This window comes from Curtobacterium sp. MCBA15_001 (assembly GCF_001864835.1).
Lineage (GTDB): Bacteria > Actinomycetota > Actinomycetes > Actinomycetales > Microbacteriaceae > Curtobacterium.
In genome coordinates, this window is the sequence record NZ_MJGI01000026.1 from 57,672 (window position 1) to 112,922 (window position 55,251).

A 55,251-nucleotide genomic window follows, 5' to 3' on the forward strand; every position below is an offset into this window, starting at 1 on the left:
CGAGGACGTAGAGCGCGGGCGATGCCGTGCGGTCCCGGACCTTGGGCGTGCGGGCGAACGGGATCTTCTTCGCCGTCAACGCCTGCTGGACGCTCTTCAGCACCCCGGCGACGTTGACCGGCATCAGGATGAGGTTGAACCCGTAGATGCGGAGGATGTCGGTGCGCTTGTAGCCGCAGTCCTTGAGGTCACTGCTGAACAGCCAGAAGTAGGGCAGCGCGGCGAGCAGCACCATCGGGCTGAGCAGGCGCGAGTCGTACGGGTAGGCCAGGAGGAAGATCAGTCCGAGGGAGCCCCACGCGATCGACGCCATGTAGTTCACGCGCAGGGACAGCTCGACGATGCCGACGCGTTCCCCACGGGCGCGGCGCTCGCGCACCTGCCGCAGGTACTTCGGCAGGATCAGCAGACCGCCGTTGGCCCAGCGCCGACGCTGGACGATGAGCGAGCCGAAGTCCGGCGGGGTCGCGCTGTAGGACAGCCGCTCCGGGTAGTTCACGAGGGTCCACCCGTGCATGCCGAGGTCGACGCTGGACTCGGTGTCCTCGATCACCGTGCGGTCCTGCACGTAGCGCTTCACCTCGAACCCGCCGACGGTCTCGATCTCCTCGATGTCGCGGAGCGCCCGGGTGCGGATGACGGCGTTCGCACCGACCCAGAAGGTCGCGTTGTGCCGCGACATGCCCTGGTGGAGGATGTGCTGGATGTCGGTCGTCGCGCCGGCGAGCCGCTCGATGCGGGTCGCGGCGCCGCGGAAGGACGAGTACGGCGTCTGGGTGACGGCGACGCGGGCGTTCTCCGGCTGCTCGAGGAAGTAGACCAGGCGCAGGCAGTAGTCGCGCAGCAGGACCGAGTCGGCGTCGAGCGTGAGCACGTAGTCCGACGCCGGCACGACCAGGTCCGCGGTGTCCGGGTCGCTGACCGTGCGGAGGATCGTGCCCGAGGCGGTCTCGTCGAACGCGTACGCACCGCCGAGCAGCCCGAGGTAGGCGTTGAGGTTCATCGCCTTGTTCGCCTCGTCAGAGAGGTTGGCGAAGCGCTTCCGCTCGAACGTCGTGATCTCGGCCGTGAAGGTCCAGGCCAGGCGGCGCTGCAGCTCGACGACGCGGGACGACGGGATCTCCGACAGCACCGGACCGGCCGCGGCGCCACCGGCAGCGGCATCGCCGGCAGCGGCCGCCGCGTCGGCCGCCGCCGTCGCGTCGTCGATCGCCGCTTCGAGGGCCTCCCAGGTCAGGCGGAACTCGTCAGCGAGTCCGACCAGCACCTGGTCCCGGAAGAAGTGGTCCACGTGGTCGACGACGTCGTGCTCGCGGGCGTGGCGGCGGAGCCAGGCGTCGGCCCAGCGGTGGTGCTCCACCAGGGTGCGGAGCGACTCGACGGTCGCGGTGGGCGTGTGGGAGGCCTCGACCTCGGCGGACAGCAGCGCCTCCTGGAAGCGCTCGGCCGCCGGGGCGAGCTGGGTCTGGATGCCCGCGGCGACGGCCCGGGTCTGCTCCAGCTTGGCGAGCACGGCCGGGTCGGTGGGGAACGGGGCGTCGTCGACGAGCAGCACGATGCGCAGGGACGGGTACTCCTGCAGCGCGGCGGACCACAGGGTGGTCGCGACGACCTCGGGCTCCTCGGCGTAGCTCGGGACCAGCACGGTGAGCGGGACGTCGTGGCCCTCGGCGAAGTGCCGGTCGAGCTCGGCGCGCGGGACCCGGACGTGGGTGGCGAAGCGTTCGAGCGCACCCTGCCGCGCGATGAGGTGCATGAGCGCCGAGAACGTCAGGAACGTCACGACGACCAGGTACGACAGCGCCTCGGTGGTGAAGCGGAAGCTCTCGGTGCCGGAGTCCAGGAACTGGCGGATCACGGTGTAGACGACGTACGCGAGCCAGAACGCGATGGTCAGGATGACGGCGATGCGACCGGCGACGAGCTTCCGGTCGGAGGGGCGGGCGTGCAGTGTGTCGAGCGGGTGGGTACGCCGCTCGGAACCCCACTGCCGACGGCGCACGGGCGCGACGTCGAACTCTTCGGGCATGGGTGTCCTTCGTTCGTCCGGACCAGCGTGCGATCGGGTTCGCGTGCTGTCGGGTGTCCGGTTCGGTCCGACGTTAGGGGGACACTCCGGGGGATGCGGACACCCGGACGGGGGGTCTGGGCCCTGCTGTGCGGCAACCCGCAACACGCATGCGGGGACGGTGCGGACGCCAGGCCCGGTGCGGCTCCGGCGGGCGCGTTCCGGCCCCAGCTCGAGGCGGGCCAGCGCCCGCGCGTCGCGTAGGCGGGCGGGTCAGCGCCCACGGGCCAGCAGCCAGAGCAGGTACGGCGCACCGACGACGCCGGTGACGACGCCGACCGGCAACGCTGTGCCCGGGATCGCGAACTGTGCGACGAGGTCGCTCGACAGGGTGATCGCCGCTCCGATCGCGGCGGCCGGGCCGAGCGCGACGCGGCCTCCGCCCACCAGGCGCCGCGCGATCGGTGCGGCCATCAGCGCGACGAACGCCACCGGCCCCGCGGTGGCGACGGCCGCGGCGGTCAGGCAGACGGCGGTGACCAGCAGCAGGACCTTGGCCCGGTCGGGGCGGAGTCCGAGGGCGGACGCGACGTCGTCACCGAGCGTCAGGACCGTCAGCCGCGGGGACTGCACGAGCGCGGCGACCATGAGCACCACGAAGGCGATGCCGAGCAGCGCGACGACCCCGCTGTCGACGGCGTTCAGGCTGCCGGAGAGCCACAGCAGCGCGGTGCCGGCCTGCTGCACGGAGCCGCTGGTGAGCAGCCACCCGGTGACGCTCAGCGCCATCGCGGCCACGCCGATGCCGACCAGGACCACGCGGTTGCCGGTGATCCCCCGGCGCCATGCGAGGGCACCGATCACGGCGGCGACGACGAGCGCACCGACGACCACCGTGGTGAACAGCGCAGCCCCCGACGCTCCGAACAGGACGATGGCCGTGAGTCCGGACGTGCTCGCCCCCGCTGTGACGCCGATCACGTCGGGGCTGGCGATGGGATTCCGGACGACGCTCTGCACGATGGCCCCGGCGACGCCCAGGCTGGCCCCGACGAGCAGTGCCGCGAGGGTCCGGGGACCGCGGAGCTGGCCGATGACGAAGTCCGACACGGTGTCGCCGTGCCCGACCAGTGCCGCGACGACCTGCCCGGGCGCGAGCGGGATCTCACCGACGCCCAGCCCGACGAGCACCAGGGCGACCAGCACGACGAGCACCGACCCGAGCACGACGAGCTCGCGGCGGGGTCCGACCAGGCGCGTCCTCACAGGCCCTTCACCGCCCTCGACCGCACGAGCGCGATGAACACGGGCGCGCCGATCAGGGCGGTGACGATGCCGACCTGCAGCTCCCCCGGGTACGCGACGACGCGCCCGACGACGTCGGCGACCAGGAGCAGCGCGGGGGCGACGACGGCCGACAGCAGGATGGTCCAGCGGTGGTCCGGGCCGCTCAGGCGACGGACGGCGTGCGGCACGGCGAGCCCGATGAAGGCGATGGGTCCGGCGGCGGCGACGGCCGACCCGGCGAGCAGCACGACGACGACGCCCCCGAGCGCGCGGACCATCACGACCCGCTGCCCGAGCGACGCGGCCAGCTCGTCGCCGAGCGCGAGGGTGTTGAGCGACCGGCCGAGCGCGAACGCGAGGACCAGCCCGACGAGCACCGGCACCGTGATGACACCGGCCGTGCCGAGGTCCTTGCCGGCGAGTGCGCCGACCTGCCAGAACCGTAGCTGGTCGAGCAGGCTCTGGCTCGTCACTAGCACGGCGGTGGTGACCGAGGCGAGCGCCGCCGCGACCACGGCGCCGGACAGTGCCAGCCCCACCGGCGTCAGCCCCCGCCGCGCGACCGAGGCGATGCCGTAGACCAGCAGTGCGGCGAGGGCCGCGCCGACGAAGGCGAACGGCAGGTACGCGGCCGTGCCGCTGATGCCGAAGACGGCGATGCCGGCGACCACTGCCAGCGCCGCGCCCGAGTTGATGCCGAGCACACTCGGGTCGGCCAACGGGTTGCGCGTCACGCCCTGCATGACCGCGCCGGCGACGCCGAGTGCCGCGCCGGCGAGCAGGCCGACCAGGGTCCGGGGCACACGGTTGCCGAGCACGATGAGCCCGACCTCGTCAGTGCGGCCCGGGTGCAGCACGGCGTCGAGCACCGTGCCGAGCGGGATCGGCCGCGACCCGAACGCGATGCTCAGCGCCACCGCGACGGCGAGCACGACGACCGCGAGGACGGTCGTGCCGACGAGTCGGGGCACGGAGCTGGGCGCCGGTGGCGCGGGCGACGAGGAACGCATGAGGGGTGAGGCAACCCTAACGTGGACCCCTGTTCGGTGATCGCCGAGCCAGTCGTGAGCGCACGCAGGGCCGGTTCATAGGCTCGTCATGGGTTCCGGGCCTGTACTCGTACCCATCGACGCCCGACCGGGACGTCGAGAGCGACCGGAGAGCACCGATGAACGAGACCCCGAACCCCGACGCCGAACCGGGCACCACGCCGATCGACGCGCAGGACGCAGCACCCCGCTCCACGTGGGAGGCGCCGCACGCGGACCCGACGACCCTGCGCCCCGCCTACGCCTTCGACGGCTCCGGTCCGTACCTCTACGCCCCGGACGGCTCCGGCCCGTACGCCTACGCCGCCGACGGCCGTGGCCCGTACCTCATCGGCAGCCCGGCACTCGCCGGCGTCGGCGCCTGGGCCCACGCCGCACCGCACGCCGCGAACGCGCCGCACACCGCACACGCGCCGCACACCGCACACGCCCCGCAGGGCTGGAGCGGCGCGTTCGGCACGCACCCCGGCACGAAGAAGCGGAAGCTCGGGCTGATGATCGGCTCGGGCATCGCGGCACTGGCGATCCTCGGGGCAGCGGGGGGCACGGCGCTCGGCCTGTCCTCGCACGGCACGCAGACCACCTCGAGCCAGTCGCAGGGCTCGACGTTGCCGGGAACGGGCAGCAGGAGCGGGAGCGGCACCGACGGCAGCGGCACGAACGGGTTCACCGTGCCGGGCGACGGTACCGGGAGCGGCAGCAGCGGTTCCGGGACGGGCACGAGCACGCAGTCCCCCGCGACCCCCGCGACCGCCGCCCAGAAGAAGGGCGTCGTCACGATCAACACCGTGATCGGCTACGACGCGTCGACGCAGGCGGCCGGGACCGGCATGGTGCTCACCTCCGACGGCACGATCCTGACGAACAACCACGTCATCCAGGGCGCGACGAGCATCACCGTGACCGATGAGACCACCGGGAAGGAGTACACCGCCGACGTGGTCGGGGCCGACGCCACGAACGACGTCGCGGTCCTCAAGCTCCGGGATGCCTCCGGCCTGTCCACCGTCAAGCTCGACGACGACGGCGGCGCGAAGACCGGCGACAGCGTCACCGACGTCGGCAACGCCGAGGGCACCGGGAACCTCGTCGCGGCCGAGGGCTCGGTCACGGCCACCGGCCAGGACATCCAGGTGCAGAGCGAGTCCGGCACCGGTACCGAGTCCCTGACCGGTCTGCTCGAGGTCGTCGCGGACATCGTGTCGGGTGACTCCGGCGGTCCGGTGCTCGACTCCGAGGGCGAGGTCGTCGGCATGGCGACCGCGGCGTCGTCCGGGTCCGCGGACGTCACCGGCTACGCGATCCCGATCGCCACGGCGAAGTCGATCGCGGACAAGATCCTGGCCGGGGACGCCGGCGGGACGATCACGCTCGGCCTCCCCGCGTTCCTCGGGGTCCAGGTCACGACGGCCACCGGTGGCGTGGGCGTCGCCGGCACCATCGCCGGGTCCGGAGCGGCGAACGCCGGCCTGGTCGCGGGCGACACGATCACCTCGGTCGACGGCACCGCGGTGACGAGCTCCGAGCAGCTGACGCAGCTGATCCAGTCGAAGTCGGTCGGCGACCAGGTCACCGTCGGCTACACGAACAGCGCCGGGACGGCCACGACCGTCACGGTGACGCTGACCGCGGGCCCCGCGCTCTAGGACCCGGTGCCGGACTCAGTGCCGGACCCGACGCGAGCGGGTCCGGCACCGTTCGATCCGGAGGGCAGGAACGCCCGCACCACCGACCGGTAGACGTTCGCCGGCGACTCCGCGGAGAACGCGGTGGCGCCGGCGTCCGTGCGTCCGACCCGCGCGAAGCCGATGCCCCCGGCGCGCACGATCGTCACCGGCCGCGGCCGCCCCGGACGGCGCAGGTACGACACGGTCCACGGCGCCGACCAGAAGCGGGCCAGGCGCGGGTCGGCCTCCGCCAGGTCCGCCGGAAGGTCGGGTGCGTCGGCACCACCGGCCAGCCGCCGGTCGAGCAGGTCGGCCCGGAGCGACCCCGTGCGGAACGGGAAGGTCCACGCCGGGCCGACACCGAGCCTCCCGGCCGCCGTCTGCACCACCCGCTCGGCGGACAGCGGTGCGACCACGGAGCCACGGTCGTCCGGTCGGTCGACGACCGTGCCGGTCCAGGCCTGGAGGCGCGACTCGCGCCCGTCGGGCAGGTGCTGCTCCAGCGTGGTCGGCGGGGCGTCGCCGCTCCAGGGTCCGAGGAGCGTCTGCGTCGTCGCGGGGAGCGTGCCGAAGCGGCCGACCAGGCCGGCGTCGACGAGCTCCTTGCCCGCGGCCGAGCGGAGCAGCGTCGGGCTCCAGCGGCGGCCGGCCATGCTCTGCAGGGTCGTCAGGGCCGCGTCGCTCAACCGCGGTCCCGCGATCTCCGGCACGGGCGGCGGGGACGGCAGGGCCTCGAGCTCGCGGGTGGCGCGTGCGGTGACGGGACCGGTCGCCCGAACGGACTCCAGCACCGCGAAGACCACGTCGTCGGTGGCGTCGAGCAGGGCCAGCGGCCGCTCGACGGTGATGTCCACCCGGTGCCGACCCGTCACGAAGAGCAGGTGCGCGCCGGCGACGGCTCCGCGTCCGTCCTCGTCGGCGTCGTCGCCGGCGTCCGGTCGGACGTACTCGACCAGGCGTGCCGGCGCACCGACCCCGGTCCAGACGTCGCAGCCCACGAGCAGCAGCCCGTCGACCGAGCCGGGCAGTCGGTCGAGCAGCGAGGCGTCCTCGTCGGCGATCGTGCGGTCGCTCGGTCGTGACCGGACGGTCAGGACGATGCCGTCGCCGGTGACGCGCAGGTCGGCCTGGGCAGTGTCCTCGCGACGCCAGGCGTCGGGACGGTGGAGTGTGAGGCGTGCGGTGCGGTCCTCGGTGCCGAGCGGGACGGGGACAGCCATGGCGGAAGGCTACGACGCGGGGGTGCACCGGTCGGTCGCGGCTCGCCGGGGTCCGGCGTCTCGGTGCGCGCGGCGCGCTTCGAGGGTCAGCGCGGGCGGGGCGCGGGCGGCGGGGGCACGCGCTTGGCGGCGACGACGTCGGCGAGGGCGACGGCCACCAGGCCCCGGCGGGTGTCGATCGTGACGGTGTCCGGCGTCCGCGCGACGAGGTCCCCGAGGGCGTCCTGCGCTCCCTCGCCGACGAGCGCCCGGACGACGACGCGCTCCCCGATCGCGACCTCGGTCAGCACCGCGAGCGCGAGGACCCGCGCGATCGCCCCCTGCTCCGCCGCTCCCTGCTCAGCCGCTCCCATGGGTCCGAGCGTACGGCGCGCCTAGGGTGGGGGCATGGACAAGGCCCGGGTGGACAGCTGGATCTGGGCGGTCCGGATCACGAAGACCCGGTCCGCCGCGACGACCGCGTGCAAGGCCGGGCACGTCAAGGTGAACGGCGAACGCGCGAAGCCCTCGCAGCCGGTCGGTCCCGGCGACGAGGTCCGCGTGCGGCAGGCGGGCTTCGACCGGATCGTCGTCGTGAAGAGCATCATCCTCAAGCGCGTCGGCGCCACCGAGGCCGCGAAGCACCTCGACGACCGCACGCCGCCACGGCTCCCCCGCGAAGAGGCCGGCTTCGTGCCGATGCGCGACCGCGGTGCCGGACGCCCGAGCAAGCGGGAGCGCCGCGACCTCGAGAAGCTCCGCGGCTACTGACCGTCAGACGAAGCGGACGGTCTGCTGGAGCCGGTCGCGGACCTCGAACACGTCGACCGCACCTTCGGGCGACCAGACCCCGTTCAGCACCTGCCCGAGCGCACTCCGCCGGACGACGAACGCCGTGGGCTTCCGCTGCGGGCCGACGAGCTGGACGTCGACGTCGACCGCGGCGTCCGGCACGACGAGCAACCGCCCGGTGAACCGCACCCGGGTCTGCTTCTGCACGGCACGGGCGGCGCGCACGAGTTCCTTGACCGGGCGCTCCCCCGGCTCGAGCGTCTCGCCGACGACCTCGCCGTGCTCGATGCGGACCGGGCCGCCCCAGTCGATCGACTCGACCGCCCACAGCCCGCTCGGCAGGAGCACGACGTGGTCGAGCTTGCCCTCGGCACCGGCGTCCAGGTCGTGCCACACGGTGACACCGATGCCCATGTCGGCGACGATCGCGGCGGTGGCCTCTTCCGCCAGGGCCTCGCCGAGCAGTCGACGGATCGACCGCGGGGCCGACCGGATGAGTCCGGGGTCGTACGGGTCCTCGATGGGGTCACCGAGGCCGACCCACTCGCGTTCGGCAGCGAGGAAGACCTCGCGCGACCGCCCGCCGGGGTGTCCGTGGGAGCGGGCGCGGGGGCGGGAGTCGCGGCGCCCTGCGGGCGGTGCGTAGGCGTCCCGAGCCGACCCGCTCCTCCAGTCCGAAGCGCTGGACGAACCCGACGGAGCGGACGGGGCGGAACCGGGCCGGGATCCCGTGTCGTAGGCGCGGCGCGCCGCGGGGGTGCCGACGCGCTCCCACGCGATCTGGACGCGGCGGAACCGGACGGCGTCGCCGCCCAGGTCGGGGTGGGTCTCGCGGGCCGCGCGACGGTAGGCGCGGCGGAGTTCCTCGTCGTCGGCGGAGGCGGGGACGCCGAGGACTTCGTACGGGGTGGCGTCGGCCGGGCTGTCGGTCATGGCCCTGGCACAGTACCGGACGTGCCGTATGCGTCAGCCGCACAGCGGCTGGGTACTGACTGGAGGCCGGGGCGGCAGCCGGGCCGGCGTCGGTCGCTCAGGTGGCCGGCGGCGCCACCGTGGTCACCACGGGCAGGCCGAGGAACCGTCCGACGGGCAGCGCCGCTGCCTCGACGGCACGGAGGGCGGCGTCGGACATCGCTCGGAACGGGGTGATCGTCACGCGGACGTCCCGCGTGCGCTCGGTGGTGCGCCAGGTGCCGACGACCTGGCCGCGGTGCACCACCATCGCCAGGAACATCCCGTTCCCGCCGGGGACGACACGGTCGGCGTGCTCGGCGGCGAGGTGCCCGGTGCGGTCGGCGTACCCGAGCAGGTACTCGTCGAAGCCCGGCAGCAGGTGCGCGGCGCTGGACCTCCGCGGCTCGGGGCGGTCGGCGAGCGCGAGCAGTCCGTCGCCGAGCTCCTCGACCGCGTCACCGGCCACCGCCCGGGCGCGCCGGACCTCCCCGAGCGGCAGCTTCGTCCAGTGCGCGGCATCGGCCTCGGTCGCCGGACCACGCCCGCGCAGGTACCCCACCAGCGTGCGGCGGAGGGCCTCGTCGTGGTCGGGCACCGGCTCGGCAGGCGGTGCCCACTCGTCGAGCAGCACGAGTTCCTGCCCGACCCGACCGGTGGGGCCCCACGCGACGAGACCCTGCTGCGACAGGTGGAGCAGCAGGTGGTACCCACGGCCGCCGGTCGGGTCGATGCCGGCAGCTCGCCAGCACGCGAAGACACCGTCGCGGTCCCGTGACGCTCCGCCGTGCAGCGCCTCGACCGTCAGGTCCCGGGCACGCGCGACCAGCGCGTCGTCGATCCCGAGTTCGCGGGCTCGGCGGGCCAGGCCGCGCAGGGTCCGTTCCGCGGTCAGGGACAGGAGCGTGCGCAACGTGTCGGCCTGCAGCACGTGCAGGGTGCCGCGCATCGGCCACGACCGGACGAGGTCACCACGGTCGAACGCGGCACGGACGTCGGCGCGGGTGACGCCGAGCGCCCGGGCGCCGACGGCCCACAGCGACTGCCCGAGGTCCTGCCCCTGCATCGCGTGCATGTGGGCGACGACGTCGACCGGGGTCCCGCCGGGCGCCCCGATGCGCTGCGCGGCGAGGCGCATCGCCCGGAGCTGCGCGGGGGTCGTGGCCACGGTCGGGTGTCCGTCGTCGTGCGCTGGTCCGACGGTGCCCGGGTCAGGCGACCGCGCGCGCGATGACGTCGAGGTGGTCCTCGAGGTACGCGACGTCCGCCCGGTACAGGTCGGCGTGCCCGTGCTGCAGGTCACTGACGAACTTCGGGTTGCCGGCCGCGGCCTCGGACTCCAGCGTCGTCACGAGCGCCACGATCGACGACACCATCGTCGGTGCCAGTCGGGCGCGGGAGTCCTGGTCGAGCCCGTACGCGTCGCAGAACTCGGCCGCACGGGACAGCCGTTCGTCGAGCGTCGGAGCCGTGCTGCCCTCGACCTGCCCGGTCGTGAACGGCGCGAACCGGTAGACCGCGCTGGCCACGTCCCAGACCCGGGGGCCGGGGTGCGCGGTGTCGAAGTCGATGATCCCGACGGCCTGGATGCCGTCGTAGACGCAGTTGTACGGCGCGAAGTCCCCGTGCACGACGGTCTCGACCGGGATCCGCACGGACTGGGACCAGACGTCGCGGGTCTCGTCGAGCGGGAAGGTCGCCGCGGCGTCGTGGTAGTGCCGGAGCAGGCGGGCGCTCGTGACGAGGGCGGCCTCGCTGGCGATGTCCTCGGTCCACGGGTACTCGCCCGCGACGCCGGGGACGAACGACACCGTCTCGAGCGTGTGGCCGAGTTCGATGGGTTCCGGCGCCGCCACGAAGCCCTGTTCGTGCAGGTGTCCGAGCAGGCGGTGGACGGTGGGCGTCCAGGGGCCGGCGGGGCGGTGGACACGGTCGGCGGCCCTGGTGATGCGCTCCATGAGAGCCCTCCTTGTCGCGGTCGTCGTCGTTGACGTGCTGCTGACGTGTGGGTCAGCGTAGCGGCTCACCCGTGCCGATGTCGCGATCCATCCGCGATCCGATGCGGCACGTCGTGCTGCAGCTGGGCGCTACAGCAGTTCGCGGAGCCAGCCCGGTCCGCGGACCTCGACGGCGTCGCCGAGCGCGGTGACCCGGTCGCGCAGCTCGCGGTCCGCCGTCACGACGACGACCGGCCCGTCACCGGCGGCCACCCGCGCGGCCGTGACCTCGACGATCGTGTCGTCACCCGACGCCGGAGCCCGGACCACCGCGAGGGCGGCGTCGGACGGGGCGCCCGGGGCAGCGCCGTCACGGGCCGCCCCCTCGAGCACGACGCTCCACCGCGGCCACCACCGGTCGAAGCCGAGGTCGAGCCGGGCCGCCGGCACCCCCGCTGCGGCGAGCGCCGACACTCCGGCGAGCAGCCGCGTCGCCGCACCGGCTCGGTCCCGCCACCACCCGTCCGGCACGCTCCCGACGACGTTCGCCGCGTCGACGACCACGTGCGGGGTGACCGTGATCGCTGCTCGGAGCGCGGGCCACGACGCGCCGAACCCCGGGTGCAGCGGCAGTGCGTCGACGGACTCGACGGGGACCCACGACAGTGCCAGGCTCTCGCGGTCGGCGATCACCGGATCGAAGGGCCGCGCGGCGCGGGCGACGACGGTGGTGTAGGTCCAGAACCCCAGGTCGAGCAGGGCGGTGTGGCGCAGGTCGATGCCGTCGCGCGGGACACCGGCTTCCTCGGCGGACTCGCGCAGGGCCCCGGTGACGGCGTCCTCGTGCTGGTGTCGGGCGCCGCCCGGGATCCCCCAGGTGCCGCCGTGGTGGCTCCACTCGACGCGGTGCTGCAGCAGCACCCGTCCGGCCCCGTCGTCGACCAGCAGGCCGGCGGCGCCGAAGAGCCCCCATGCCTTGGTGCCGTCGGGTCCGTACGCCCAGGCGTCGCCGGGGTCGCGCGGACCGGGAGGCGGACCAGGGGGCAGGACGTCGGGCACCGCCCCACCCTTCCACACGGACCTCGCACCGGGCCGTGATGCGTCGTCCGGCGTCGTGTACCGTGCTGCCCAGAGACACGGGGTGCCGCATCCAGCGGCTGAGATCACACCCGTCGAACCTGCTCGAGCTCGTACTCGCGAAGGGATCGTCCATGCAGAACGCTGCGCCCGAACGGGCCGCACATGCCGCCGCACTCCTCGGGGCCGTCCGTGCCCGGAGTCCCCTGGTGCAGTGCATCACGAACACGGTGGTGCAGAACGTCACCGCGAACGTGCTGCTGGCGCTCGGGGCGTCGGCCGCGATGGTCGACGTGCCGACCGAGGCCGGTCCGTTCGCGCGGGCCGCCGACGCGCTGCTGGTCAATACCGGCACCCCGCACGCCGAGCAGCGGCTCGCCTCGGTCGAGGCTGCTCGGGCCGCCGCCGACGCGGGTACGCCGTGGGTGCTCGACCCGGTCGCCGTCGGGTCGCTCCCGGTCCGCACCGCACTCGCGCACGACCTGCTGACGCTCCGGCCGTCGGTGCTGCGCGGCAACGCCTCGGAGGTGCTGGCCCTGCTCGGCACGTCGGTGGGCGGTCGTGGGGTCGACAGCACCGCCGACACCGAGGACGCCCGGTCCGCGGCCCTGGCAGGGGCCGGGAGGACCGTGGGCGCGGTGGCCGTGTCCGGTGCCGTCGACCTGGTGGCCGGCCCCACCGCACCAGGCATGACCGACGACGCTGCCGGCCCCGGCACGCTGGTCCGGGTCGCGAACGGCACGGCCCTGCTGACCCGGGTCACCGGCGGCGGGTGCGCCCTCGGCGCGGTGATCGCCGCCTTCGCGGCCGTCTCGGACGGGGACCCGGTCGCCGCCGCGGTGGCGGGGACGACGGTGTACACGGTCGCGGCGGAGCTCGCAGCACAGGACGCTGCGGGGCCGGGCACGTTCCAGCCCCTGTTCCTGGACCGGTTGGCTGCGCTGACGCCGGAGGACGTCGTCCGTCTCGCTCGGATCACCGTCGAGGAGACCGCGGCATGACCCGCACGACGGACGTCGGTGTCTACCTCGTCACCGACGGCGCGATGTGCGACCGGCACGGACACGGGGTGCTCGGTGTCGTCCGGGCAGCGGTGCAGGCCGGGGTGGGTGTCGTCCAGGTGCGGGACAAGGCCGCGAGCGCTCGGGACCTGCTGGCGCTGACCGCAGCCGTCGCCGACGCCGTGGGTGACCGGGCGGTGGTGGTCGTGGACGACCGGCTCGACGTCGCGCTGGCCGCTCGGCTCGCCGGGCACCGGGTGGCGGGCGTGCACCTCGGGCAGTCGGACCTGCCGGTGACCGTGGCTCGCGCACTGCTCGGCCCGGACGCCCACGTCGGGCTGACCGCGAACACGCCCGCGCACCTCGATGCGCTGGCACGGCTCCCCCGGGGCACCGTCGACCTGCTCGGGGTGGGGGTCGTCCACCCGACGACGACCAAGCCCGACCACCCGCCGGCGCTCGGGCACGACGGCTTCGCGCGGATCGCGGGTGCCGCTCCGGTGCCCTGTGTCGCGATCGGCGGCATCGGGCTCGAGGACGTGGCGCCGCTCGCCGCCGCGGGGGCTGCGGGTGTCGCGGTGGTGTCGGGCATCTGCGCGGCGCCGGACCCTGGTGCGGCGGCCGCGGCGTACGTGGCCGCGTGGCGACGCGGTGGGGCCGACCCTGCGCACGACGGTCGGATGGCCGCCGGACGCGGGCCGGGCCTCCGAGCAGGTGCACGGTGAGCGGGCCGGTCCGCGTGCTGAGCATCGCGGGGACGGACCCCACCGGTGGCGCCGGGCTGCAGGCCGACCTGAAGGCCATCGCGGCGCACGACGGCTACGGCATGGCGGTGGTGACCGCTGTCGTCGCGCAGAACACGCACGGGGTGCGCTCGGTGCACGTGCCGGACGTGTCCGTGCTGCGGGACCAGCTCGAGGCGGTGTCGGACGACGTCGTCGTGGACGCCGTCAAGGTCGGGATGCTCGGCACGGCCGCCGTCGTCCGACAGGTCGCCGAGTGGCTCCGCGCGCACCGACCGCCGGTCGTCGTCGTGGACCCGGTGATGGTCGCGACGAGCGGCGACCGGCTGCTCGACCGGGACGCCGAGCGCGCGATGACCGAGCTGTTCGCGCTGGCCGACCTGGTGACGCCGAACCGCCCCGAGCTGGCCGTGCTGGCACGGCTGGCGACGTCGACGACGCCGTCGGACACGCTGGCGTCTTCGCCGACGGATCCGGTCGCTGCGGCTCGGCTCGTCGCCGCGGCGTTCGACGTCCGCGTGTTGGCGAAGGGCGGTCACGGGGACGGGCCGACCTCGGACGACGTGCTCGTGGCACCGGACGGCTCGGTCCGGTGGTTCCCCGCTCAGCGCATCGCGACGAGCAACACGCACGGCACCGGGTGTTCGCTGTCGAGCGCGGTCGCGACCCTGATGGCGCAGCACGGCGACTGGGAGGTGGCCGTCGGCGCGGCGAAGACCTGGCTGACGGCGGCGCTCCGGGGTGCCGATGCGCTCCGGGTGGGCACCGGGAACGGGCCGGTCGACCACGGCGCCGTCGTCCGCGCGGAGCGACCGGCCGTGGCGTCGACCGACCTGTGGTGGCGGGACGTGGAGCAGGTCCTCGACGGGACCCTCCGCGCGCCGTTCCTGACACAGCTCGCCTCCGGGACGCTCGCGGACGCCGTCTTCGCGGGCTACCTGGCGCAGGACGTGCACTACCTCCGGGCGTACGAGCACCACCTGGCCGCACTCAGCACAGCGACCTCGGGAGACGCCGCTGACTTCTGGGCAGCCGCCGCTGCCGGGTGTGCGACCGAGGCGGCAACGCTGCACCACCGGCGGTTGGCGGGCCGTCGTGCGGAGGACGCCGTGCACCCGGTGTGCGCCGGGTACCTGGCGCACCTGGACGCTGCGGCACGGGACTCGACCGAGGTGCTCGCGGCCGCGGTGCTGCCGTGCTTCCGGGTGTACGCCTGGGTCGGCGAGCAGCTCGGCGCGCCTGCCCCCGACCACCCCTTCGCCGACTGGGTCACGGCGTACGGCGACCCCGGGTTCGCGGCGGCGAGTCGTGCAGCGACGGCGCACGTCGAGGCGATGGCCGCAGCCGCGTCGCCGGTCCTCCGCGGACGGATGGCCCGGGCGTTCCGGACGTCGACGATCTGGGAACGCGAGTTCTTCGCGATGCCCTACGCGCTCGGGGCGAGTCGGACCAGCTCGACGTCGAGCGCGGCACCGACGGGCGCCGAGCCGTCGAGCGCTGCGCCGTCGACCGTGCACCGCATCCACGTGAAGTCGGGCTGACGCCGGCGGTCCGTGGGTGAACCGGGGTTGAGCAGCCGCATCCCGCTCGGCGCGGTGGAGTCCCACGGGATGTGCGAGTGCCCGAACACGAGCACGTCGGTGTCGGGGTGGTCCACCTCGGCCCGGCGTTCCCGTCCCGTGGCGGCACCGGTCTCGTGGACCACGGCGAACCGCAGCCCTTCGACGGTGAACCGTGCGACGAGGGGCAGCCGGTCGTCGAACTCGGGCCCGTCGTTGTTGCCGCGGACACCGACGAAGGACCGGCTGCGTGTCTCGAGGGCGTCGAGCGTGGCCAGGTCGACCCAGTCCCCCGCGTGCACGACCAGGTCGGCCGCGTCGACGTCCGCCCAGAGCGCTGCAGGCAGGTCCTTCGCGCGCTTGGGCAGGTGGGTGTCGGAGACGAGCAGGAGCGCGGTGCTCACGCGTCGTCGCCGCCGTCCCCGCCGCTGCGGACCGGCATCGGGAGCCCGGCCTCGTCCGCTGCGCCGAGCCGCTCGAGCAGACCGGCCAGCAACGCGATGTCGTCGTCGGACCACGCGGCGATGCGTTCGTCGAGGGCGGCGCGGTGCAGCTGCACGGAGCGGTCGAGAGCGGCGCGACCGGCATCGGTGGCCTCGAGGGGCTTCGCGTTGCCGGCGCCGCCGTCCGTGGTGCGGATCAGTCCGGCCGCCAGCAGCCCGGCGAGCTGGCGGGAGATCGTGGAGCGGTTGAGGCGCAGGTAGCGGGCGATGTCGATGGCCATGCAACCGGGGTGCTGCACGACGAAGTCCACCAAGGACTGGTCGACCACGCTGAGCACCGCCTCGTTGCCGCGTGCCCGGATGCTCGCACGCCGGGTGATGCGCGACAGCTCGGTGTACGCGCGTCCGATCGCGGCGGTGCGGACGTCGGGTCCCGGCTGGTCCATGGTGCCTCCAACCCTCGTGTTCCCTTGGCGGTCACCATACCTGCGGGTCTCGGGCCTCGGACCGGACGCCCCGCCGACGTCTGCGTGATCCGGCTTGCTCGTGCGTCTTCACGCAGCAGGTCACGATCCGACGGTCAGTCGCAGCCCGGGGACCCCGCAGCCGGTCGGCCGTCCGGTCACGCCCCGCGGATCGCCGCCTGGAGCGTGGGGATGTCGAGCTTCACCATCGTCATCATCGCCTGGTAGGCCCGACCCGAGGCCTCCGCGTCGCCGCCGGCCGCCATCAGCTCGCCCCAGTTCGCCGGGGTCACCTGCCACGCGACACCCCACCGGTCGGTGAGCCAGCCGCACATCGACGGGGTGCCGCCGCCGGCCAGGAACGCGTCCCAGATCCGGTCGAGCTCGTCTTGGTCGTCGACGTCGACCTGGAAGGAGATCGCGTCGGAGTGCGGGTGCCCGGGGCCGGCGTTCATCGCACGGTAGGGCTGCCCGTGCAGCCGGAACTCGACCACCAGGGTGGAGCCGTCGGGCATCCGTTCGACGTGGTCGACCGACGAGTCGGGGATCACCGAGGCGTAGAAGGTGGCCGCTTCCTCGGCCTGCCCGTCGAACCAGATGAAGGGGACGATCTGCCGCATGGTGTGTCCTGTCGTCGGGCTCAGCCCGCGGCGGTGCGGGTGAGCAGTGCTGCCTTGTCGGGGTGTTCGTCGAACCACGTGCCCACGTACCAGCACATCGGCACGATGCGCTTGTCGGTCCGCCGCTCGACGTCGGCCACCGCGTACGCGACCAGTTCGGCCGCGTAACCGTGTCCGCGGTGCTTCGGCACCGTGTACGTGTGCGGGAAGGCGACCGCGTCGTCGTTCTCCCGTTCGTCGAGCACGCTCACCAGGTCGCCGTCGACGTACATCGCGTACCGCTGCTGGTCGGCCTCGTGGCGGAACTCGTGAGCCATGCCGCCATCATGCCCGCACGGCGCGTCCGCGGGAAGTCCCCGCGGGTCGGCTGGAATGGGTCCCGACCGGTGCGAGTTGCATGGGGGCATGACAACGATCGGCATCATCGGCGCAGGCAACATCGGTTCCCGACTCGCTCGACTGGCGGTCCAGCACGGCCACGACGTGGCGATCGCGAACTCCCGCGGCCCGGAGACCCTGCAGGACCTGGTGGCGGAACTCGGCGACCACGCCCGAGCCGTCACCCGTGACGAGGCCGCGGCGGCCGGCGACCTGGTCGTCGTGACCACGCCCCTCGCCGCGATCGAGACGATCCCGGTCGAGCCGCTGGTCGGCAAGGTCGTCATCGACACGAACAACTACTACCCCCAGCGCGATGGGCAGATCGCCGCACTCGACGACGAGACCACCACCACGGCCGAGCTCCTGCAGGACCACCTGCCCGGCGCCCGCGTGGTGAAGGCGTTCAACCACATCATGGCGTCGGACCTGACCACCGCGGGCACCCCCTCGGGCACCCCGGACCGCCGAGCCCTCGTCGTCGCCGGAGACGACGCGGACGCCAAGCAGACGGTGTCCGACCTGCTCGACGAGTTCGGGTTCGACGCGGTCGACATCGGCCCGTTGGCCGAAGGGTGGCGCATCCAGCGCGACACCCCCGGCTACGTCAAGCCGTACGCCGCTGACGAGCTCAGGCAGGCCGTCGCGGAGGCGAAGCGCTACCGCGACATGTGACGGCTCCCGCGACTCGCGAGCGCGACGCGAGAGCGCGACGCGAGAGCGCGACGCGAGAGCGCTAGCGCGACTCGTGGCCGTCGAACACGAGCGTCATCTCGGCCAGGTCGTCCTCTGACGGCACCCAGGCCGTCCCGGCGTCGACGTTCTGGGCGATCTGCTCCGGCTTCGTCGCGCCGGCGATGACGCTCGTCAGGCCCGGTTGCGCGAGCAGCCAGGCGAAGGTCGCCTGCAGCATCGTGACGCCTCGGTCGTCACAGAAGCGCTGGTACTCCTCGAGCACGTCCCACGGGGCGTGCTCGAGGAGCTCCGGCTTCAGCCGCGTGAGCCGTCCGTCCGTCGGGCTGTCGCTCCGCGTGTACTTGCCGCTGAGCAGCCCGTTGTACAGCGGGAAGAACGGCAGGAACCCGAGGGCGTAGGCGCGCACCGCGGGCAGCACCTCGGCCTCCACGCCGCGCGCCAGCGGGCTGTACTCGTTCTGCGCCGAGACGAACGCCGTGGTGCCGGCGATCGACGCGGTCAGCTCGGCCTCGGCGATCTGCCACCCGGCCAGGTTGGAGTGCCCGACGTAGCGGATCTTCCCCTCGCGCACCAGGTCGTCGAGCACCGACAGGGTCTCCTCGATCGGGGTGACCGGGTCGGGCCGGTGCAGTTGGTACAGGTCGATCCAGTCCGTCCCGAGCCGCCGCAGCGAGGCCTCCACCGCCAGCCGCACGTACCGCCGCGAGCCACGCACACCCCAGTCCGGCCCGTTCGCGCCCTGCATGTCCATGCCGAACTTCGTCGCGAGGACGACCTCGTCTCGGCGTCCGGCGAGCGCACGGCCGAGCATCGACTCCGACTGTCCGGGCGTCCCGCCGTAGATGTCGGCCGTGTCGAACAGCGTCACCCCGGCGTCGAGCGCCGCATGCACCACGGCGTCGGTCCCGTCCTGGGACTCGGTCACGGTGCCGGTCCGTCCGAAGTTGTTGCAGCCGAGGCCGACGGTGGACACGACGAGCCCCGAGGGGCCGAGCGGACGGTGTTCGATCACGGTCATGCGAGCGACGCTACCGCGCCCCCGGAACTGGGGCTGGGTCAGGACGACGCGGTGCCGCTAGAACTGACGATGGATCAGCCGACGGAGGGAGCACCGCACGTGGCGTCGCACCGCATGTCCGATTCCGATCGACCCCGCCGGCCCGTCCCGGCCTGGGTGACCGCGCCGGTCACGGACGTCTCGACCGGCCAGGAGGCCCCGCCCGCCGCCGCCACGCCGCCTACGGTCCGCTCCGCCGAGCCCACCGCCCCGCCCGCGACACCGCCGGTGCCGCCGGTGGCCGCCGCTCCTGCACCGGCGCCCGTGTCCCGCCCCGTGCTGGACCCGGACGCCGTCGTGCCGGACTACCCGCCGTCCGAGGACCTCCTGCCCCCGGCACCGACCTCGCCAGCGCTGCACACCGCCCCGTTCGACGCCTCCCGCGCGCCCGTCGTGGTCCCGGCACCGGTCTCCCCGGTCGACGCCGTCCGTGAGCCGGCCATGTCCGGCCCGGCACACCAGGGCCCCCTCGTCCCGCTGACCGGCCAGCCGCGGTTCTCCGTCCCCGGGCTGGAGCACGTCGTCGTCGCCGGGACGACCGACGAGCCGGTCGGACCGGTCGGCTACCGCACCCCCGCGCGCTTCGCCCACCAGCAGTCCGTCGCGACCCCGCACCGCGTGACCGAGCCCGCGCCGACGCCCGCCGCGCACGCGTTCGACGCCCTCGTCGCGGCACCCGCACCGGAAGCGCCGGAGCCGGCACCGACCGTCTCCGCGACGGCGCCGACCGTGGATGCCGAGCCGGACCTCCCGTCCGACGCCGTCACGGACCGACGCCGCCCCCTCGGCGTGACCCCGTCGGCTGCCCTGGCCGCCGTCGCGGGCACCGCGACCACCGGACTCGCAGCCTGGTGGTTCACGACGCCCACGACCGTGCACGCCGCCGGGCTGCTGCTCGGCCTGGTCGCGGTCGTCTGCGGCGTCACGACGCTCCGGGACCCCTCGGCCACGTGGCAGCGGCCGGTGGCGCTGCTCGGGACCGTGCTCGGCGTCGTCGGCACCGTCGTGCTGCTCTGGGCGGTCGCGTCCGCGGTGCTGCCGGCCGGCACGCTGCCCGACCTGACCGGCACGGGCGCGGTCCCCACGATCGCCCCCTGAGCCCACGGCGTCTCAGACGGCGCGGACGACCCCGCGGGACAGGATGGCATTGGTCAGGGCGTCGATCGGCTCGCGCTGCACGGTCGGGTTCGCGATGAGGACGTAGTCGACTGCGGGCAGGTCCGGCAGGCCGAGGCGCTGCGACACCTTCACCAGGTCCGCCGGGATGAGCGAGTGCGGGAACACCGCCACACCGATGCCCGCACGCACCGCGGCCAGCACACCGTTCACGTCGCGCGTGTTGCAGGTGATCCGCCACGTGCGTCCGGCGGCCTCGAGCGCGTCGATCGCCATCTGACGGCTGATGCTCGGCGCCTGGTAGGCGATGAGCGGCACGGGTTCGTCCCGCTCCACCGCGATGCCGTCCTGCGCCATCCACACCATCTGGTCGGTCGCGACGCGGGTGCCCTCGGCGGACTCCCCCGCGGTCTGCTTGATGAACACCAGGTCGAGCTGCCCGGCGTGTACTCGTCGCAACAGCGGCGCGGACTGGTTCACCGTGAGTTCGAGGTTCACCTGTGGGTGCAGCCGTCGGAAGTCCCGGAGGATCCGCGGCAGCTGCGTGATCGCCAGGTCGTCCGCGGCCCCGAACCGCAGTCGGCCACGGGTCGCCGAGCCGGAGAAGTAGGCGTCCGCGGTGGCGTGTGCCGCGAGGATCGTGCGCGCGAACCCGGCCATCGCGTCGCCGTTGTCCGTCAGCGTGACGCCGCGGGTGTCCCGCGCGACGAGGGTCCGCGACACCGCCGTCTCGAGGCGTCGGACGTGCTGCGAGACGGTGGGCTGGCTGATGCCGAGGCGGGCTCCGGCCTGGGTGAAGCTGCTGGTCTCAGCGACCGCCAGGAAGGTCTGCAGCAGGACGGGATCGAGCACGCGGGCGCCTCTCATTCGACATCGCAATGGAGTGATAGCAACCATACGGGGATCGAATGGACCCGTGCCACGTAGTTTCGAGTGGGTACCAGTCCACCCCTGACCGTGCGGAGTCCCTGCCCAGTGAGCGCGTCATCGACGACCCTCCCCCCACCCACCGAACCGCTGCCGATCCAGGCCGCCCGACCACCATGGCGGCACTCGTTCATCGCGCTGTCCGTGCCGAACTTCCGGCTGTTCACGGCGACGAACCTGGTGGCGATGACCGCGGGGTGGATGCAGCGGATCGCACAGGACTGGCTCGTCCTGCAGCTGACCGGCTCCGTCGCGCAGGTCGGCATCACCGTCGCCTGCCAGTTCGCTCCGATGCTGCTGTTCGGGCTGTTCGGCGGCGTCCTCGTCGACCGGTTCTCCAAGCGCGCGCTGATGATGATCACGCAGGGCGCCTTCGCCGTGCTCTCCCTGCTGCTCGCCGTCCTGACCCTGACCGGGGTGGTGCAGGCGTGGCACATCTGGGTGATCGCCTTCGTCGTCGGCATGGTCACCGTGATCGACAACCCGGCCCGTCAGGTCTTCGTGACCGAGATCGTCGGGCACGAGCACCTGCGGAACGCCATCAGCGTCAACTCGTCGGTGTTCCAGCTCGGCGGCATGATCGGGCCCGCACTGTCGGGAGCCCTGCTCGTCGCGGTCGGCGCCGGGTGGTCGTTCGGCATCAACGCCGTCGCGTGCGTGGCCGTCGTCGTCACGCTCGGCTTCCTGCGCACCGCGGACCTGCACCGGACCCCGCCGATGCCGCGCGCGAAGGGACAGCTCGTCGAGGGACTGCGCTACGCCGTCCGCAAGCCGACGATCCTGGTGCCCGTCGTGCTCATGGTGTTCTTCTCCGTCTTCGCGCTGACCATGCCCGTGCTGCTGTCGGCCTTCGCGTCCCAGGTGTACGACGTCGGCGCCGGCGGCTACGGCCTGTTCAACTCCGCGGTCGCGGTCGGCGCGCTGACCGGGGCGCTGCTGTCCACGCGACGGGCGACCGTCCGGCTCCGCACGATCGTCGGCGGGGTGTTCTGGACCGGGCTGCTGCTCGTGGTGTCGGGGTCGATCCCGGTCATCGCGCCGTTCACCGTGGCGCTGGTCGCTGTCGGCATGTCGCAGCTGCTGTTCATGACCGCGTCGAACTCGATGGTGCAGTTGTCGTCGAACATCGCGATCCGCGGCCGGGTGATGTCGCTCTACGTCCTCGTGCTGCTGGGTGGCCAGGCCATCGGCGGGCCGCTCATGGGCCAGGTCGTCGACCACTTCGGCGCCCACGTCGGCATGGTCGTCGCCGGTGGGGTCCCCGCCGCCGCGGCCGCGGTGATCGGCCTGGTGCTCGCCCACCGCGGCGGCTTCCACCTGGCCGTGCGGATGCGGCACCACGTTCCACTGCCGGCCATCGTCGGTCACCGCTGACGCGTCGGCTCGCTCGGACGGGAGGCCCGGTGCCAGCTGGCACCGAGCCTCCCGTCCGTCACGTGGTCGCGTCGCGTGGTCGCGTCGCACCCCGCTGCGGACATCGCACCCCGTCAGGGCGGGGTGCGATGTCCGTGTGGGGGTGCGGTGCACGCGCTGGCGTCAGTACGCGACGCCGAAGCGCTCCTGGTGGTGCGCCGGCTGCTCGATCTCGTCGACGATCGCGATGGCGTAGTCGGCGCCGGAGACGTCCGAGTTGCCCTCGGCGTCGGTGAGCATGACGTCGCCGCCGACGCGGTAGGTGCCGCGACGCTCGCCGGGGTTGTAGCCGCCGAAGGCCGCTGCCGGACTCACGTAGAACCAGTCGACGTCGGTGTCGCTCGCGCGGAGGGCGTCGAGGATCTGCGCGTGGCTCTTCGCCTCGGCCTTGAACGCGTCCGGGAAGTCCGGGGTGTCGAACAGGGCCGGGCCGCCGTCGGCGACGAGCAGGGAACCGGCACCACCGACGATGCCCAGGCGCGCGCCGGCAGCGGCAGCAGCGTCGACGAAGTGCTGGAAGCGGTCCTTGAGCTCGCTGCCGTCGGACTGCACGGCGTGCAGCGACACGATGACGACGTCGGCACCCTTCGTGACGTCGGCGACGAAGGCCGCGTCGAACGCGTCGCCCTGCGCCAGGGTCAGGCCCTCGGCGGGCTCGAGCTTCGAGGTGTCCCGGGCGACCGCGACGACCTGGTGGCCGCGGGTCAGCGCTTCGTGGGTGATGGCGGAGCCGGCGTACCCGGTGCCTCCGAAGACGACGATGGTGCTCATGCGTGTTCCTTCCGTCTGGTGCGGTCTGTCCCGACTCACTGTAGGGGTGTTACTCTCTTTCGGTAAGTAGGCACCTCGTGGTGCGTGCCTGCACGTCGTTTCCCGTCCTGTCCCGGAGGACCCATGAGTGCGCTCGAGTACAGCCCCTACGCCGCCGACTGTCCCTCGCGGCAGCTGCTCGACCGGATCGGTGACCGGTGGAGCGTGCTGACGATCGGGACCCTCGCCGACGGTCCCCAGCGGTACTCCGTCATCGCCGCGCGTGTCCAGGGTGTCTCGCAGAAGATGCTCACGCAGACGCTCCGGGCGCTGGAGCGGGACGGCCTCGTCACCCGCACGGTGTTCCCCGAGATCCCGCCGCACGTCGAGTACGAACTGACGGACGCCGGCCGGTCGCTCCGCACGGTGCTGCAGCCGCTCGAGGACTGGGCGACCACCCACATGGCCGACGTGGCAGTGGCCCGGACGGAGTACGACGCCGCACGCTGACCGGTCCCTGGAATCCCCGAGCCATGCCGGTGGTTGCGTGGAGACATGCGATCGATCGTCTACTCCCAGCCCGGTGACTCGTCCGTCCTCTCCCTCGTCGAGCGCGACCTGCCCGAGCCCGCCGCGGGCGAGGTCCGGGTGCGTGTCGTCGTCTCCGGCGTGAACCCGACCGACTGGAAGGCCCGCGCAGGCGGCACCTACGGCGACGGCCTGCCCTTCCCGGAGATCACCCCGAACCAGGACGGCGCCGGTGTCGTCGACGCCGTCGGACCCGGCGTGGACGAGGTCACCGTCGGGGACCGCGTGTGGCTGTTCATGGCTGCGGCGTCGCGCCCGACCGGGACCGCGCAGGAGTACACGGTGGTGCCGGCCTCGCGCGTGGTGCCGCTCCCCGACGGAGTCTCGTTCGACGTCGGCGCCTCGCTCGGGGTCCCGGCGATGACGGCACACCGTGCGCTCACCACGCACGAAGCAGGCCCGGCCCGCCTGGGTCCGGGGGCGCTCGACGGCATGACGGTCCTGGTCGCCGGCGGCGCGGGCGCGGTGGGGCACGCCGCGATCCAGCTCGCCCGCTGGGCCGGTGCGACGGTGGTCTCGACGATCAGCTCCGACGAGAAGGCAGCCCTCGCGACGGCCGCCGGCGCGCACCACACGGTGAACTACCGCACCGAGGACGCTGCCGCCCGGATCCGGTCGATCGCCCCGGACGGGGTCGACATCGTCGTCGAGGTGTCGATCCCGCAGAACGCCGACCTGGTCGCCGACGTCCTGGCGAACCACGGCGTCGTGTCGATCTACGCGAACAACGGCGGTGACGCGGCCTCGCTGCCGATCCGACCGAACATGAGCGTGAACGCGCGGTACCAGTTCCTGCTGCTCTACACGATCGGCGACGAGGCCCTGCAGGCAGCGGCGGAGGACGTGACCGAGGCGCTGCACGACGGGGTGCTGCCCGTGGGCGAGGACGCCGGGCTGCCCCTGACCCGGTTCACGCTGGCGGACACCGCGGCGGCGCACGACGCGGTCGAGCACGACGCGGTCGGCAAGGTGCTCATCGACGTGGCCACGGCGTAGGCGCTCCATCGGGGGCATCGCACCCCGCAGACGACATCGCACCCCGTTCCGACAGGGTGCGATGTCGTTGCGGGGGTGCGATCCGGCCCCGCACGCCCTCAGCGGCGGCGCGGGCGTCCGGTCATCCGGGCCCGCGCCGCCCGGAGCGCACGCTCGAGGTTGGCGGCCACGACGGTCGGGTCGTCGTAGTCGGCGTCCCCGACCGGTGCGTCCGCGTCGTCACGCCGGTCGAAGCCGCCGATCGGTGCCCGGCCGAAGGCGAAGGGTCCCGGGTGCACGCTCGTCACGATGCGGCCCCCCTGCCGCCGACCGCGGCGGCCGCGGACCGGACCGGGAACGCCATCGTGCAGGCGGCAGCGACGTACTGGGCCACGACGTCGACGTTCCGGACGTCGAGGTCCACGAACGCGTCCGGTGACGGGCAGTCGACCGTGAGCATGCCGAACGAGTACCCTTCGCCACGGATCACGACCGCGACGTAGGACCGGTACCGCGGGTCGAAGTCCGGGGCGTCGTCCGCGGCGTCGACGTCGGACTCGCGGTCGCCCACGACCCGCGGTGCCCCACCGGCGAGCACCCACTCGAGGTTGCGGTCGCCGTACGGGGTACCCGCGCGGAACGTGCCGGCGGTGTCGCCCGCGCCGCCGTGCCCGATCGGCTCGAGGGCGTCGAGCGTCGGCGACAGCAGGTAGACGTTCGCGCGGACGTCGGGCACGTGCGGCAGCAGGTAGAACGCCAGGGCTGCGGCGGCGCGGTCGGCGAACGCTCCGAGTTCGGACCGCCGAGTGGGGTGGTCGTGTGCAGCGAAGCGGGTGAGTCGGGTGGCGATCTGCCCGAAGCCGTACTGCACCGCGACCTCGTACGCCGCGAGTGCCGTGGCGCCGGCGTCCTCGGCGCGGGCTCGGGCCGCTGCGGAACGGCGTGCACGGACGACCTGCCACAGCACCACGGCGGCGAACACCGCCAGGGCGACGACGACCACGACGGCGCGCTCGACGGGCACCCCGACCAGGTTCGGCGCCTGGAACACGGCCGTGGGCAGCGCAGCCGCGACGACGGGCAGCACCACGTCGCCGTACCGTCGGCTGCCCGACCGCTCGTTCCCCTGCCCCATGTCCGCGACGCTAGCCGCGACCACCGACCAAGCCGAACCGAGCCTGCGGACCCGACCCGGGCCTCCAGTCCGACCATTGCCGGATCGCCGCGACGGGAGGACCATCGTCCAATGCGCATCAGCGACGATCCGCCCCACTCGCCCACGACCGCGCCCGAGCAGGGCGCGTCCGCCGCGCCCCAGACCGGCACGGTGCAGACCGTCGAGAAGACGCTGACGATCCTCGAGGTCGTCGCGGACCGCGGCGGCGCCACCGCCAAGGAGGTCGCGGAGGCCACCGGCTACCCGCTGCCGACGGCCTACCGGCTGCTCCACGCCCTGGTGCACGCGGACTACCTCGTGCACCATCGCGACCAGAAGCGCTTCGAGCTCGGGCACAAGCTGCGCTCGCTCGGCGCCCTCGCCGCGCCCTGACCCACACCACCGCACCGCTTGGTAGACATGGTGCATGAGCCAACCTGCCACGCCCGCTGCCGGTACCCGAGCGATCGTCCTCGGAGGTGGCGGAGTCGCCGGGATCGCCTGGGAGCTCGGGGTGCTCGCGGCGTTCGAGGAGGCCGGCGTGGACCTCGCGGCGGCCGACCTCGTCGTGGGGACCAGCGCGGGCAGCGTCGTCGGCACCTTCGTCCGGCACGGCGGCATCGGCGCCGCGTTCGCCCAGCAGAGCGCACCCGTCCCGACCACCTACGAGGAGCCCGCGCGCATCGACGCCGAGGCCGTGCAGCAGCAGATCGGGCAGGCGCTGGCCGGGGCGACCTCGGAGCAGGACGCCCGCGCGCGCCTGGGGCACCTCGCGCAGCAGGTCACCGCCGGGCAGACCGGTGAGCAACGCGTGGCGACCTTCTCCGAGACGCTGCCCTCGGCCGAATGGCCGGAGCGCCCGCTCGGGATCACCGCGATCGACGCCACCGACGGCACCTTCCGCGTCCTGACCGCTGCCGACGGCGTGCCGCTCCCCCGCGCCGTCGCGGCGAGCTGCTCGGTGCCCGTGGTCTGGTCCCCCGTCGACGTCGAGGGCCAGCCGTACATCGACGGCGGCATGCGCTCCGCCACGAACGCCGACGTCGCCGCCGGGTACGAGCGCGTGCTCGTCATCGCCTGCGGTCCGGAGGCCCCGTCGCCGCTCGGGCCGTGGCTGGACCAGTCCGTCGAGGCGCTCCGAGCAGGCGGGTCGAGCGTCGAGGTCGTCGTCGCGGACAGCGCGTCGACGCAGGCGTTCGGCACGAACTCGCTCGCCCTGTCGACGCAGCAGCCGTCGGCCGAGGCCGGTCACACCCAGGGCAGCGCGATCGCTCCACAGATCGCGGCCTTCTGGGCGTAGCGTCCCGGAGCCTCGCTAGCGTGGGGGCATGACGACGCCGTTCTCGGACCTCGACCAGTTCATCGCCCTCCCCCGCGTCGACGGGATCGCGCTCAGCCCGGACGGGCAGCGGGTCGCACTGACGGTCAGCACGCTGGACCCGGACGCCACCGCGTACCGCCGAGCGGTGTGGGCGGTACCTTCCGATGGCGACGGTGCGCCGGTCCGCCTCACCCGCAGCGCCAAGGGCGAGTCCGGCACCGCCTTCACCCGGAACGGCGACCTGCTCTTCGTCTCCGGCCGTCCAGACGCCGACGGCGGCACGGACGACACCACGCAGCTCTGGTTGCTGCCGTCGGGCGGCGGCGACGCGCGCCCGGTGACGCGCCTGACAGGAGGCGCGGGTGGCGTCCTCGCGACGGCCAGCGCCGCCGACGTGGTCGCGATCACCGCCGACCTGCTGCCCACCGCGGCCGCCGGTGAGCGCGTGGGCGTCGCGACGCGGGACGCAGCGCTCCGGAAGCGGCGCGACGACGCGAAGGTGCACGCGATCCTGCACGAGACCTACCCGGTGCGGTACTGGGACCACGACCTCGGACCGGACGAACCGCACGTGCTCGCGCTCGACCTCGGCGACCTGACCGAGCCGATCGCGTCCGAACCGGCCACCGGGGTCACGACCGACGCGAGCGCGGCGCGGCCCGCCGACACACCGGCCCCGTACCCGGCACACCTGCCGGAACCCCTCGACGTGACTCCGGGGCCCGGTCGCACGCTCGACCACGTGTCGGGGGCGCTCACCCCGGACGGCCGGACCCTCGTCGCCGCGGTCGGGGTGCCGACGACCCGGGGGCAGCGGAGTGCGCTCGTGTCGATCGACGTCGACACCGCGGACCGTACGGTGCTGTTCGACGAGCCAGACGTCGACCACGAGCTCCCCGCGCTCTCGCACGACGGCACGACGATCGCCTGGGTCCGCACGGTCCGGTCGACCCCGGCCGGGGCGAACCCGCAAGAGGTCTGGGTGGCCGCACTCGACGGCTCGGACGCCCGCCGGGTCGCGTCCGACTGGGACCGCTGGCCGACCGAGCTCGTCTTCGCGCCCGACGACACCGCCCTGCTGGCCGTCGCCGACCAGGACGGCCGCGCGCCGGTGTTCCGCATCCCGCTCGACGGCGGCGCCGTCGAGCAGCTCACCCACGACGACTGGGCGTACTCGAGCCTGCACGTGTCGGCCGCGAGCGGTGTCGTGGTCGCACTCCGGGCCTCCTGGGCGGCGCCGCTGCACCCGGTGCGGATCGACGCCGACGGCACGGTGACCGCCCTGCCGACCCCCGCGCCGCTGCCCGCGGTCCCCGGCCGCCTCGAAGAAGTGGAGACGACCGCCGCGGACGGCGCCCGCGTGCGGGGCTGGCTCGTCCTGCCCGAGGGCGACGGGCCGCACCCGTTGCTGCTGTGGATCCACGGCGGACCCCTGAACTCGTGGAACCAGTGGTCGTGGCGATGGACGCCGATGCTCGCCGCGGCCCAGGGCTACGCGGTGCTCCTGCCCGACCCGGCACTGTCGACCGGGTACGGGCTCGACTTCGTCAACCGCGGGTGGAACGCCTGGGGCCAGGCGCCGTACACCGACCTGATGGCGATCACCGACGCCGTGGTCGCCCGTCCCGACATCGACGAGACCCGCACCGCGGCGATGGGCGGGTCGTTCGGCGGGTACATGGCGAACTGGGTCGCCGGGCACACCGACCGCTTCCGGGCGGTCGTCACGCACGCCAGCCTGTGGGCGCTCGAGCAGTTCGCCGGGACGACCGACGCCTCGGACTACTGGCAGTCGATCTTCGACGCCGACGGGATGCGCGAGAACGACCCGCACCGCTTCGTCAGCGACATCGTGTCACCGATGCTCGTCATCCACGGCGACCGCGACTACCGAGTGCCGATCGGCGAGGGGCTGCGGCTGTGGTCGGAGCTCGCGGAGCACCACGCCGGGCCGGACGGGTCGATGCCGCACCGGTTCCTGTACTTCCCGGACGAGAACCACTGGGTGCTGCAGCCCCAGCACGCGATCGTCTGGTACCGGACGGTGTTCGCGTTCCTCGCGCAGCACGTGCTCGGGCAGGAGTGGGAGCGGCCGGAGCTGCTCGGGTAGCGGGCTTCCTGCCGTGGATGTGCTGCCTGGCCCGCTGCCTGTCTCGTTCAGGGGTGGGGCGTGCGGCGACCCGAAACGCCGCACGCCCGGTCTGTGGGCGCGTCAGGTCAGACGGCTGTGCCGTCAGACGAACGCGGCCTGGCCGGTGATGGCCCGCCCGACGATGAGCGTGTTCACCTCGCGCGTGCCCTCGTACGAGTAGATCGCCTCGGCGTCTGCGAAGAACCGCGCGACGCCCTGCTGCAGCACGATGCCGTTGCCGCCCTGGACCTCGCGGCACCAGGCCACGGTCTCGCGCATCTTCGCCGTGGCGAACGCCTTGGCCAGCGCCGAGTGCTCGTCCCCGCCGGTGCCCGCGTCCTGCATCGCCGAGGCCTGGGTGCACAGCGCGATCGAGGCAGTGATGTTCGCCAGCGACTTCACGAGCAGGTCCTGCACGAGCTGGTGCGCGGCGATCGGCTTGCCGAACTGGATCCGGGTCTTGGCGTAGGCCAGCGCTGCCTCGTAGGCCCCCACCGCGATGCCGACGGCCTGCCAGGCGACCTCGGTCCGGGTCAGGCGGAGCACCTCGGCCGTCGCGCGGAACGACGTCGCGCGCTGCAGTCGGCGCGACTCGGGCACCCGGACGCCCTGCATGACGATGTCGGCGTTCTGCACGCCGCGCAGCGCGATCTTGTCCTCGATCTTGGTCGCGGTGAACCCCGCGGTGTCGGTGGTGACGAGGAAGCCCTTCACCTGGTCGTCGGCGACGTCCTTCGCCCAGATGACGACGACGTCGGCGAACGTGGCGTTGCCGATCCAGCGCTTCTCGCCGTCGAGCACCCACTCGTCGCCCTCGCGCCGCGCGGTCGTGCGGAGCCCCTTCGCCGAGTCGCTGCCGGAGTACGGCTCGGTCAGCCCGAACGCCCCGATCAGCTCGCCAGCGGCCATGCGCGGCAGCCACTCCTGCTGCTGCTCGTCACTGCCGGCGACCGCGATGGAGTTCATCGCCAGGCCGGACTGCACGCCGATGAACGTCGCGACGCTGGCGTCGACACGCCCGAGCTCGAGCGCCGCCCACCCGCGGTACACGGCCGAGTTCTCGAACTGGCGGACCAGCGGCACGCCCGGGCCGTACATGCCGAGCTCGGCGAGCGGCTTGACGACCTGCATCGGGAACTCCGCGCGCGCCCAGTACTCGTCCGCGATCGGGGCGACCTCGCGCTCCAGGTACTCGCGCACCCGGCCGATCGACTCGCGCTCCTGGTCGCTCAGCTGCTCGGCGAACCCGTAGAAGTCCGACTCGAGCAAGGTGGGCAGGGCGGTGGTCGTTGACATGGGAACAACGATGCATCATTCTCGGAAACGTTGCAAGGGAGATCTGTGTACACGTCGGAACCCGCGCTGCGCGCCTTCCGGGAGGCCCGCCACACCTTCATCGCCGGCTCACGGATCGACATGGGTGCGTTGGCCGCCGCGCTCGGCGTCGACCGGACGTCGCTGTTCCGGTGGGTGGGCAACCGCGACCAGTTGCTGTCCGAGGTGCTGTGGTCGTTGGCCGTCCCCACGCTCGACGGCGCCCGCCGCGCTGCTCGGGGAACGGGGGCCGCGCGGATCGTCGACGTGCTCGACCGCTTCACCGCCGACCTGATCCAGGCGTCGTACTTCCGCGGGTTCCTGACCCGTGAGCCCGCTCGCGCGCTGCGGCTGCTCACGACGACCGACAGCGATGTGCAGAGCCGGTTCGTGCACGCGGTGACGTCGCTCATCGACGCCGAGCGGGCCGCTGGTACGTTCGACCCCGCGCCGCTGTCCGCCGACGAACTCGCGCGGCTGCTCGTGCGCATCTCGGAGTCGTTCACCTACGCCGACCTGATCTCCGGCGAGACCCCGGACCCCGCCCGGGCCCGCGCCACGTTCGAGTACGTCCTCCGGCCGACGGCGCCCGTGCCCGTGTCCGTTCCAGCCCCCGCTCCTTCCCCGATCGGAGATCGATGACCATCGACGAGTACCCCTTCCACCGCAGCTACCCCACGCGGTGGAACGACAACGACATGTTCGGGCACGTCAACAACACGATCTACTACAGCGCGATGGACAACGCCGCGACGTACTGGTTCCGCTCGCAGGCAGGGCTCGACCCGTTCTCGTCGGAGTGGATCGCCGTGCTCGTGTCGTCGAGCTGCCACTTCGTCGAGTCGGCGGTCTGGCCCGACGTCATCGAGGTCGGGATGCGCTCGAAGCACCTGGGCCGCACGAGCCTGTCGTGGGAGTTCGGCCTGTTCCGGCAGTCCGACGGTGCACTGCTGGCCACGGGCGAGTTCGTGCACGTCGTCATCGACCGTGAGGGTGCCCGCCGCCCCGTCCCGCTGCCGGACGCGCTCCGCGAGCTCGTCACCGCGACGATGACGGTCCCCGTCGACGCCTGACGCAGCCGTTCGCACCCCGCAACGAACATCGCACCCCGTTGTACCGGGGTGCGATGTTGGTGTCGGGGTGCGAAGCGCGCCGGGTCAGCTGCTCAGCGCGGCGAACTCCAGGTTGATGTCGTCGGGGTCCTGCACGGACAGGATCGTCATGCCGGCCTGGCCGAGCTCCGTGACCTCGCCGTGCTCGATCCCGGCAGCGTCGAGTCGGGTCGCCGCCTGGTGCAGCTCGTCGACGCTGCCGACGGCGAAGCTCACGTGGTCGAGCCCGACGGTGTCCGGGTCGAAGCGCTGACCCGCCGGCGCCACGGGACGCAGGCCGAACACCTGGTCGCCGAGCTGGAACACGCAGCCGCCGTAGAAGCGCTCGCGGTCCTCGCGGATGCCGGGCTCGTCGACCTGGTCGCTGAAGTCGATCACGGGATCGGCGCCGAGCAGCTGCTGGTAGAACGCCTTGCTCCGGGCGATGTCGGTCACGGTGACGCGCACGTGGGCGAGGGCGGTGGGACGGGCGATCGGTTCACTCATGCCACCGACCCAACGCCCGCCGGCTCCGAGCGTCCCGACCCGACGCGGAGACCGGACACCGGACATCGGCGATGTGGTGCCGATGGCGTCCGCACAACCGGAAGCACCTCGCACCGCGGACTTCCGCGATGCGAGGTGCCTTCCGTTGTGCGGACGCGGACCGAACAACCAGCCCGCCCCCACGCCCGCGCCCTAGATCAGGTCATCGGTCAGGTGGTTCGGCGTGCCGAAGCGGTGCGCGGTGATCGACAGCGCCTGCTCGCGGAGGAACGGCAGCAGCTCGATGCGCCCGGCCTCGGTCACCGGCTCGGCGTACACGGCGACGTCCGGCCGACCACCCACGGCCGCGTACAGCGCCGAAGCGACGGCAGCAGTCCCGACACCCGCGGCACCGATCAGCCGCACGCGGGTCGACGGACCACCGGCCACGCGGGCCCCGAACGCGGCGTCGGACTCGGACGCGGTGACGGACCGCACGTTCGGTAGCGCAGCGATCGCGGGCGGGACGAACCCGGCCGAGGACACGTCGATCGTGGTCCCCGTGCGGAGTGCTGCAGCGACGACGCGGACGAGCGACTCGACGTCGTCCGGCAGCGCGGAGGCCAGCCGCACGTGCACCCCCGGGTACGGCAGGTACCGCATGATGTTCCGCTCGGCGCTCAACGCCGACACGTCCTGCGCGACGCCGAACTCGGACGTCCACGCGAGCTCGTCGGACGCCAGCGCCCGCGAGAGCGACGGCGAGGAGACCCCGGCGGCACGGACGAACGACGACACGGCTGCCGACACCGGAGCACCGGACACAGCGGGAGCAGGCGTCCACGACGACAGCCCGACCAGGTAGTTCACGCCGCCGGCCTTCGTGCCCGCGCCGACCGCCGACTTCTTCCAGCCACCGAACGGCTGCCGACGCACGATCGCGCCGGTGATGCCGCGGTTGACGTAGAGGTTGCCGGCCTCGATGCGCGACAGCCACGTGCCGATCTCGGCGGGGTCGAGCGAGTGCAGCCCCGAGGTCAGGCCGTAGTCGACCTCGTTGACGATGTCGATCGCCTCGTCGAGCGTCGCCGCGCGCATGACCCCGAGCACCGGGCCGAAGTACTCCGTCCGGTGGAAGGCCGACCCGCGCTGCACACCACCGCGGACACCCGGGCTCCACAGCCGTCCGGTGTCGTCCAGCCGGCGGGGCTCGACGGCCCAGCGCTGACCGGGCTCGAGCTTCGTCAGCCCGTCCAGGAGCTTCCCGGACGCGGGTGCGACGACCGGACCCATCTGCGACGTCGGGTCGGACGGGTACCCGACGGTCAACGAGGACACGGCGTCGATCAGCTGGTTGTGGAAGCGCTTCGAGCGGGCGACCGACCCGACGAGCACGACGAGCGACGCAGCCGAGCACTTCTGCCCCGCGTGGCCGAACGCCGACGCGACGACGTCCTTCACGGCGAGGTCGAGGTCGGCCGAGGGCGTGACGATGATGGCGTTCTTGCCCGAGGTCTCGGCGAGCAGCGGCAGGTCGGTACGGAAGGACCGGAACAGCGACGCGGTCTCGTACGCGCCGGTCAGGACGGCCCGGTCGACCATGGGCGACGCCACGAGCTCGGAGCCCAGCGAGGACTCCGAGACGTCCGCGAACGCCAGCACGTCCGCCGGGGCCCCCATCGCGTCGAACGCGGTCGACATCACGGACGCCAGCACCGCGCCACAGCGGGCAGCCGGCGGGGCGGGCTTCAGCACGACCGCGGATCCGGCGGCGAGCGCTGCCAGGGTCGACCCGGCGGGGATCGCGACGGGGAAGTTCCACGGCGGTGCGACGAGGGTCAGCGCAGCGGGCACGGCGGTGGCGCCGTCGACCTGGTCGAGCGCCGCGGCGAGGTCGCCGTAGAAGTGCGCGAAGTCGACCGCCTCGGACACCTCGGGGTCCGCCTGGTCGATCGTCTTGCCGGTCTCGGACGCCATGACCTCGACCAGCGCCGCACGGTTCGCCTCGAGGGCGTCGCCGACGGCGTGCAGGACCGCGCCGCGTGCGGCACCGGACCATGTCCCCCACTCGGTCCCGGCGGCCTTGACGCGACCCAGCAGGGTGTCGAGCGCCGTGGCGGAGGTGACCCGGGCCTCCCGGACGGCGGCGGTGCCCAGCGTCGACGACGCGACCCGGGCGGTGATGGCCGCGCCCCAGGCGCGGGTGGCGGCGACCGACGGGTCGCTGTCCGGCGTGTTCTCGAAGTGGCCGGGAGTCGGGCGACCGACGGCTGCGTAGCGGTCGGCGACGCGGTGCGACTCCGGGACGGCGAGCCCGTCCGGGCGCGACAGCGGCTCCAGGGACGCGCGGAACCGCGACTCCTCACGCGCGAACAGCGACGGCGACGAGTGCAGCGAGAACACCGCGGACATGAAGTTGTCCTGCGAGGCGCCCTCCTCCAGTCGGCGGATGAGGTAGGCGATCGCGACGTCGAACTCCCCCGGGTGGACGACGGGCGTGTAGAGCAGCAGCGACCCGACCGTCTTGCGGACCGCGGCGGCCTGGCCCTGCGCCATGCCGAGCAGCATCTCGAACTCGATGCCTTCTCGCACCCCGCGCTCTCCGGCGAGCAGCCAGGCGTGCGCGACGTCGAACAGGTTGTGCCCGGCGACGCCGACACGGACGTTCGCCACGCGCGAGGGCGTGAGCGCCCAGTCGAGCACCCGCTTGTAGTTCGTGTCCGAGTCCTGCTTGGTGTGCCAGGTGGCGAGCGGCCAGCCGTGCACCGAGGCCTCCACCTGCTCCATCGGCAGGTTCGCGCCCTTGACCAGGCGCACCTTGATGTCGGCGCCGCCGCGGGCACGCCGCGCTGCGGACCACTCCTGCAGGTGCTGCATGGCGGACAGGGCGTCGGGCAGGTACGCCTGCAGGACGATGCCGGCTTCGAGCCCGAGGAACGCCGGCTCGTCGAGGAGCTTCGTGAAGACCGCGATCGTCAGGTCGAGGTCCTTGAACTCCTCCATGTCGAGGTTGATGAACTTCGCCGGCGACGAGGCAGCAGCCCGCGCGAACAGCGGGCGGAGCTTGTCGACGATGTCGTCGACGGCGTGGTCGAACGCCCACGGTGAGTGCGGGTGCACCGTCGACGAGACCTTGATCGACACGTAGTCGACGTCGTCGCGGGCGAGCAGCGCATGGGTGCCCTCGAGCCGACGGGCCGCCTCGCGCTCCCCCAGCACGGCTTCGCCGAGCAGGTTCACGTTGAGCCGGATGCCGTCCTGCTTGATCTTCGCGATGGCCGGTCCGAGCTTGGCGTCGGTCGCGTCGACGATGAGGTGGCCGACCATGTTCCGCAGCACGCGTCGGGCGATCGGCACGACGACCCCCGGGAGGCCCGGTGCCAGTCCGCCACCCAGGCGCACCAGGCCGCGCAGTGCGCTGGGCAGGAACCCGGGCGCGTCCGGCGCGATGGCGCGGAGCTTGCGCGCGGCGACGCCGAGGTCCTCGGGGCGGACGACGCCGTCGACGAACCCGACGGCGAACGCCAGGCCCTTCGGGTCGGCGAGCACGCCCGCGAGCTGCTTGGCCGAGCCGTCGACCGGGTACGTCTCGGCTTCGGCGAGCCACTGGCGCACGAGCGCGACCGACGCGTCGGCCAGGTCGTCGTGGGCTCCGGCGGGAGCGGTCGTGGCGGGTGCTTCGTTGCGCGGCTGGACGTCGGTCATGGGATCAGTGTGTCGCCCACCGTTCCGGTAGCGGAAGCAACTTGTTGTGACGGTTTCCGTTCAGTTCCTCTACGCTTTCGTCATGCTCGACGTCCGGCGCCTGGTCCTGCTCCGCGAGCTCTCGATCCGGGGCACCGTGGCTGCCGTCGCCGAGGCCCTCAACCTCACCCCGTCGGCGGTGTCGCAACAGCTCGGGGTGCTCGAGCGCGAGGCCGGTGTGCAGCTGCTCCGCAAGGCCGGCCGGCGTCTGCAGCTGACCCCGCAGGCCGAGGTCCTGGTGGCAGCGGCGGGCGACGTGCTCGACACACTCGAACGGGCACAGGCATCGGTCGAGTCGACCCTCACCAGCGTGCAGGGGCGCATCCGGGTCGCAGTGTTCCAGTCGGCGGCGCTCGCCCTGATGCCGAGCGCGCTCCGCACGATGGCCGTGGACCACCCCGACGTGCGCGTCGAGATGGTGCAGCGCGAACCGGAGACCGCCCTCAACGAGACGTGGGCGCGCGACTTCGACATGGTGGTCGCCGAGCGGTACCCGGCGCACGCGGCCCCGCGCTTCCCCGGGCTCGACGCCCGCGACCTGACCACCGACCCGGTGCGACTCGCGCTGCCGCCCGAGGACACGGCACTCTGGCCGGTCACGTCCCTCGACGAGGCCGCCTCGCTGCCCTGGGTGATGGAGCCGCGTGGCGCTGCGTCCCGGCACTTCGCCGAGCAGACCTGCCGCCGCGCGGGCTTCGAGCCCGACGTCCGGTACGAGACCGCCGACCTGCAGGCGCAGATCCGCTTGATCGAGTCCGGGAACGCCGTCGCGCTCATGCCCGACCTGGTGTGGGCCGGACGATCGACGCGCTGCCGTCTGCTCGAACTGCCCGACCCGGCCCGGCGCACGATCTTCACGGCGCAGCGGCTCGCCACCGCAGAGTCGCCCGCGGTGTCGGCGTTCCGCACGGCCCTGGAACGCGCGGCGGCCGCTCCGCGATCCTGAGCGCCCCATGTCGGGAAACGCCTGATCATGACGGGGATTCCGCGACGTCTTCCGTTGCCGGATCGTGATCGGACGGAGCCGTTCCTGAGCTCCCACTCACCATACGCTCCATCGTGAGCGGTCATCACGGACCGTGCACCACACACGTTCCTCTGGGGGGAAACGATGACCACACACTCCACGTCGGGGGTCCGCAGGTACGCGGCCGTCGGCACCGTCGCCGCGATGCTGGTGGGTTCTGCCGCGATCGGGATCACCGCCACGACGGCCCAGGCAGCCGAGCCGACGGCCACGCAGGACGCGGCAGAGGTGCTGGCGACAGCGACACCGACGGCCGGTGCGACGGCGACGGCGACACCGACGGCCAGTGCGAGCGCGACCGCCACGCCCGACGCCACGTCTGACTCCACGCCTGGCGCGGCGACGGACGACGCCGAGGTCGGGGTCGACGCCGCACCGGCACCGACAGGAGCAGCCGCACCGGCACCGGCACCGGCACCAGCAGCGGAGCCACCAGCGGCCGCTCCGAACGAGGACGTGGCGTTCGCTGCGGAGACGTCGAACACGGCGCCGCGACTGGTCCAGGTCACTGCCGGCGCCGCCCTCGACGAGTCCGTCCGCGTCGTCCGGGGCAGCGGCACCGTCACCTACACCATCGGGTACGTGGACCCCTCCAAGGCGGAGTACGGCGCCCCCGAGGACTACCTGCCGGCCGGTGCCGCCTTCGACGGGACCACGGGGACGCTGACCGGCACGGTGACGACCACGGGTGTGTGGGAGTTCACCGTGATCGCGAGCAACGGCACGTCGAGCGCCACCGAGTTCGTCCAGGTCGAGGTGCTCGCTGGCGCACCCGCCGGCATCACGGCCTGGGTCTCCGAGCGCGCCGTCAACGGGAGCCAGGCCGACGGGCGACCCTTCACCCAGTGGCTCATCGAGCGCGATGGCCGGGTCACGACCATCACACCCTCCGCGGTACCCGACACCGATCCGGTCATCACCTACGGTGGCCGGCCGACGGTGTCGCAGGGCGCGTCGCTCGCCGTGTCCGGGAACCAGGTCGACGCGTACGGCAACCCCGCCACGCAGTACGACGCAGCGGGCAACGCCCCCGAGCAGTCGGTGACGAGCGACAACCCGACGGACGTGCTCCGTCCCGAGCCGGACTCGGCCGCGACGGCGGTCACCTTCCCCAACGCATCGACGCACGTCCTCACGGTGACCATCGCGGACCAGTCGGTCTCGTTCCCGGTCACGGTCGTCCCGCGGGTCGCCGCGACGACCGGCACGCCGACCACCACGCGGGGCGAACTCGCCTTCACCGGCTCGGACACGACCGACGCCCTGCCGTGGGGCATTGCGATGCTGGCCGCCGGCGCTGGTCTGATCGGGCTCCGGACGTTCCGTCGCCGCACCCAGCGGTAGCCGGCGGCCCAGCAGTGCCACGCCTGTCCCCGACACCGGGGCCCGCGTGGCACTGCCGCCTGGGCCCGGTACTGCCGGGCGGTGCCGGCACTGCCGAGCCGCCGCCCTGCCGGTCTGATCGGCTTCCGCGCAGCGCGTCGCCGCACCCAGCGCTGATCCCTCCGGTCCGTCGGGACACGCGCCTGACGGACCGGAGGCTCGGCCCGGCCCCGCCACGCCCCTCCCGGGGTGCGGCGGGGCCGTTCCGTTCCCCGCGGGACGCCCGTCGGGTCGGTAGCGTTGGCCGCATGCCCTCGCTGCTGCACATCGACTCGTCCGCCGACCTCGTCCACTCCCGCTCGCGTGCCCTGACGGCCGCGTTCGCCGACGCCTGGCGCGCCCGTGGTCCGGAGTACACGGTGGTGCGCCGCGACCTGCACACCGACCCGCTCCCGCACCTGGAGACCTCGGCGCTGCACTGGGCAGCGGGCGACCGGACCGCGGAGGAGACCGTCGACCCCGCAGCCGAGGCACTGCGGCAGGCGGTGATCGACGAGATGCTCGCCGCCGACGCCGTCGTGATCGGGTCGCCGCTGTACAACTACTCCGTGCCGTCGACGCTGAAGGCCTGGATCGACCGCATCCACGTCCCGGGCGTGCTGACCGGCGGCGTGCAGCCCCTCGCCGGCCGGCCCGTCGTCACCGTGGTCAGCCGCGGCGGCACCTACGACGCGGGGACCCCCACGGAGCACTGGGACCACGGCTCCCCCGTGCTCGAGATCGTCCTGGCGAACGCCCTCGGCATGCGGCACTGGCCCGTCACGGTGAGTGCCACGCTCGCCGACCGACTGCCGGACCTGGCGCCGCTCGCCGACCATGCCTCCGCCGAGTTCCACGACGCGAAGACCACGCTGGAGCGCCTCGCGACCACGGTCGCCTGACGCGCTGACGCGGTAACGCGCCGACGTACCGACGCGCGAGACGACTACGCCCGCCGGACCTCGTCCGAGCGCCCGAGCAGGTCGACGTGGAAGGCGGTCTGCGTCAGGGCACTCGCCAGCAGGAACCCGGTCATCGACCCGATGCCACCGCTGAACGGCACGCGGGACGCGACCTCGAACAGGGTCGGCGCGTCGAAGGCGTCCAGCGCGGCCGCGACGTGTCGGGTCCGTTCTGCACGGTGCTGCGCCAACGCCCGGGCCCGCGGCACGACGTCGCCGAAGCGGTACTCGTGCCCGGGGCAGACCTCGAGCCCGGCGTACGGGTCGAGCCGATCCAGGGAGTCCAGGTAGTCGGCCAACGGGTTGGACGCCGTCTGGCCCCCGAGCCCGATCCCGGGGTTGATGCGCGGCAGCACGTGGTCGCCCGTGAACAGCAGCCCGGCGTCCTGGTCGACGAAGCACAGGTGCCCGGCGGTGTGCCCGGGCGTCCACAGCGCCCGCACCGACCGGCCGGCGACCGGCAGCACGTCGCCGTCGCCGAGCAGGACGTCCGCGAACGGTTCCTCGGTCGCGCCGAGCCCGATGCGTCGTCCCGTCCCCCAGGCCGCGCGGACCCCGGGCACGAGGGCGTCGGGGAGCCCCCACGTGGCGACGTCGGCGTCACGGTGCTCGGCGTCGGCCGCTTCGTCCCGGAGGGCGCGGACCTCGAGCCCGTGCATCGCGACCTGCGCGCCCGAGGCCCGACGGAGCGCAGAGGCCGCGCCGAGGTGGTCGGCGTGCAGGTGCGTGACGACGACGTGCCCGACGTCGGCGACCGACCGTCCCATCGCGGCGAGCCCGGTCGACAGCACGTCGAGGGAGCCGTCCTCGCTCCATCCGGGGTCGATGACGGTCAGCACCCCGTCGGTCCCCTCGAGGACGTACACCAGCGTGGCGTCGACCACGCCGGACCGGAACGGCACCGCGAGGGTCCAGGTCCCGGGTCGGACCTGCTCCACCGGCGGCAACTCCCCCGCGGCGAGCGCGCGGGCCTGCACGGGGCTGACCGGAGCCGGGAACACGGACGGGGGCACGGCGGTCGTCACCCGGCCACCCTAGCCACGCGCGCCGCGGGACCGACGCGACCCGGGCCTCCAGGCTGCGCCGACGCGACCGCGTAGACAGGACCCATGGAGATCGCACCGATGCTCGCCAAGGCCGTCGCCGACGTCCCCGCCCCGGACAGTGTGTCCGGCGGCCTGCGCTACGAACCGAAGTGGGACGGCTTCCGCGGGATCGTGACGGTGGACGGTGACGACGTCGAGATCGGCAGCCGCGGCGCGAAGCCCCTGACGCGCTACTTCCCCGAACTGGTCGAGGCGTTCCGGACGCAGTTCGGCGGCCGGGAGCACCCGGTCGTGCTCGACGGTGAGGTCGTGCTGCGTTCGGGGCCGAGCGGGAACGAGCGGCTCGACTGGGAGGCCCTGTCGCAGCGGATCCACCCGGCAGCGTCACGCATCGCCAAGCTCAGCGCCGAGACGCCCGCGCAGTTCGTCGCGTTCGACCTGCTGTCCGCCGACGGCACCTCGCTCGTGGACCAGCCGTTCGACGAGCGCCGTGCCCGGCTCGAGGCGATGGCGACCGCGTTCGTCGACCCACTGTTCGTGACGCGCACCACGCTCGACGTGGACCTGGCGCGCGAGTGGCTGCGCACCTTCGAGGGCGCAGGACTCGACGGCGTCGTCGCCAAGCCGCGGACGCGCCCGTACGAGCCGGGCAAGCGCACGATGCTCAAGGTGAAGCACCACCGCACCGCGGACGTCGTCGCCATCGGGTACCGCGTCCACAAGAGCGGCTCCGGGGTCGGCTCGCTGCTGGTCGGGCTGTACGACGACGACGGGGCACTCCGCCAGGTGGGCGGCGTGTCCGCCTTCTCCGACAAGCGTCGGCTCGCGCTGGTCGACGAGCTCGACCCCGTCGTGGTCCGCGACGCGGACGGGAGGCCCGTCACCGGTGACGGGGAGAAGTCACGGTTCTCGTCCGGTCGCGACACGTCGTTCGTCCGGCTCGAACCGTCCGTGGTGCTCGAGGTGCGGTACGACCAGATGGAGGGCGACCGCTTCCGGCACACCGTGCAGTTCGAGCGCTGGCGCCCGGACCGGGACGCAGCGTCGTGCGGGTTCGACCAGCTCGAGGTTCCGAGCGCGTACGACCTCCGGAAAGTGCTGTCCTGACCCCGTCCCGTGTCCGGTTCTCGAATCTAGTTAGGCAAACTAGTGAGTTCGTGAAAGGATCGAGACATCGACATCCGCGGTGGATGTCGACGGATCGGAGCGGATCGACATGAGCAACGCAACTCTCGTTCGACACTCGCAGCGGCACCCGTTCACCGAGGTGCGCGAGACGCGACACCAGCGGGCACTGCAGATCAGTGCCGTGATCAGTGGCATCGTCGGCGTGACCGCCACGGCGCTCGCCCTCGTCACGATCGGACTCGGCGCGTGATCGTCGACGGCATCACCGACCGCAACCGCAGCACCTGGTCCAGGCTGACCCGGCTGCACACCGCCACCATCGACCTGCCGATGCACACCAAGCGCGTCGACGACTCCGACCGTCGGCCGGACCGCCCGACGCTCTAGCGTCACCCGACCTTCCTGGCGTTCTCCACTCGCGGTGCGATCTGGCCTCAGCCCTCGGCTGGGGCCTTCTTCGCGCGTGAGGGCTGCACGCGCGGTGGCTCGCCGGGCATCTTCGGGAAGTCCGGTGGGAAGGGCAGCTCGCCCAGCCCGTCGCCCAGGTCCCGCTCCCACCACGCCAACAACGGGGCGATCGACCCCGGTTCGGACCCCATCTGCTCCCACGGGTCGCCGGTCGTCCGGAGCCGCTCGGGCATCGACCGCACCGTGAACGACCGCGGGTCAGCGTCGCGCAGTTCCTCCCACGCCAGCGGCGCCGAGACCGGGGCGTGTGCCAGGGCACGGGGACTGTACGCGCCGGCCATGGTCCGGTCGCGGTTGGCCTGGTTGAAGTCCACGAAGACGCGCTGGCCGCGCTCCTCCTTCCACCACGCGGTCGTGACCCGGTCGGGCATCCGGCGCTCCAGCTCCCGCGCGGCGGCGATCACCGCGTGCCGGACGTCCAGGAACTCGTGCTCCGGGCGGATCGGTGCGAACACGTGCAGGCCGCGGTTGCCGCTCGTCTTGATCCACGCCGTCAGCCCGACCTCGTCGAGGACCGTGCGGAGCTCCTCGGCCGCCGGGACGGCGTCGTGGAAGTCGGTGCCCGGCTGCGGGTCCAGGTCGATGCGGAGCTGGTCCGGGTGGTCGCTGTCCCCGGCGCGGGAGGCCCACGGGTGGAACACGACGGTGTTCATCTGCGCTGCCCACACCGCCACCGCCGGCTCGTCGAGCACGAGCTGCGGGTGCTTCCGGCCGCTCGGGTAGGTGACCGTGACCGAGCGGACGTACTCGGGTGCGCCCTTCGGCGGGTTCTTCGAGAAGAACTGCTCGCCGTCGACGCCGCCGGGGAACCGTTCGAGCGAGACGGGTCGGTCGCCGTTCGCCCGGACGAAGGCCGCCCCGACGTCCACCAGGTACTGCGCCAGCTCGAGCTTGGTGATGCCGGCCTCGGGCCACAGCACGCGGGACGGGCTGCTGATCCGGACCTCGCGGTCGCCATCCGGACCCGGGACCGTCAGCGTGGTCGCTTCGCTCGCCATGCAGCGGAACCTACTCCGGGCAGGATGGGTCCTGCTTCCGGCAGGGTGCTCCCGGGCAGGATGGGGACGTGAGCGCGTACCTCGGAGTGGACCTGGCGTGGGGGCTCGGCACCGAGCGACGGGCGCCGAACGAGACCGGGCTGGCTGCGCTCGACGAGGCCGGCCGGGTGCTCGACGCCGGCTGGGCCCGCGGTGTGGACGACGTCACCGCGTGGATCGCCGACCACCTGGGCCCGCGCACGCTGATCGCCGTCGACGCGTCGCTCGTCGTGACGAACCCGACCGGCATCCGCGAGGCCGAACGGCAGGTCGGACAGCGCTACGGCCGGTGGAAGGTCGCGGCGAACCCGACGAACCAGGCCTCTGCGGCGAGCGCTGGGACACAGCTGCTCCACCGGTTGACGGCGCTCGGCATCGGGTACGTCAGCGACACCACGGCGATGCGGGAGCGGACCGGACCGGCGGCGTTCGAGTGCTACCCGTACACGACGCTCGTCGGGGTCGAGGAACTCGGGTACGACGAGGAACGACCCCGCTACAAGCGGCTCGACACGGCACTGCCCGCTCCCGAGGCACGCCGACGCCGAGCAGTCGCGTTCGACGAGCTGGTCCGGCGGCTCCGGACGACGCCGCTCGACCCGCCCGTCGTGCTCGACTCCCATCCGTTGACGGCGTCCCTGGCGGACCCGTCCGTGCTGCACGGTCCGACGCACAAGCACCGGGAGGACCTGCTCGACGGTGTGCTGTGTGCCTGGACCGCCGCGTTCTGGGAGCGGCACGGCGACCAGCGCGTGCAGGTGCTGGGAGGTGACCCGGGCCTCCCGTGCGACCCCGTGGACGAGGCGGCCCGACAGCCCGTCGTGATCGCCCCGGCGCGCCCGTCGCAGCGGCGGCCCCGCGGCTAGGGTTGAGCGTGTGACCTCGACGACCGAACCCCTGCGCATCGGCCTGGTCTCGTTGCACACCTCCCCTGGTGACGAGCCGGGCTCCGGCGAGGTCGGCGGCATGAACGTCGTCGTCCGCCACCAGGCCGAGGCCCTGGCCGATCGCGGCCACCACGTCGAGATCATCACCCGGCGCTCGTCACCGAACCAGCCGGACTCCGTGTCGCTCGTGCCCGGCGTCTGCCTGCGGTTCCTGTCCGCCGGACCCGCAGCACCGGTGCCGAAGGGCGAGCACGACGCGTTCATCGAGCCGTTCCGCCACGAGCTCGCGGCGCTCGGCCCCTTCGACGTGCTGCACGCCCACCACTGGTTCTCCGGCGCCGCCGCGCTGCCCGTCGCCCGGCAGCGCGGCATCCCGCACGTGCAGTCGTTCCACTCCATCGCTGCCGACTCGGCCACGCCGCTGTCCGAGGGCGAGCGGCCGGAGTCCGCGGGACGGATGGCGGGCGAGGCGACCTTGGCACGCGACTCCGACGCCGTCGTGGTCGTCAGCGAGGCCGAGGCGGACACCGTCCGTGAGCGCCTGGGCGGTGACCCGGCGCGCGTGTGGATCGTCCCGCCCGGGGTCGACGGCTCCGTGTTCCGCCCCGCACCCGCCGGTGCTCGCCGGGCCGAGACGCCGTACGTCGTGGCCGCCGCGCGCGTGCAGCCGCTCAAGGGACTCGACCTGGCGATCGCTGCCATCGCCGGCATCTCCCCCGCGGCCCGCCCCACGCTCGTCATCGCCGGGGACGCCTCGAGCGAGGCCGGCGACCACCTGGCCGAGCTGCGACGACTCGCCGAGTCGCTCGGGGTCGCCGAACGGGTCACGTTCATCGGACCGCAGACCCGCGCCGACCTGGCCCTGCTGTTCCGCGGGTCCTCCGCCGTGCTCGTGCCGTCGCACTCCGAGACGTACGGGCTCGTGGCGCTCGAGGGCTCCGCGTCCGGGGTGCCCGTCGTCGCGGCCGCTGCGGGCGGGCTGCGCGAGGCCGTGCTCGACGGGGAGACCGGTGTCGTGCTGGAGTCGCGCGCGCCCGAGGACTGGGCGGCCGAGATCGAGCGGATCCTGACCGAGCCGACGTACGCCGCCGACCTGTCCGCCGCTGGACGGGAACACGCCGAACGCCTCAGCTGGGAGCGGTCGGCAGCGGGCCTCGAGCGGGTCTACCTCCGGGTGCTCGGGCGCGGCTGATGCCCCGGACGCTCGACCTCGGTCCCTTCTGGGCAGCGCTCGACGCGGTGCCGGTGCAGCCCGATGCCGAGGCGCTCTACGACGGCTCCCCGGACGGGCAGCTGCGGCGGACGAACCTGCAGCGGTACCTCGACGCGGTCGGGCCGACGGCGGACACGCTGCTGGTCGCCGAGGCGCCCGGGTGGCGCGGCATGACCAACACCGGGATCCCCTTCACGAGCATGCGGGAGCTCGGGCAGGGCGCGTGGACTGGGGTCGGGGCGTCTTCGGGTCCCGCGTTCCTGGAGCCGTCCGCGCCGACCGCACCGTGGGAGGCATCCTCGCGCGTCGTGCACGCCGCACTGCAGGGGTGGCGTGGTCCGCTGCCCGTGGCCTGGGCGATCTTCCCGCACCACCCGTTCGTCGGGACGGACCGGCTGACGAACCGCACGCCCCGACCGGCGGAGGTCCGTGCTGGGGCGCCCGTGACGCTGGCGCTGCTCGAGGCGATCGGTGCTCGCCGCGTGGTGGCCGTCGGACGGAAGGCACAGGGGGCGCTGGCGTCGGCCGGGATCGAGGCGGTCGCGGTGCGGCACCCGGCGCAGGGCGGCGCGACGCAGTTCACGGCGCAGCTGGCCGAGCTGTCGGGCTGACGGCGGGCGGACGCGCTCTCCGTCGCGCGGACGCGCTGCCGTCGCGCGCCCGGTCAGGCCGACTGGATGTCGACGCCCTTCGCGGCGAGCGCCTCGGCGACGTGCGCCGGCAGCCGCGTGGCGACGTAGACCGTCCGGAGCGCCGGCAGCTCGACGATGTCGTCCCAGTTCTGCGGGTCGAACCGGTCGTCGGTGCCCTCCCAGCCCGGGTGCACGTCCTGCAGCACCTCGAGGTCGGAGTCCACGGTGACCTCGGTGACGAGCGACAGGTGCGAAGGCAGCAGGTCGAGGTCGTCGTAGTACTCGCGGGCGCGGTCGTCCTGGCCCTCGACGTCGATGTCCTCGTCCGACTCGTCAGCGGCCTCGCCGTCGTACGGGTCGAGCACGTCCAGGTCGTAGCAGAGCACGTCGAGCACGAGCAGCTTCGCGTTGAAGTCGGCGAACTCGATCGGTTCCTCGGTGGTGTTCGACTCGTCGTCCATGCAGCGGATCGTAGCCACCGCGCCCGGTGCCTGTCCGATCAGGTCGCCAGGGAGGTCACAGCCGTGTTGCAGCGGGCGGGGAGAACTCTGTGAGACTGGACAGGCACGGCTGTAGGGGGAACAGTGTGGTGCATGGCCACCACGAACACCGAGCGTCCGAAGGCGGAACAGCCCACGCTGCGCCGCGTCATCGGCCCCAAGCTCCTGCTGCTGTTCATCGTCGGCGACATCCTGGGCACGGGCGTCTACGCCCTGACCGGACAGGTCGCGGCCGAGGTCGGAGGGGCGGCATGGCTCCCCTTCCTCATCGCGTTCGCCGTCGCCCTGCTGACGGCGTTCTCGTACCTGGAGCTCGTGACGAAGTACCCGCAGACGGCCGGCGCGGCACTGTACGTGCACAAGGCGTTCGGCATCCACTTCGTCACGTTCATCGTCACCTTCATCGTGATGTGCTCCGGCATCACCTCGGCGTCGACGGCATCGCGGGCGTTCGCCGCCAACCTGGGCGTCGGCTTCGGGCTCGAACTGCCGAACGGCGTCGTGATGCTCATCGCGATGGGCTTCATGCTCGCGGTGATGGCGGTCAACTTCCGTGGCGTCAGCGAGAGCGTGAAGACCAACGTGGTGCTCACGCTCGTCGAGCTCAGCGGTCTGGTCATGGTGATCCTGATCGGCTTCTGGGCGATCGCTGGCGGCAACGCGGACTTCTCGCGCGTCGTGATGTTCGAGACGCCCGAGGAGAAGGGCCTGCTGCTGTCGATCTCGACGGCGACGTCACTGGCGTTCTTCGCGATGGTCGGCTTCGAGGACTCGGTGAACATGGCCGAGGAGACCAAGGACCCCTCGCGGATCTTCCCGAAGGTGATGTTGACCGGCCTCGGGATCACGGCGGTCATCTACGTGCTCGTGTCGATCTGCGCCGTGGCCGTCGTGCCGATCGGTGAGCTCGCCGGCAACGAGACGCCGCTGGTCACCGTGGTCCAGACGGCAGCCCCGGACTTCCCGATCGGCAACCTGCTGCCGTTCATCTCGATGTTCGCGGTCGCCAACACGGCGCTGATCAACATGATGATGGCGTCGCGGCTGCTGTACGGCATGAGCAAGCAGGGCGTGCTGCCCGGGTTCCTGTCGAAGGTGTCGCACACGCGTCGCACCCCGTCCACCGCGATCGTCTTCACCACGATGATCTCCCTGGCGCTGATCGGCTGGGTGTCGCTCAGCCCCGACTCCCCCATCGTGGTCGTCCTCGGTGGCACGACGTCGTTGCTGCTGCTGTCGGTGTTCGCCGTCGTGAACCTGGCCGTGCTCGTGCTGCGGCGCGACCGGGTGAGTCACCGCCACTTCCGCGCCGGCGTGGTCATCCCCGTGATCGGGGTCGTGACCTGCCTGTGGCTCGTGCTGCCGTTCTCGTCCGGTCGGGCGATCGAGCAGTACCAGATCGCCGGCGGGCTGTTGGCCCTGGGCATCGTGCTCTGGATCGTGACGTGGTTCACGCACGGCCGCAAGCAGACCGAGAAGGCACCGACCGGGGTGGTCACGGAGCCGACGCAGGTCGTGCACCAGGACCGCGACGACCACCGCAGCTGACCGGCGCCCGGGCCCGGACCGTCGGCTCCCGGTGCGCGCCGAGACTGCGGGCTCCGCTGGGCACCTGAACCGGGGGCGTGGCGAGGGTGGCCCTTCCCAGGCCGCCCTCGTACCCTCGTCCTGGCACCCGGACGGCTCCCGTCCGGGCCCCTGGACGGAAGGACCCGAGCATGCGACGCGTCGGCATCACCCTGGCGTCGGTGTTCGGCGCGGGCGTCGTGGCCGTGGGCATCGGCGTCGTGGTGCTGGTCGTCATCGCGGTGAACTCCCTGTCCGGCCTGACCGCGAGCACGTCCTCACCGCAGGCCGTCACGTGTCCGGCCGCCGCGTCGCAGACGATCGACGGGATCGTCGTCCCCGAGGGCCCGATCGCCGGCTACTGCCAGGACCGGCTGGTCAACGCGGCGCAGGTCATCCGCGCCGCGCGGGCGCTCGGCATCGGGCCGCACACCCAGGCCGTCGGGGTGATGACCGCCATCGGGGAGTCCGGGTTGCAGAACCTGGACCACGGTGATGCGGTCGGACCGGACAGCCGTGGGCTCTTCCAGCAGCGGGACAACGGCGCCTGGGGCACCTACGAGCAGCGGATGGACCCGTACACAGCGGCGTCGATGTTCTACGCGAAGCTCGTCAAGGTCCCCGGGTGGAAGACCATGACGCCGACACAGATGGCGCACGCGGTCCAGGTGAACGCGGACCCGGACCACTACGCCAGGTCATGGCCCGCTGCGAAGGCCGTGGTCGAGGGGCTGACCGGCCAGGCCGTGCCGGACACCGCGCCCCAGGGCTGAGGCTCACGCCGCGGCCTCCGTCACCTCGTCCTCGTCGAACTCGACCATCGCGGCCCCGGCGTCGTGCACGACGACCTGACCCCGCAGCCTGACGTGGTGCTCGTCGAGGACGCAGGCCATCGCGTCCACCCACTCCCAGTCGACCGGGCTGAGGCCACGCGTCCCCGGCCGCTCCCACGCGATCACCACGTCGGCGGCGTCGACCTGTTCGACGAGGTCGGCCACGAGCGCTCCGAAGTCGTCGACGTGTTCGTCGGGCTGGTACGGCAGGTCGGCGATCGGCACGACGAGCTGGATCGGGATGCCGCGGGGCGCCAGGAAGAGCACCCAGCACTGGCGTCGGACGGGGCGCTCGAGGAGCGCGACGACGAGGTCGACCACGTCGTCGTCGGTACGGACTGCGGTTCGCTCGAGTCGGTCGAGCACGTCGGTGTCTGGCATGCCCCGATGTTCGCGTCACAGCCACCCACAACGACGCCCAGCACGCCCCGCTGTGGACAGCGCCGCCCAGACGCCCACCTGTGGAGGAATACCCGGCGACCCCGAAGACCGAAGACCCCGCCGACCCCGCGCCCGACGCCCGGGCCGCCCTGTCAAACGCCGCGCGTGATCGCGCTGTCCACCAGCACCAGCGCACCGGAGAAGACCACCACGAGGGCGACCAGCCCCGTCACCGCGATCGGCCACGCCAGACGACGTCGCACCAGCCGCAGCACCGAGAACACGACAGCGAGCACCAGGGCCAGCGCGACGAGCACCGGACCGGCGTAGACCACGGCACCACCGAGCGTCTCGTCACACCGGTTCCCGGGGACCGAGCAGGACTGGAACCCGAGCGAGAGGAACACGATCCCCCACCCCGCGACCACCGCGACCACCGCGTCGATCGCCAGCAGCACGATGGTGGCCGTCATGTCGGCGACGCGACGCGCGCCCAGCACGGGCCGTCGCGGACGGGACGCTCCCACGGCGTCCACCGGGCCCGACGGGTGCGGAACAGCCCCGCGCCGGTCCTCCCGCCGCTCGTGTGGCGCCACCCGCGCAGCCATCGTCAGCTCCGACGCGACCCGTCGCGCGTGGACCAGAGCGACGCCGCGATCAGCAGCGGCTGCCCGAACAGGCGACCGATGCGCTTGGTGTCGGAGTCGAGTCCGAACGCGTCGCGGCGGTTCAGCCACTGGGAGATGTTGCCCGGGAACACCGCGACGAAGAACCACGCGGCCAGGGTGCCGACCAGGCGTCGGTGGCGCCGCGGGGTCACCAGCAGCGCGGATCCGAGACCGATCTCCGCGACGCCCGAAGCAAGGACCGTGGTGTCGGTGTCGAGCGGCACGAAGTCCGGCACCTGCGCCCGGAAGTCCTGCCGCGCGAAGGTGAGGTGACTCGTCCCGGCGAAGACCAGGGCGAGTCCGAGCAGGACACGGAGGAACGAACGCATGCGTCCAGCATGCCCGGCCCGCACGGCACGCGCACGGCGCCCCCAGAACCGGCGCCTGCCGGACAGCCCCTCCGGTCGGTAGGTTCGAGGACATGGCCGCCCGTTCCCGTGACCACGAACCCCCTGCGGCCCCGGCGTTCGTCGCCGTCCTGCTCGGGTGCATCGCCCTCTACCTCGGCCTGGTGATCCCCGCCGAGCAGCTGGCGCGGCACGCGGCCCTCGGTGGCGTGTTCGGCGTGGTCGGGCTGCTGAGCGGGTGGCGCGCCCTCGCCATCGCCGGATCCCGCCGCGCCCCGCGGTTCTGGGCGTGGACCGCCATCGTCATCGTGGGCATCGCGTTCGTCGCGACCGGCTACCAGACGGTGTTCGTGCTGAGCCACGGCGCCGTCCCACCGCCCTTCTGGTCGCCCTACGCGACCCCCTGACGGCCAGGAGGCGCGTGGCGGGGCGGCACCGCGCCTGCCGTCCGTCCCGACCGCCGTCCACGGGCCCAGCTCGCTCCACAGGCCCGGCCGCTCTCCACAGGTGGGCGCGTGACCGCGCGCACCGCGCGCACGAGGTGCAGAGTGGGCGCGTGACAACGACGCCGCGACCCACCCTGTTCCGCCGGAAGCCGATCGACGAGATCGACGACGACACCGGGGGCGACAGCGGCCTGAAACGGCACCTCGGGCTGTGGCAGCTCACCGCGATCGGCATCGGCGGCATCATCGGCGCCGGCATCTTCACCCTGGCCGGCACCGTCGCGCACGGGGTCGCCGGGCCCGCCGTGCTCATCTCGTTCCTGGTCGCCGGCGTCGCGAGCGCCGCCGCAGCCCTGTCGTACGCCGAGTTCGCCGGCCTGATCCCCAAGGCGGGCAGCGCGTACACGTACGGCTACGCCGTGCTCGGCGAGATCGTCGGGTGGTTCATCGGCTGGGACCTGCTGCTCGAGTACACCGCGATCGTGGCGGTGGTCGCGATCGGGATCTCGGGCTACGTCGGATTCCTGGTCGGGCAGTTCGGCATCGACCTGCCCGCCTGGATGCTCGGCGCTCCGGGCACCGGCGACGGGCACGTCATCGACGTGTTCGCCATCCTGCTCTGCCTGCTGACCGCCTTCGTCCTGACACGGGGCATCCGCAGCGCCGCCCGGTTCGAGTTCGTCGCCGTCGGCATCAAGGTCGCGCTGGTCGTGCTCATCGTGGTGCTCGGCGTGTTCCACATCAACAGCGCCAACTACGACCCGTACTTCCCGTTCGGCTTCGGCGGCGTGATGACCGGCGCCGCCACGGTGTTCTTCGCGGTGTTCGGGTACGACGCGATGTCGACCGCGGCCGAGGAGTCGAAGGACGCCCGCAAGCACATGCCGAAGGCGATCCTGCTCTCGCTGGCGATCTCGATGGTGCTGTACGTGCTGGCGACCATCGTCCTGACCGGGATGCAGGACTACAAGGACATCGACCCGGCGTCCGGATTCTCGTCCGCCTTCGCGTCGGTCGGGCTCGGCGGCGTGGCGAACGTCATCGCCATCGGCGCCATCGTCGGCATCGTGACGGTGCTCGTGACGTTCATGCTCGGCGCCTCGCGGGTGTGGTTCTCGATGAGCCGCGACGGCCTGATGCCGAAGTGGTTCTCCAAGACCGACCCGAAGCGCCACGTCCCGACCCGGGTGACGTGGATCCTCGGCATCGCATCGGCGGTGTTGGCGGGTGTGCTGCCCATCGGCGTCGTCGCCGAGCTGACGAACATCGGCATCCTGCTGGCCTTCGTCGTGGTGTGCACCGCGGTGATCGTCCTCCGCTACACCCAGCCCGACCTGCCGCGGCAGTTCACGCTCCCGTTCATGCCGATCGTGCCCGCCATCGGCGTGATCGCGTCGCTGTGGCTCGTCACGTTCCTGCAGTGGGAGACCTGGGTGCGCTTCGCGGTGTGGTTCGCGATCGGCCTCGGCGTGTACTTCGGCTACAGCCGGAAGCACAGCAAGCTGGCCGTCGAGCAGCAGCGCTGACCACGACCGCTCGCAGCGAAGACGAAGCCCTCGTCCGATCAGGACGAGGGCTTCGTGTGCGCAGCCGACGGCTCAGTACACCTTGCGGATGTAGCTGATGCAGATGTCCACCTCGACGGTGAGGAGCGTGTCGCCCTTCTGCATCCGCTGCAGCAGGCTCACGTGGCTCGGGGTCGAGATGGTCGCTCGTCCGGCCGGGCCGACGATGAACACGTTGTCGGTCTCTGCTGCCTTGATGATCTTGTACAAGTCGTCTTCTCCTGCGTTCGTTGTGTCTGTCCAGGACCCGTCGTACTCGAAGTGCCACGGTTCCAGTGGCGAGAACCCGTCGCCCTTCGGGATCCAGCCGTAGGTCGGACCGTTCTTGTTCATCCAGTTCTTCGCGGTCGTGCCGTAACTGTCGATGCCGCCACTGAAGTCCACTGCGCGGCCCAGGCCGTGGATCGAGGTGCCGGGCTTCGCCGCCAACTTGAAGCCGGGACGTCGCTCGTTCCACCCGTCCCAGAGGTACTGCTGCCGAGCCAGGTTCCGGTAGCCCTCTGCGAGCGTGAGCGGCTTCCCGAGCGCCTTCTGGTAGGCCGAGGCCAGCGCTCGGTACGACGCAGCAGCGTCAGCGATCAGGTACTGCGCCCCCAGGCTGTTCGTCGACTCCCCGACGTACGCGAGCTCCGACACGGGAATCTGCCCGTTCGGGTACGCCGATGCGGACTGGACCGAGAACGCGCGGGCGCTGGGCCCCGGTACCGATGACGACTCGGGGTAGGACGGGTGCGCCAGGTCGGTGGCCGACGCCGCGGTCGCCCGACCCGTCCCGATCAGTGTCGTCGCCCCGACCGCAGCCGCTGCGAAGACCAGCATCGATCTCCGGCTCGTCGTGCCTCGCGGGGCCACCGGTGGCCCCTCCCCTTCGTGCGCGTCAGACGGTTCTGTCATCGTGCTCCCCTCTGGAGAACACACCCCTCGTGGTCCCCCGTGAGCAGACTGACAGGTCTGTACACCAAGAAGGGACCCCAGAACGGGGGGCTTCAGCGGCGCTGACGCTAGCGGCGGTGCTTCCCCGCCGACGCCGTCGGGTCGGCCATCGGGTGGTTCCGGAACCAGCGCAGCAGCTCGCGCGAACGGCTGCGGTCGGCGCTGGCGTCGCCCGAGGCCAGGAAGTCGCTGAAGCCCTCGGGTACGTCCTGGTCGTCGGAGCGGTCGTACGCCATCGACCACTCCGGGAAGCGTCGGGTGTGCAGGCTCTCCTCGACCAGGAGCGCCACGTCGTCGTGCCGCTCGTCCTGCAGGATCCGCGCGTACGTCGCCATCACCGCGTCGTACGGCCCCTCGAGCAGCTGCATGAAGCGCCCCGCCCGGTGCACGAGCATGCCGGTCAGCCCGTCGGCGGTGTTGCGCTCGCGGGAGTACGCCAGGACGGCCTCGAGAGCGTCGTCGTCGAAGGGTTCGGTGGCGGAGCTCATGTAGACGAGTGACTGCAGCATGGTCCCTCCAGCCTGGACCGTCCAGGCGTCCCCGGACACCCCCTCTCCGGGTGGGAGCGCTCCCGATCGCGGGAGGACGGCGTGCGGAGTCGGTGGCGGCTGGCACGATGGTCTCCGTGCCAGCCGCCCCGATGATCGACGCCGTCGACGTCATCCGTTTCGTCGGACCGCAGACGTTCGGCCGGGCGCGCGACCTCGTCCGGCAGGGGCTGGTCGAGTCGGCCGTGTGGGACGACGACGCCGGCACGATCACGGGCTCCGTGGCCGGATCGGCGGACGACCCGTACGACGTGCACGTGGACACGACCGCCGCGCGGGGCGAGTTCGTCCGACCGGTCCGCTCCCGCTGCACCTGCCCGATCGGCGGCGAGTGCAAGCACGTCGCGGCAGCGCTGCTCACCATCAACGCCCGTGCGGTCGCCGCGCACGCCGGACCTCGCCCCGAAACACCCGCACCGCCGCCAGCACCGGACTGGAGGCACGAGGTCGCCCGCCTCACCGGTGACACCCCGCCGCCTGCCGCGCTCCAGGACACCATCCCGCTCGGCCTGCAGTTCGAGCTCCGCGACGCGGTCCCCGCGCGCATGGCCGCGCGGGCCCGCGCGGCCGGTCGAGCGCTGCCCACGGCGTCGCGGTCGGTCCGGCTCGGCGTCCGCCCGGTCACCCGCAGCGACGCGGGCAACTGGGTCCGCGGGCAGCTGACGTGGGGCACGCTCCCCTACTCGATGAACCGACTGGGCCTCGGCCCCGAGCAGCACGCCTGGTTCCTGCAGCTCGCCGCCCTGCACCGCGCGGGCGCCCTCGCGGGACTGCCCGGCGAGACCGACTGGATCCACCTCGACGACTTCCCGAGCCCGCTGCTCTGGCCGCTCCTGGGCCGAGCACCGGCGCTCGGCATCGCGTTCGTCACCGGGAAGCGCGAGGGCGGGGTCGCCCTGGGCACCGAGGCCAGGGTGCTGCTCGACGTCGCCCGCTCGGACGACGGGCTCGCGATCGGGGCGAGCGCCGTGCTGGACGGACGCCCCGTCGTGCACGGTGCCGCGCGGCTCATCGGCGACCACGGCCTGTACGTCTTCCGCGAGTCCCCCGAGTTCCACGTCGACCTGGCCCCGACCCCGGAACCGGTCTCCGACGACCAGCGGCGGATGCTGACCGAGGACACCCGCATCACGGTGCCCACGGCCGAGGTCCCCGAGTTCCTGGCGGACTGGTCCCCGCGGCTCCGTGGGGCCCTGGGGCTGGTGAGCTCGGACGGGTCGATCGAGCTGCCCGAACGGACCCCGCCGGAACTCGTGCTGACCGTCACGTTCGAACCGGCCCGGGCGCCGCGCACCGACGACGTCGCCCACCTGCAGTGGCGCTGGCACGTCGACGGGCGGAAGGACCCGGTGACCATGCACGGACCGCTGCCCGACCTGCGTGCGGTGCGGGCGGCTGACGACCCGACCGACGTCGGGCCGCCGGCCGACGACGCGGCGCAGGCCGAGCCTCCCGTTCGTGCCGAGGCGACCGGACCCGACGACGCGACCGCACCCCACGACGCGACCGGGCCCGGATCGACCGGACCGGGCGGCGGTCTGGACTGGTTCGTCGACGGGACCGTCGACGGCGCCGACGTCGCCGTCCTGGCCACCGAGTTGTTGCCGGCGCTCGGCGATGCCGGCGTCCGCGTGGTCGTGCAGGGCGAACGGCTCGACTACGAGCGACTGACGGGGCGCCCGCACATCCGGGTCACGACGATGCCGTCGGACAAGCACGACTGGTTCGACCTGGGCATCTTCGTCAGCGTGAACGGCAAGGA

At 72.8% G+C, this 55,251-nt stretch carries 58 protein-coding genes and 1 riboswitch (2 of these 59 running past the window's edge); of the genes, 29 read left to right on the forward strand and 29 right to left on the reverse strand.

Annotation, left to right across the window (positions count from 1 at the left end; genetic code table 11):
* The 3 genes from BIU90_RS15440 to BIU90_RS15450 all read right to left on the reverse strand — a co-directional run.
* A protein-coding gene (locus BIU90_RS15440; protein ID WP_071301119.1) for a glycosyltransferase family 2 protein crosses the window boundary here: on the reverse strand, positions 1-2,029 show its 5' portion. The gene continues 434 nt to the left of window position 1, outside the view; the window shows 2,029 of its 2,463 coding nt (coding positions 1-2,029); it begins with the start codon at positions 2,027-2,029; its stop codon lies off the left edge, out of view.
* Between the two features lie 252 nt (positions 2,030-2,281).
* Positions 2,282-3,274 (reverse strand): iron chelate uptake ABC transporter family permease subunit, encoded by a 993-nt coding sequence (locus tag BIU90_RS15445; protein ID WP_071301120.1) that lies wholly within the window; start codon positions 3,272-3,274, stop codon positions 2,282-2,284.
* Positions 3,271-4,266, reverse strand: a complete 996-nt coding sequence (locus tag BIU90_RS15450) for an iron ABC transporter permease (RefSeq protein WP_071301121.1) — start codon at positions 4,264-4,266, stop codon at positions 3,271-3,273. Before BIU90_RS15450 ends, BIU90_RS15445 begins: the two co-directional genes overlap by 4 nt.
* Positions 4,267-4,463: 197 nt before the next feature.
* Between BIU90_RS15450 and BIU90_RS15455 the strand changes: the two genes are divergently transcribed.
* Positions 4,464-5,990, forward strand: coding sequence for a S1C family serine protease (locus tag BIU90_RS15455; protein WP_254787084.1), 1,527 nt, complete (start codon positions 4,464-4,466; stop codon positions 5,988-5,990).
* Here BIU90_RS15455 and BIU90_RS15460 read toward each other — a convergent pair.
* Together BIU90_RS15460 and BIU90_RS15465 are read right to left on the reverse strand one after the other, a co-directional pair.
* Positions 5,987-7,231, reverse strand: coding sequence for a hypothetical protein (locus BIU90_RS15460; RefSeq protein ID WP_071301122.1), 1,245 nt, complete (start codon positions 7,229-7,231; stop codon positions 5,987-5,989). The genes BIU90_RS15455 and BIU90_RS15460 overlap by 4 nt on opposite strands.
* A gap of 86 nt (positions 7,232-7,317) precedes the next feature.
* On the reverse strand, positions 7,318-7,584 hold the full coding sequence (locus tag BIU90_RS15465) for a hypothetical protein (protein WP_071301123.1): 267 nt from the start codon (positions 7,582-7,584) through the stop codon (positions 7,318-7,320).
* 34 nt (positions 7,585-7,618) lie between these two features.
* On the opposite strand from BIU90_RS15465, the gene BIU90_RS15470 reads away from it, so the two are divergent.
* Positions 7,619-7,981, forward strand: a complete 363-nt coding sequence (locus tag BIU90_RS15470; protein WP_071301124.1) for an RNA-binding S4 domain-containing protein — start codon at positions 7,619-7,621, stop codon at positions 7,979-7,981.
* A 3-nt stretch (positions 7,982-7,984) separates the two neighbouring features.
* Here the strand turns inward: BIU90_RS15470 and BIU90_RS15475 are convergent, their stop codons facing one another.
* The 4 genes from BIU90_RS15475 to BIU90_RS15490 form a co-directional block, all read right to left on the reverse strand.
* Positions 7,985-8,935 carry a DnaJ domain-containing protein gene (locus tag BIU90_RS15475; RefSeq protein ID WP_071301125.1) on the reverse strand — a complete coding sequence of 317 codons (951 nt, stop codon included), beginning with the start codon at positions 8,933-8,935 and terminating at the stop codon, positions 7,985-7,987.
* Between the two features lie 97 nt (positions 8,936-9,032).
* Entirely contained in the window at positions 9,033-10,121 is a 1,089-nt protein-coding gene (locus BIU90_RS15480; RefSeq protein ID WP_083404013.1) for a winged helix DNA-binding domain-containing protein, read from the reverse strand.
* Positions 10,122-10,164: 43 nt separating this feature from the next.
* Positions 10,165-10,911 (reverse strand): phosphotransferase enzyme family protein, encoded by a 747-nt coding sequence (locus BIU90_RS15485; RefSeq protein ID WP_071301126.1) that lies wholly within the window; start codon positions 10,909-10,911, stop codon positions 10,165-10,167.
* 129 nt (positions 10,912-11,040) lie between these two features.
* A complete protein-coding gene (locus BIU90_RS15490) occupies positions 11,041-11,949 on the reverse strand; it encodes an NUDIX hydrolase (RefSeq protein ID WP_071301210.1) in 909 nt (302 codons plus the stop codon).
* A 68-nt stretch (positions 11,950-12,017) separates the two neighbouring features.
* A riboswitch (TPP riboswitch) is annotated at positions 12,018-12,113 on the forward strand.
* Here BIU90_RS15490 and thiM point away from each other — a divergent pair.
* From thiM to thiD, 3 genes are all read left to right on the forward strand, one after another.
* Entirely contained in the window at positions 12,102-12,968 is an 867-nt protein-coding gene (gene thiM / locus BIU90_RS15495; RefSeq protein ID WP_071301211.1) for a hydroxyethylthiazole kinase, read from the forward strand. Its footprint overlaps the riboswitch before it by 12 nt.
* Positions 12,965-13,693 carry a thiamine phosphate synthase gene (thiE, locus tag BIU90_RS15500; RefSeq protein WP_071301127.1) on the forward strand — a complete coding sequence of 243 codons (729 nt, stop codon included), beginning with the start codon at positions 12,965-12,967 and terminating at the stop codon, positions 13,691-13,693. Before thiM ends, thiE begins: the two co-directional genes overlap by 4 nt.
* Positions 13,690-15,252: a bifunctional hydroxymethylpyrimidine kinase/phosphomethylpyrimidine kinase gene (gene thiD / locus BIU90_RS15505; RefSeq protein ID WP_071301128.1), complete on the forward strand. Its 1,563-nt coding sequence runs from the start codon at positions 13,690-13,692 to the stop codon at positions 15,250-15,252. Before thiE ends, thiD begins: the two co-directional genes overlap by 4 nt.
* Here thiD and BIU90_RS17950 read toward each other — a convergent pair.
* From BIU90_RS17950 to BIU90_RS15520, 4 genes are all read right to left on the reverse strand, one after another.
* Positions 15,138-15,674 carry a metallophosphoesterase gene (locus tag BIU90_RS17950; RefSeq protein ID WP_083404014.1) on the reverse strand — a complete coding sequence of 179 codons (537 nt, stop codon included), beginning with the start codon at positions 15,672-15,674 and terminating at the stop codon, positions 15,138-15,140. The genes thiD and BIU90_RS17950 overlap by 115 nt on opposite strands.
* Entirely contained in the window at positions 15,671-16,159 is a 489-nt protein-coding gene (locus BIU90_RS15510; protein ID WP_071301129.1) for a MarR family winged helix-turn-helix transcriptional regulator, read from the reverse strand. Before BIU90_RS15510 ends, BIU90_RS17950 begins: the two co-directional genes overlap by 4 nt.
* 176 nt (positions 16,160-16,335) lie before the next feature.
* The gene (locus tag BIU90_RS15515) at positions 16,336-16,797 is read right to left on the reverse strand and encodes a VOC family protein (protein WP_071301130.1); all 462 of its coding nucleotides are present in this window, start codon (positions 16,795-16,797) and stop codon (positions 16,336-16,338) included.
* Between the two features lie 20 nt (positions 16,798-16,817).
* Positions 16,818-17,114 (reverse strand): GNAT family N-acetyltransferase, encoded by a 297-nt coding sequence (locus BIU90_RS15520; RefSeq protein ID WP_071301131.1) that lies wholly within the window; start codon positions 17,112-17,114, stop codon positions 16,818-16,820.
* A gap of 88 nt (positions 17,115-17,202) precedes the next feature.
* Here BIU90_RS15520 and BIU90_RS15525 point away from each other — a divergent pair, with 88 nt between their 5' ends.
* Positions 17,203-17,850 carry an NADPH-dependent F420 reductase gene (locus BIU90_RS15525; protein ID WP_071301132.1) on the forward strand — a complete coding sequence of 216 codons (648 nt, stop codon included), beginning with the start codon at positions 17,203-17,205 and terminating at the stop codon, positions 17,848-17,850.
* A 61-nt stretch (positions 17,851-17,911) separates the two neighbouring features.
* Here the strand turns inward: BIU90_RS15525 and BIU90_RS15530 are convergent, their stop codons facing one another.
* On the reverse strand, positions 17,912-18,889 hold the full coding sequence (locus BIU90_RS15530; RefSeq protein WP_071301133.1) for an aldo/keto reductase: 978 nt from the start codon (positions 18,887-18,889) through the stop codon (positions 17,912-17,914).
* A 114-nt stretch (positions 18,890-19,003) separates the two neighbouring features.
* Between BIU90_RS15530 and BIU90_RS15535 the strand changes: the two genes are divergently transcribed.
* Positions 19,004-20,026, forward strand: coding sequence for a hypothetical protein (locus BIU90_RS15535; RefSeq protein ID WP_139195308.1), 1,023 nt, complete (start codon positions 19,004-19,006; stop codon positions 20,024-20,026).
* A 12-nt stretch (positions 20,027-20,038) separates the two neighbouring features.
* Here BIU90_RS15535 and BIU90_RS15540 read toward each other — a convergent pair whose 3' ends face one another.
* Entirely contained in the window at positions 20,039-20,896 is an 858-nt protein-coding gene (locus tag BIU90_RS15540) for a LysR substrate-binding domain-containing protein (RefSeq protein WP_071301135.1), read from the reverse strand.
* A 123-nt stretch (positions 20,897-21,019) separates the two neighbouring features.
* Here BIU90_RS15540 and BIU90_RS15545 point away from each other — a divergent pair, with 123 nt between their 5' ends.
* On the forward strand, positions 21,020-22,345 hold the full coding sequence (locus tag BIU90_RS15545; protein WP_083404015.1) for an MFS transporter: 1,326 nt from the start codon (positions 21,020-21,022) through the stop codon (positions 22,343-22,345).
* Between the two features lie 162 nt (positions 22,346-22,507).
* Here the strand turns inward: BIU90_RS15545 and BIU90_RS15550 are convergent, their stop codons facing one another.
* Positions 22,508-23,155, reverse strand: a complete 648-nt coding sequence (locus BIU90_RS15550; protein ID WP_071301137.1) for an NAD(P)-dependent oxidoreductase — start codon at positions 23,153-23,155, stop codon at positions 22,508-22,510.
* A gap of 123 nt (positions 23,156-23,278) precedes the next feature.
* Here BIU90_RS15550 and BIU90_RS15555 point away from each other — a divergent pair, with 123 nt between their 5' ends.
* Positions 23,279-23,644, forward strand: a complete 366-nt coding sequence (locus tag BIU90_RS15555) for a helix-turn-helix domain-containing protein (RefSeq protein ID WP_071301138.1) — start codon at positions 23,279-23,281, stop codon at positions 23,642-23,644.
* 45 nt (positions 23,645-23,689) lie between these two features.
* Positions 23,690-24,718: an NADPH:quinone reductase gene (locus tag BIU90_RS15560; RefSeq protein ID WP_071301139.1), complete on the forward strand. Its 1,029-nt coding sequence runs from the start codon at positions 23,690-23,692 to the stop codon at positions 24,716-24,718.
* Between the two features lie 98 nt (positions 24,719-24,816).
* On the opposite strand, the gene BIU90_RS15565 is transcribed toward BIU90_RS15560, so the two are convergent.
* Both BIU90_RS15565 and BIU90_RS15570 read right to left on the reverse strand, forming a co-directional pair.
* Positions 24,817-24,996 carry a hypothetical protein gene (locus BIU90_RS15565; protein ID WP_139195309.1) on the reverse strand — a complete coding sequence of 60 codons (180 nt, stop codon included), beginning with the start codon at positions 24,994-24,996 and terminating at the stop codon, positions 24,817-24,819.
* Between the two features lie 5 nt (positions 24,997-25,001).
* Positions 25,002-25,832, reverse strand: a complete 831-nt coding sequence (locus BIU90_RS15570) for a GAF domain-containing protein (protein WP_071301141.1) — start codon at positions 25,830-25,832, stop codon at positions 25,002-25,004.
* Between the two features lie 111 nt (positions 25,833-25,943).
* On the opposite strand from BIU90_RS15570, the gene BIU90_RS15575 reads away from it, so the two are divergent.
* Genes BIU90_RS15575 through BIU90_RS15585 form a run of 3 tightly spaced genes read left to right on the forward strand, consistent with a single transcriptional unit; the run spans position 25,944 to position 29,284 of the window.
* Positions 25,944-26,246 carry a helix-turn-helix domain-containing protein gene (locus tag BIU90_RS15575; RefSeq protein ID WP_071301142.1) on the forward strand — a complete coding sequence of 101 codons (303 nt, stop codon included), beginning with the start codon at positions 25,944-25,946 and terminating at the stop codon, positions 26,244-26,246.
* Positions 26,247-26,280: 34 nt separating this feature from the next.
* Positions 26,281-27,153 (forward strand): patatin-like phospholipase family protein, encoded by an 873-nt coding sequence (locus tag BIU90_RS15580; RefSeq protein ID WP_071301143.1) that lies wholly within the window; start codon positions 26,281-26,283, stop codon positions 27,151-27,153.
* Between the two features lie 28 nt (positions 27,154-27,181).
* Positions 27,182-29,284 carry an alpha/beta fold hydrolase gene (locus BIU90_RS15585; protein WP_071301144.1) on the forward strand — a complete coding sequence of 701 codons (2,103 nt, stop codon included), beginning with the start codon at positions 27,182-27,184 and terminating at the stop codon, positions 29,282-29,284.
* A 123-nt stretch (positions 29,285-29,407) separates the two neighbouring features.
* On the opposite strand, the gene BIU90_RS15590 is transcribed toward BIU90_RS15585, so the two are convergent.
* The gene (locus BIU90_RS15590) at positions 29,408-30,601 is read right to left on the reverse strand and encodes an acyl-CoA dehydrogenase family protein (protein WP_071301145.1); all 1,194 of its coding nucleotides are present in this window, start codon (positions 30,599-30,601) and stop codon (positions 29,408-29,410) included.
* 45 nt (positions 30,602-30,646) lie between these two features.
* Here BIU90_RS15590 and BIU90_RS15595 point away from each other — a divergent pair, with 45 nt between their 5' ends.
* The gene (locus BIU90_RS15595; protein ID WP_071301146.1) at positions 30,647-31,261 is read left to right on the forward strand and encodes a QsdR family transcriptional regulator; all 615 of its coding nucleotides are present in this window, start codon (positions 30,647-30,649) and stop codon (positions 31,259-31,261) included.
* Entirely contained in the window at positions 31,258-31,692 is a 435-nt protein-coding gene (locus BIU90_RS15600) for a thioesterase family protein (RefSeq protein ID WP_071301147.1), read from the forward strand. The genes BIU90_RS15595 and BIU90_RS15600 overlap by 4 nt, the downstream gene beginning before the upstream one ends.
* An 84-nt stretch (positions 31,693-31,776) precedes the next feature.
* Here BIU90_RS15600 and BIU90_RS15605 read toward each other — a convergent pair whose 3' ends face one another.
* Entirely contained in the window at positions 31,777-32,217 is a 441-nt protein-coding gene (locus BIU90_RS15605; protein ID WP_071301212.1) for a VOC family protein, read from the reverse strand.
* A gap of 192 nt (positions 32,218-32,409) precedes the next feature.
* Positions 32,410-35,901, reverse strand: coding sequence for a bifunctional proline dehydrogenase/L-glutamate gamma-semialdehyde dehydrogenase (locus BIU90_RS15610; RefSeq protein WP_071301148.1), 3,492 nt, complete (start codon positions 35,899-35,901; stop codon positions 32,410-32,412).
* An 82-nt stretch (positions 35,902-35,983) separates the two neighbouring features.
* Between BIU90_RS15610 and BIU90_RS15615 the strand changes: the two genes are divergently transcribed.
* From BIU90_RS15615 to BIU90_RS15625, 3 genes are all read left to right on the forward strand, one after another.
* Positions 35,984-36,886, forward strand: coding sequence for a LysR family transcriptional regulator (locus BIU90_RS15615; protein ID WP_071301149.1), 903 nt, complete (start codon positions 35,984-35,986; stop codon positions 36,884-36,886).
* Between the two features lie 165 nt (positions 36,887-37,051).
* Complete coding sequence (locus BIU90_RS15620) at positions 37,052-38,311, forward strand: putative Ig domain-containing protein (protein ID WP_071301150.1); 1,260 nt, start codon at positions 37,052-37,054, stop codon at positions 38,309-38,311.
* Positions 38,312-38,598: 287 nt separating this feature from the next.
* Entirely contained in the window at positions 38,599-39,231 is a 633-nt protein-coding gene (locus BIU90_RS15625) for an FMN-dependent NADH-azoreductase (protein ID WP_071301151.1), read from the forward strand.
* 44 nt (positions 39,232-39,275) lie between these two features.
* Here the strand turns inward: BIU90_RS15625 and BIU90_RS15630 are convergent, their stop codons facing one another.
* Positions 39,276-40,316 (reverse strand): MBL fold metallo-hydrolase, encoded by a 1,041-nt coding sequence (locus BIU90_RS15630; RefSeq protein WP_083404016.1) that lies wholly within the window; start codon positions 40,314-40,316, stop codon positions 39,276-39,278.
* A gap of 84 nt (positions 40,317-40,400) precedes the next feature.
* Between BIU90_RS15630 and BIU90_RS15635 the strand changes: the two genes are divergently transcribed.
* The 3 genes from BIU90_RS15635 (at position 40,401) to BIU90_RS18805 (ending at position 41,852) form a co-directional block, all read left to right on the forward strand.
* Positions 40,401-41,444, forward strand: a complete 1,044-nt coding sequence (locus tag BIU90_RS15635; RefSeq protein ID WP_071301152.1) for an ATP-dependent DNA ligase — start codon at positions 40,401-40,403, stop codon at positions 41,442-41,444.
* A 109-nt stretch (positions 41,445-41,553) separates the two neighbouring features.
* Positions 41,554-41,715, forward strand: a complete 162-nt coding sequence (locus tag BIU90_RS18800) for a hypothetical protein (protein WP_175470230.1) — start codon at positions 41,554-41,556, stop codon at positions 41,713-41,715.
* Entirely contained in the window at positions 41,712-41,852 is a 141-nt protein-coding gene (locus BIU90_RS18805; RefSeq protein ID WP_175470231.1) for a hypothetical protein, read from the forward strand. Before BIU90_RS18800 ends, BIU90_RS18805 begins: the two co-directional genes overlap by 4 nt.
* A gap of 47 nt (positions 41,853-41,899) precedes the next feature.
* On the opposite strand, the gene ligD is transcribed toward BIU90_RS18805, so the two are convergent.
* Complete coding sequence (ligD, locus tag BIU90_RS15645; protein WP_071301154.1) at positions 41,900-42,931, reverse strand: non-homologous end-joining DNA ligase; 1,032 nt, start codon at positions 42,929-42,931, stop codon at positions 41,900-41,902.
* Between the two features lie 68 nt (positions 42,932-42,999).
* Here ligD and BIU90_RS15650 point away from each other — a divergent pair, with 68 nt between their 5' ends.
* From BIU90_RS15650 to BIU90_RS15660, 3 genes are read left to right on the forward strand one after another with little or no spacing between them, the layout of a single operon-like run.
* Complete coding sequence (locus tag BIU90_RS15650; protein ID WP_071301155.1) at positions 43,000-43,836, forward strand: DUF429 domain-containing protein; 837 nt, start codon at positions 43,000-43,002, stop codon at positions 43,834-43,836.
* Positions 43,837-43,846: 10 nt separating this feature from the next.
* Positions 43,847-45,049 carry a glycosyltransferase gene (locus tag BIU90_RS15655; RefSeq protein ID WP_071301156.1) on the forward strand — a complete coding sequence of 401 codons (1,203 nt, stop codon included), beginning with the start codon at positions 43,847-43,849 and terminating at the stop codon, positions 45,047-45,049.
* The gene (locus BIU90_RS15660; RefSeq protein ID WP_071301157.1) at positions 45,049-45,681 is read left to right on the forward strand and encodes a uracil-DNA glycosylase; all 633 of its coding nucleotides are present in this window, start codon (positions 45,049-45,051) and stop codon (positions 45,679-45,681) included. The genes BIU90_RS15655 and BIU90_RS15660 overlap by 1 nt, the downstream gene beginning before the upstream one ends.
* Positions 45,682-45,734: 53 nt before the next feature.
* Here BIU90_RS15660 and BIU90_RS15665 read toward each other — a convergent pair whose 3' ends face one another.
* On the reverse strand, positions 45,735-46,163 hold the full coding sequence (locus BIU90_RS15665; RefSeq protein WP_071301158.1) for a hypothetical protein: 429 nt from the start codon (positions 46,161-46,163) through the stop codon (positions 45,735-45,737).
* 132 nt (positions 46,164-46,295) lie between these two features.
* Between BIU90_RS15665 and BIU90_RS15670 the strand changes: the two genes are divergently transcribed.
* On the forward strand, positions 46,296-47,750 hold the full coding sequence (locus BIU90_RS15670; protein WP_071301159.1) for an APC family permease: 1,455 nt from the start codon (positions 46,296-46,298) through the stop codon (positions 47,748-47,750).
* 170 nt (positions 47,751-47,920) lie between these two features.
* Positions 47,921-48,541 (forward strand): hypothetical protein, encoded by a 621-nt coding sequence (locus BIU90_RS15675; RefSeq protein ID WP_071301160.1) that lies wholly within the window; start codon positions 47,921-47,923, stop codon positions 48,539-48,541.
* A 3-nt stretch (positions 48,542-48,544) separates the two neighbouring features.
* Here the strand turns inward: BIU90_RS15675 and BIU90_RS15680 are convergent, their stop codons facing one another.
* The 3 genes from BIU90_RS15680 to BIU90_RS15690 all read right to left on the reverse strand — a co-directional run bounded on the left by BIU90_RS15680 (position 48,545) and on the right by BIU90_RS15690 (position 49,979).
* A complete protein-coding gene (locus BIU90_RS15680; RefSeq protein WP_071301161.1) occupies positions 48,545-48,982 on the reverse strand; it encodes a hypothetical protein in 438 nt (145 codons plus the stop codon).
* Positions 48,983-49,134: 152 nt separating this feature from the next.
* On the reverse strand, positions 49,135-49,455 hold the full coding sequence (locus tag BIU90_RS15685; RefSeq protein WP_139195310.1) for a hypothetical protein: 321 nt from the start codon (positions 49,453-49,455) through the stop codon (positions 49,135-49,137).
* Positions 49,456-49,592: 137 nt separating this feature from the next.
* Positions 49,593-49,979 carry a hypothetical protein gene (locus tag BIU90_RS15690; RefSeq protein ID WP_071301163.1) on the reverse strand — a complete coding sequence of 129 codons (387 nt, stop codon included), beginning with the start codon at positions 49,977-49,979 and terminating at the stop codon, positions 49,593-49,595.
* Between the two features lie 92 nt (positions 49,980-50,071).
* Here BIU90_RS15690 and BIU90_RS15695 point away from each other — a divergent pair, with 92 nt between their 5' ends.
* Together BIU90_RS15695 and BIU90_RS15700 are read left to right on the forward strand one after the other, a co-directional pair.
* Complete coding sequence (locus BIU90_RS15695; protein ID WP_071301164.1) at positions 50,072-50,404, forward strand: hypothetical protein; 333 nt, start codon at positions 50,072-50,074, stop codon at positions 50,402-50,404.
* A 149-nt stretch (positions 50,405-50,553) separates the two neighbouring features.
* Positions 50,554-51,969: an amino acid permease gene (locus tag BIU90_RS15700; RefSeq protein WP_071301165.1), complete on the forward strand. Its 1,416-nt coding sequence runs from the start codon at positions 50,554-50,556 to the stop codon at positions 51,967-51,969.
* A 72-nt stretch (positions 51,970-52,041) separates the two neighbouring features.
* On the opposite strand, the gene BIU90_RS15705 is transcribed toward BIU90_RS15700, so the two are convergent.
* On the reverse strand, positions 52,042-52,827 hold the full coding sequence (locus tag BIU90_RS15705; RefSeq protein ID WP_071301166.1) for a D-alanyl-D-alanine carboxypeptidase family protein: 786 nt from the start codon (positions 52,825-52,827) through the stop codon (positions 52,042-52,044).
* 182 nt (positions 52,828-53,009) lie between these two features.
* Positions 53,010-53,450 (reverse strand): BLUF domain-containing protein, encoded by a 441-nt coding sequence (locus tag BIU90_RS15710; protein WP_071301167.1) that lies wholly within the window; start codon positions 53,448-53,450, stop codon positions 53,010-53,012.
* Between the two features lie 116 nt (positions 53,451-53,566).
* On the opposite strand from BIU90_RS15710, the gene BIU90_RS15715 reads away from it, so the two are divergent.
* Positions 53,567-55,251, forward strand: the beginning of a protein-coding gene (locus tag BIU90_RS15715; RefSeq protein WP_175470232.1) for a DEAD/DEAH box helicase. It continues 1,762 nt past the right edge of the window; the window shows 1,685 of its 3,447 coding nt (coding positions 1-1,685); it begins with the start codon at positions 53,567-53,569; its stop codon lies off the right edge, out of view.

Coding starts and splice junctions, on each gene's coding strand:
- BIU90_RS15695 (WP_071301164.1), top strand. CDS start 50,072: ATGGCCGCCCGTTCCCGTGACCACGAACCCCCTGCGGCCCCGGCGTTC.
- thiE (WP_071301127.1), top strand. CDS start 12,965: ATGACCCGCACGACGGACGTCGGTGTCTACCTCGTCACCGACGGCGCG.
- BIU90_RS15600 (WP_071301147.1), top strand. CDS start 31,258: ATGACCATCGACGAGTACCCCTTCCACCGCAGCTACCCCACGCGGTGG.
- BIU90_RS15510 (WP_071301129.1), bottom strand. CDS start 16,159: ATGGACCAGCCGGGACCCGACGTCCGCACCGCCGCGATCGGACGCGCG.
- BIU90_RS15560 (WP_071301139.1), top strand. CDS start 23,690: ATGCGATCGATCGTCTACTCCCAGCCCGGTGACTCGTCCGTCCTCTCC.
- BIU90_RS15580 (WP_071301143.1), top strand. CDS start 26,281: ATGAGCCAACCTGCCACGCCCGCTGCCGGTACCCGAGCGATCGTCCTC.
- BIU90_RS15455 (WP_254787084.1), top strand. CDS start 4,464: ATGAACGAGACCCCGAACCCCGACGCCGAACCGGGCACCACGCCGATC.
- BIU90_RS18800 (WP_175470230.1), top strand. CDS start 41,554: ATGAGCAACGCAACTCTCGTTCGACACTCGCAGCGGCACCCGTTCACC.
- BIU90_RS15525 (WP_071301132.1), top strand. CDS start 17,203: ATGACAACGATCGGCATCATCGGCGCAGGCAACATCGGTTCCCGACTC.
- BIU90_RS15535 (WP_139195308.1), top strand. CDS start 19,004: ATGTCCGATTCCGATCGACCCCGCCGGCCCGTCCCGGCCTGGGTGACC.
- BIU90_RS15620 (WP_071301150.1), top strand. CDS start 37,052: ATGACCACACACTCCACGTCGGGGGTCCGCAGGTACGCGGCCGTCGGC.
- BIU90_RS15710 (WP_071301167.1), bottom strand. CDS start 53,450: ATGCTGCAGTCACTCGTCTACATGAGCTCCGCCACCGAACCCTTCGAC.
- BIU90_RS15675 (WP_071301160.1), top strand. CDS start 47,921: ATGCGACGCGTCGGCATCACCCTGGCGTCGGTGTTCGGCGCGGGCGTC.
- BIU90_RS15585 (WP_071301144.1), top strand. CDS start 27,182: ATGACGACGCCGTTCTCGGACCTCGACCAGTTCATCGCCCTCCCCCGC.
- BIU90_RS15530 (WP_071301133.1), bottom strand. CDS start 18,889: ATGACCGTGATCGAACACCGTCCGCTCGGCCCCTCGGGGCTCGTCGTG.
- BIU90_RS15610 (WP_071301148.1), bottom strand. CDS start 35,901: ATGACCGACGTCCAGCCGCGCAACGAAGCACCCGCCACGACCGCTCCC.
- BIU90_RS15705 (WP_071301166.1), bottom strand. CDS start 52,827: ATGCTGGTCTTCGCAGCGGCTGCGGTCGGGGCGACGACACTGATCGGG.
- BIU90_RS15485 (WP_071301126.1), bottom strand. CDS start 10,911: ATGGAGCGCATCACCAGGGCCGCCGACCGTGTCCACCGCCCCGCCGGC.
- ligD (WP_071301154.1), bottom strand. CDS start 42,931: ATGGCGAGCGAAGCGACCACGCTGACGGTCCCGGGTCCGGATGGCGAC.
- BIU90_RS15660 (WP_071301157.1), top strand. CDS start 45,049: ATGCCCCGGACGCTCGACCTCGGTCCCTTCTGGGCAGCGCTCGACGCG.
- BIU90_RS15685 (WP_139195310.1), bottom strand. CDS start 49,455: ATGACGGCCACCATCGTGCTGCTGGCGATCGACGCGGTGGTCGCGGTG.
- BIU90_RS15515 (WP_071301130.1), bottom strand. CDS start 16,797: ATGCGGCAGATCGTCCCCTTCATCTGGTTCGACGGGCAGGCCGAGGAA.
- BIU90_RS15605 (WP_071301212.1), bottom strand. CDS start 32,217: ATGAGTGAACCGATCGCCCGTCCCACCGCCCTCGCCCACGTGCGCGTC.
- BIU90_RS15665 (WP_071301158.1), bottom strand. CDS start 46,163: ATGGACGACGAGTCGAACACCACCGAGGAACCGATCGAGTTCGCCGAC.
- BIU90_RS15470 (WP_071301124.1), top strand. CDS start 7,619: ATGGACAAGGCCCGGGTGGACAGCTGGATCTGGGCGGTCCGGATCACG.
- thiM (WP_071301211.1), top strand. CDS start 12,102: ATGCAGAACGCTGCGCCCGAACGGGCCGCACATGCCGCCGCACTCCTC.
- BIU90_RS15570 (WP_071301141.1), bottom strand. CDS start 25,832: ATGGGGCAGGGGAACGAGCGGTCGGGCAGCCGACGGTACGGCGACGTG.
- BIU90_RS15670 (WP_071301159.1), top strand. CDS start 46,296: ATGGCCACCACGAACACCGAGCGTCCGAAGGCGGAACAGCCCACGCTG.
- BIU90_RS15475 (WP_071301125.1), bottom strand. CDS start 8,935: ATGACCGACAGCCCGGCCGACGCCACCCCGTACGAAGTCCTCGGCGTC.
- BIU90_RS15680 (WP_071301161.1), bottom strand. CDS start 48,982: ATGCCAGACACCGACGTGCTCGACCGACTCGAGCGAACCGCAGTCCGT.
- BIU90_RS15690 (WP_071301163.1), bottom strand. CDS start 49,979: ATGCGTTCGTTCCTCCGTGTCCTGCTCGGACTCGCCCTGGTCTTCGCC.
- BIU90_RS15575 (WP_071301142.1), top strand. CDS start 25,944: ATGCGCATCAGCGACGATCCGCCCCACTCGCCCACGACCGCGCCCGAG.
- BIU90_RS15520 (WP_071301131.1), bottom strand. CDS start 17,114: ATGGCTCACGAGTTCCGCCACGAGGCCGACCAGCAGCGGTACGCGATG.
- BIU90_RS15635 (WP_071301152.1), top strand. CDS start 40,401: ATGGAGATCGCACCGATGCTCGCCAAGGCCGTCGCCGACGTCCCCGCC.
- BIU90_RS15615 (WP_071301149.1), top strand. CDS start 35,984: ATGCTCGACGTCCGGCGCCTGGTCCTGCTCCGCGAGCTCTCGATCCGG.
- BIU90_RS15625 (WP_071301151.1), top strand. CDS start 38,599: ATGCCCTCGCTGCTGCACATCGACTCGTCCGCCGACCTCGTCCACTCC.
- BIU90_RS15555 (WP_071301138.1), top strand. CDS start 23,279: ATGAGTGCGCTCGAGTACAGCCCCTACGCCGCCGACTGTCCCTCGCGG.
- BIU90_RS15590 (WP_071301145.1), bottom strand. CDS start 30,601: ATGTCAACGACCACCGCCCTGCCCACCTTGCTCGAGTCGGACTTCTAC.
- BIU90_RS15460 (WP_071301122.1), bottom strand. CDS start 7,231: ATGGCTGTCCCCGTCCCGCTCGGCACCGAGGACCGCACCGCACGCCTC.
- BIU90_RS15465 (WP_071301123.1), bottom strand. CDS start 7,584: ATGGGAGCGGCTGAGCAGGGAGCGGCGGAGCAGGGGGCGATCGCGCGG.
- BIU90_RS15550 (WP_071301137.1), bottom strand. CDS start 23,155: ATGAGCACCATCGTCGTCTTCGGAGGCACCGGGTACGCCGGCTCCGCC.